Origin of the sequence: Amphritea balenae (assembly GCF_003858655.1) — a bacterium.
Taxonomy (GTDB): domain Bacteria; phylum Pseudomonadota; class Gammaproteobacteria; order Pseudomonadales; family Balneatricaceae; genus Amphritea; species Amphritea balenae.
The window spans coordinates 402,367-460,037 of sequence record NZ_RQXV01000001.1 but is presented as its reverse complement, the minus strand read 5'-3'; the positions used below and the strand labels follow the sequence as shown (position 1 = coordinate 460,037).

The following is a 57,671-nucleotide window of genomic DNA, read 5'->3' as shown; positions in this document are numbered from 1 at the left end:
GGCAGATCGCTACCCAGAATCTATGCTCTACAGTAAGCCTGTCAAAGTAACTGACAACATATGGTCTGCTATCGGTGCGACGCAGTATTACAGCTATGAGAATGGTGGGCACAATAATAACCTCAGTTTTATCGTTGGCGAAGATGCTGTGCTGGTGGTTAATGGGGGCGCTGCATACCTGTTGGCGCAGGCATTACATGCTGAAATACGAAAAGTAACAGATAAGCCTGTGCTTTATGTGGTTGATGAAAATGGTCAGTCCCATGCAGCGTTAGGCAATAGTTACTGGAAAGAGCAGGGCGCAAAGATTATTGCACATGAGGATGCCGCCACTGAGATTGAACAGCATGGTGTTGAGGGTCTTGAGGAGCTTGGTAATATTTTAAAAGAGCAGATTCAAGGCACTGAGCTGGTTGAGATTGATACTCTCTTTGCAGATCAATTGGAGCTGGATCTGGGTGGCCTTAAGGTCAAGCTGATCCATTTTGGTCCGGCACATTCTATGGGTGACATCTCTGTTGTGGTACCAGATCGTAACGTTTTGATTGCCGGTGATATGGCATTTCACCAGCGTATGTTACCGGTGTTCCCTGATACGGATACTGCGGCCTGGCTTGATACATGGCATAGCCGTTTTGCTCCTTATGCAAAAGATATGATTATTGTGCCGGGACATGGGGATGTGACAGATTTTGCCACGGTAGACCGATATACCCGGGGTTATCTTGAATATATAAGGGTCAGGGTTGCAGAGCTGCTCGAGAACGATGGCAGCCTTGAAGATGCCTATGAAATTGATCAGAGTCCTTATGCCCAGCTGGAAACGTTCGATCAGTTGGCAGCAAAAAATGCAGGCAGAATCTTTGAAGCGATGGAGTTTGAATAGTTTTGACATAAAAGTCATTTTAACTGACATTTTTGTCGTTACGGTTGTTGTCTGAGTAGTTGGTATTTTAATTAAGTATTTAATATATAAAGACTTTTGAAGTATGGTCCTGTTTATGCCTTGTAGCAAGTAACTTATGAATTCTGCTGGAGAGTTACTTATGTCCCATGATGAGCAAGGCGTTGAAATGATTGGTGTTGTCCCTTCAATATTGATGGTGGTGGGAGGTCTGGCGGTTGCCATTCTGCCGTTGCTGGTTCAGATAGGTTTATTGATGTCTGCTTAAAGTAATCTGGCGTTGTTGATATAGAGAGGTTTGTTGCTTTCCGTTTAAATTATCGGCTTTGATCTCTTTGGGGGATATATATTCCCCCTTTTTTGTATTAATATGCGTAACAGGTTACGTAACTGGTTTTGTTATTTTAAGGTTGTCTGATGGATCACATGCAAAGTTTTGGCAGTCTGTCTCTGGGGAGTCGCTTAAAGCGACTGTCGGATAGTCTGGTTCAGGATGTTAATAATCTCTATAAAAGTCAGGGCATTGAGCTTAACCCGACTTTTTTTCCACTGTTCAACCTGCTTAATCAGCAAGGTGCCATCACAGTGACAGAGGCTGCTGAGAAGTTGGGTGTAAGCCATCCGGCTATTAGTAAGATCGCCCGAAAAATGTTGCTTGAAGGTTGGCTGACCAAAACAGCTGATAGTACCGATGAAAGGCGGCAGTTGCTGGCTTTAACGGCTAAAAGCGATGACCTTCTGATAACCATTGAGCCTGTCTGGCGTGAAATTAAAGAGTATCTGGATAAGTTAATCGCTTCTCAGGAGTATCCGTTACTGGCATCACTGGCTGAATTTGAAGGCTTAATTGAGCGGCAGGGTTTTTATCAGCCGGTTGTTGAACAGTTGGATCGGCGCCGTGATAGCCAGAAAATTACTGTAAAGGGTTGGGATGCCTCCCTGAGAGATGATTTTAAACGGCTGAATCTGGATTGGCTGAATGGTTATTTTAACGGGGAGCTAAATGAACTGGACCGGGAGGCGCTTGATAACCCAGAGGGGTATTACCTGTCCCGTGGTGGTTATGTCTGGTTTGCCCTTAGTGAAGATCATGACAAAGTTGTCGGATGTGTAGCGTTAGCGAATCATGGTGATGGGCTGTATGAGATTTCAAAAATGGGGGTAGAGGAGGTCTGGCAGAATACGGGTGTAGGGCGTGCACTTATGCTGACGGCTTTGGATAAAGCCCGTCAGTTAAATGCTGAAGAGGTCTATCTTGAATCCTCAACTAAGCTGGAGCGGGCGTTACATCTTTACAAGAATATGGGCTTTCGACAAATACCTCACCCTCAGGGCAAGTCAAAATATGACCGCTCAGATATCTATATGACATTGAAGCTTTGATTATGAATTCAAATGTAGCGACTGAAAACCTTGTGGTCATTCGGCGCCGGGAGATGCTGGATGGTGCAAAGGCGACCATTCCATTAATTATTGGTGCGATACCTTTCGGCATTATATTCGGTACTTTAGCCGAACCCAGTGGTTTATCTGCTCTGGGGGCATTGGCGATGTCGGTTATTGTTTTTGCCGGCTCCGGACAGTTTATTGCGTTGGGATTGCTGGCGGCAGGCGCTGCTGTGCCAGTGATTATCGCAACCACTTTTGTGGTAAACCTGAGGCACATACTCTATGCCGCTAATCTGGTGCCTAAGGTGCGCCATCTGCCTCAACGGTGGCGAATCATGATGGCGTTCGGACTAACCGATGAGACCTTTGCTGCTGTAAGTAGCCGATTTATGTTGCAGGATGATACCCGGCACGCGCACTGGTTTTATCTGGGGTCTTGGCTGGCTATGTATAGTAACTGGGTTTTCTGCACAGGGCTGGGAATTGCTCTGGGTGAATTGTTCCCGGATATGACCGAGTGGGGGCTGGATTTTGCTATGTCAGTGACTTTTATTGGCATGGTAATGCCCTATCTTAAAAGCCGGCCTATGTGGGCTGCTGTGATTGTCTCAGGAGCGGTCGCTATAGCAACTATTGCGCTGCCCCATAAGTTGGGGTTGATGGTTGCAGCGATCTGCGGCATTGCTGTAGGCCTGTCGTTACATATGTTGCTGAATGCAGCCGGGAAAAAGGAGAAGGGTGATGGATGAGGTCTTACTGATATTTGGCATGTTTCTGGTTACCTTCAGTGTGCGCTATGTGCTGTTTGCTGCAGCAGGGAAGGTTCATTTTCCTGGCTGGCTGAATATAGGGTTGGGATTTGTTCCGCCGGCGGTACTGACAGCCATCGCTGTTCCCGCTGTGCTTATGCCTCGTGGCGAACTTTGGTTGCAGCCTGATAATCCATGGCTGGTGGCGGGATTATTTGCTGCGATTATATCGGTCTGGCGCAGAGACCTGCTGACCACTATTGTTTCTGGTATGGCATTTTTTATGTTACTTCGGTTTGGTCTCGGCTTTTGAGTTTAGAGTTTTTTAATCAAGCGCTTTGAATCAAACGCTTTGAATCAAGCACTTTGAATACACAGTTTTCATATCATAATCCTCCAATCTTAGGGCCTTAAAAATGGCTTTATTGGTAAGCAGGTAACCGGCTTTGTTGCTCTGTTGTATCAATTCCTTCCATTTTCAGAAAAGCTTTGACTGTAACTATCCCCGTAACAGCTATGAATGCGTTATATTCGAGATGTTGGCATACAACTTGTAGTTACCTGGATGAATAAGTGCTTAGATGAGCAAACGCTCAGTACGCAAGTATTTCTATGGGCAAACGTACACTGAGCTGTTTGGCTGTATGTCTTTAGATGTTTATGACGCCTTGCACAGTGGGGATCTATTATTAACTGTTCAGCAGTAAGAGTCAGGATTAGTGGGCAGGTACAAGGGGTTGGCTTTCGCCCTTTTGTATATAACCTTGCCTGCCGCCTGGGGCTGAGAGGTGAGGTCGCTAATTCTCCGGCGGGTGTCGAACTGGTTATAGAGGGCGATGAGTCTGGTCTGACCCGGTTTCAGCAGCTGTTGTGGGATGAATTGCCACCAATGGCGCTAATCGAGCAGCTTAATAGTGAGCCGGTTCCTTTGTCGTATTTTGATAGTTTTAAGATTCTACCTAGTGCTAAAGGTGAAGTGTCCATTACAGCAACTCCGGATGCTGCTGTTTGCCCTGATTGCCTTGCTGAGCTGTTTAACCCTTCTGATCGGCGTTACCTTTATCCCTTTATCAACTGTACTAATTGTGGTCCCCGATACAGCCTTATCAAAGCGCTGCCTTATGACAGAACCAATACCACAATGTCAGCCTTTGATCTCTGTACTGCCTGTCTTAGTGAATATAATGATCCTGCAGACCGGCGCTTTCATGCTCAGCCAAACGCCTGCCCGGATTGTGGTCCGGGTTTAAGTTTTACAGATGAGAAAGGGCATTTTGTTAAGACGGGTGAACTGCATGATGAGTCTCTAATTGCTGCGGCTACGCTGATTAGGGCGGGTAAAATTGTTGCCGTAAAGGGGGTGGGTGGCTTTCATCTGATCTGTGATGCTCGCAATGCTGATGCAGTGGTGCGGTTACGGCAGCAAAAACAGCGTCCGGATAAGCCATTTGCGTTACTGGGTTTAAATACTGAATCCCTGAATACAGTAGTACAGCTTGATGATAATCGGCGCCAGCGATTGCAGGCTCAGGATGCGCCGGTGCTTCTCTGCCCCTGGCAAAAAGAAACCTCCCTTGATACTGAAAACAGGGATCTTATTGCTTCGGGTTTAAATTGGTGTGGGGTGATGTTGCCTCATAGCCCTTTGCATTTTTTATTACTGCATCAATTATGTGGAAGACCTGAAGCCAGTGACTGGCTTGAATCTGAACAGCAGCCTTTGTTAGTGATGACCAGTGCCAACCGTAGTGGAAATCCACTGATCACAGATAATCAGCAGGCATTAATTGAACTAAGGGGTATTGCCGACGGTTTTTTGCTACACAACCGTGACATTCATATTCGCTGTGATGATTCTGTCGTCAACGGTCTGTCTGACAGTATGCCAATAGTGCGTCGGGGGCGTGGGTTAGCTCCGCAGGTGATTCAACTACCTCAGTCCGGACCATCAGTATTGGCTACCGGTGCATTTTTTAAAAATACCATCTGTGTCACTAAAGGTGATAAAGCTTATGTGTCGCAGTACATTGGTGATCTGGATAATCCTGATTGCTGTCACTCGCTGTCAGAGATGGTTAATCATCTGATTCAGTTACTAGATGTTGTGCCACAACAGGTTGTCTGTGATCAGCATCCGGATTTTTTTAGTAGTCTTTTTGCCCGTCAGTTTGCTGAACGTCATGACTTACCGCTGCAATCAGTGCAACATCATCATGCTCATATTGCAGCGGTTATGGCGGAGCATCAGTTGAGCGGAGCGGTGCTTGGCCTGGCGTTAGATGGTTTGGGGTTGGGAGATTGCGATCAGCTTTGGGGTGGTGAATTATTACGGGTTGATGGCCGTGGTACTGAGCGCACAGGCCGTTTGTCATCACTTTTGTTGCCTGGGGGAGATAAAGCGGCAGCAGAACCCTGGCGGGTTGCAGCGGGGATGTTGTATCAATCCGGCCAATCAGATGAGATAGACAAGCGTTTTCATTATGCCGGAGTAGCAACGGTTAAACAGATGCTGAATCAGCATATTAACTGCCCCCAAACGAGTAGTGCGGGGCGTTTATTTGATGGGGTTGCTGCACTGTTAGGCTTATGCTCAATCAATAGCTATGAGGCGCAGGCGGCGATGCAGCTTGAGTCGGCGGCGTTAAGTTATGTTGAGCAATATGGCTGGCCTGAATGCGAGCCTCTGTTGTCAGCCGGTGTTGCAACTGATGTTGCTGCTGATAGCTCAACTATTGATAGTGCTGATATGACGCTGACAGAGTTGAACCTTGCGACGCTTCTCACGACGTTATCAGAGATAGAAGATCCACTCTATGGTGCTGCACTATTTCATCGTCAGTTTATCGATGGGCTGGGGTGCTGGGTATTTGACACAGTTCAGGCGTCGGGGATTAACAGAGTGGTTTTAGCTGGTGGCTGTTTTCTAAACCAGCTGCTGCTTCGAGGGCTAACAGAACAGCTTGAATTAAACGGCATTGAGGTGTTTAGTGCCGGTAAAATTCCCTGTAATGATGGGGGTATCAGCCTGGGACAAGCTCAGGTAGCTTTACAGCTATCACTGCCAGCTAACCGGCAGAACAGTAATTATTAGGCAAGTAATTATTAGGCACGTAATTAGAGCAGTAAGCAGGACGGATAGAAGAGCTATAAGCCGGACAGGCAATAGCAAAGTACGACAGAATTCTCAAACAAGGGTTTATTGCAATGTGTTTAGCAATACCGGTAAAAGTTGAACAGATTATCGATACCGAGACCGCCATTGCGGATATCGGTGGGGTGCGAAAAGAGATCAATATTGCATTAATTGCTGACCTGAATGTGGGTGATTATGTAATTCTCCATGTGGGTTATGCGCTTAATAAAATTGATCCTGAAGAGGCTGAACGAACGCTTCAGCTATTTGCTGAGCTCGGTGAGCTTGAGCAGATCATGGAAGGCCATCAACAGGAATTGTCATGAAATATGTTGACGAATATCGTGACGGCCAGCTGGCGCGTGAGATAGCAGGACGTATCCGCAACGAAGCCGATCCTGAACGCAACTATCATCTTATGGAGTTTTGTGGCGGCCACACCCATGCAATCTTCCGCTATGGTATTCCCGATCTGTTACCTGGGAATGTGAAGATGATTCACGGGCCGGGTTGTCCTGTTTGTGTACTGCCAATAAGCCGACTCGACGCAGCGATAGAGTTGGCGGTAACCCATAAAGTCATTCTTTGTTCTTATGGCGATATGATGCGCGTACCTGGTTCCCGTAAACGCAGCTTACTAAAAGCCAGAGCCGAAGGTGCAGATGTCCGGATGGTGTATTCCTGTACTGATGCATTAAAAATCGCCCGTGATAATCCTGATCGTGAAGTTGTCTTTTTTGCCATCGGCTTCGAAACTACTACGCCACCAACAGCCTTAGTCATTCGTCAGGCCCGCAAACTGGGACTGACGAATTTTTCCGTCTTCTGTAACCATGTACTGACTCCTGCTGCGATCAGCAATATTCTTGAGTCCCCTGAAGTACGTGAACTGGGTGTGCTCCCCCTGGATGGTTTTATTGGGCCGGCGCATGTCAGTACAGTGATTGGCAGCCAGCCTTATGAATATTTTGCTGAGGAGTACCAAAAACCGGTGGTGATTGCCGGCTTTGAACCCCTTGATGTGTTGCAGGCTATTCTGATGCTGATACGTCAGCTGAATGAGGGTAGGGCTGAAGTTGAAAATGAGTTTTCCCGGGCGGTGACAGAGGTCGGCAATGAGCAAGCAAAACAGATAGTTGCAGATACCTTTGAATTACGACGTAGCTTTGAGTGGCGCGGGCTAGGTACCGTGCCTTATAGCGCGCTGCGTATTAAAGCTGAATATGCCGGTTTTGATGCAGAAAAGCGTTTTGCTGTTAAGTATAAAAGTGCCGGTGAAAATAAAGCCTGTGAATGCGGAGCTATTTTGCGGGGGGTTAAGTCGCCAAGAGATTGCAGTTTGTTTGGTGGCCCTTGTACACCTGAAAACCCTCTGGGCTCTTGTATGGTATCCAGTGAGGGCGCTTGTGCGGCTTATTACAGTTATGGCCGGCATCAGGAATCTGTGTTTGCTTCAGATGCTGAAAATGGTGCTGTTACTGACGTTGTACCTGATGCGACCAATATAGCTAAAGAGAGATCACTATGACCAAAGGTTCACAGTATAGTCACCGTCTTGACCTGGAAAATGGGCGGGTTGAGATGGCTCATGGCAGTGGTGGCAAAGCGATGGCTCAGCTGATCGATGAATTATTTCTTCAGGCGTTCTCAAATCCCTGGTTGGATAAAATGAATGATCAGGCCTGTTTTAGCCTGCCTGCGGGGCGGGTGGTGATGGCGACAGACAGTCATGTTATTTCACCGCTGTTTTTCCCCGGTGGAGATATAGGATCGTTATCGGTGCATGGCACTGTTAATGATGTTGCCATGTCGGGAGCGGTGCCAAAATACCTTTCGGCAGGGTTTATTCTTGAAGAGGGCTTTGCGCTGTCGAGCCTTAAACAGCTTGTTGAGTCGATGGCGCACGCCGCTGAAGCTGCAGGGGTGGCTATTGTTACCGGAGATACCAAAGTGGTGGAACGGGGTAAAGGCGATGGCTGTTTTATTACGACGACGGGTGTGGGAGTTGTTCCTGAAGGGTTAAATATCTCCGGTGATCAGGTCGCGGTTGGCGATAAAATTCTGGTCTCCGGCACTCTGGGTGATCATGGTGTCGCTATTATGTCGTTGCGCGAAGGGCTTAGCTTTGAAACCACGATTGAATCAGATAGTCAGTCGTTACAGGATCTGGTCGCGGCGATGGTTGAGGTTGTGCCAGATATTAGTTGTATGCGGGATCCGACCCGGGGTGGTCTGGCTGCAACTCTGAATGAAATAGCGCAAAGTGCCGGGGTGGGTATGCAGATCTATGAGGCCCAGATCCCGGTTAAGCCTCAGGTCAGTGCTGCTTGTGAATTTTTAGGGCTGGACCCGCTATATGTTGCTAATGAGGGAAAATTGATCGCCTTTTGTCCTGCAGATCAGGCCGAACAGTTGTTAGCAGTGATGCGTGAGCATCCTAAAGGTCGTGATGCGGCGATTATCGGCGATGTCACCGAAGATTCATTGAAGTTCGTACAGATGGAAACGACCTTTGGTGGCAAGCGGATGGTGGATTGGATTAATGGTGAGCAGCTGCCTCGCATCTGTTGAGACCTTGTATGTGATCTCCATGCTGCGTTTACGCTCGACTCGTTTAGCGGGCTAAACTTCGCTCGCTAAGCCTTGCCTGGTGATCCCATTCAAACCCTCAGTTATTTGGGACAAAATTAATTAGGTAAAATATGAAAATCCTGTTTCTGACCCATAGTTTTAACTCTTTGACTCAACGACTGTTTGTTGAGCTGCGTCGTGATGGACATGAGATCTCGGTGGAGTTTGATATTAACGATGCGGTGGCAGAGCAGGCGGTCGGGTTGTTTCAGCCCGAGCTGATTATTGCGCCATTTTTGAAGCGTAAAATCCCCGATTCTATCTGGCAGAATCATCGTTGCCTGATTGTGCATCCGGGTATTGTTGGTGATCGTGGTCCTTCATCGGTGGACTGGGCTATTATGCGTGGTGATCAACGTTGGGGAGTGACCTGTTTACAGGCTGACGCGGAGATGGATGCTGGCGATATCTGGGCTACGGCTGAATTTGATATGCGTGATGCCAGTAAGAGTAGCTTGTATCGCAATGAGGTAACTGAAGCGGCCCTGGAATCAGTTCGACAGGCGATCAGTCGTATTGAATCGGGCGGTGAGGCAACACCTCTGGATTACGAAGAAGCAACCGTGCAGGGGCAGTGGCACTGCCTGATGCAGCAGAGTGACAGAACGATTGAGTGGGCTTTGCACTCAACGGATGAAGTGTTGCGTCGAATCAGGGCGGCGGACTCTGTTCCGGGTGTGGTTTCAGATATTGGCGGGCGGGACTATGCGCTGTTTAATGGTTATCAGGAGCATAACCTGAATCTTGACAGAAGTGCTGAGCCCGGGTCGTTGATTGGTCACCGTGATGGGGCTGTCTGTTTAGCGACTATCGATGGTGCCTTGTGGGTGACGCATCTGCGTTTGGCTACACCTGCCGAAGGGGAGCATGGCTTCAAGCTGCCGGCAACCTTGCAGCTGGCGGAAGCGCTTGCTAATGCTCCTGAGTCGTTGAAAGTACCTGAATTAGCGTTGCTGCCAGAGGCCGAAACGGATGAAGATAGCTGGCAGGAGATCTGTTATAGGGAGAGCGGTCATGTAGGTTATCTGCACTTTGATTTTTATAATGGTGCGATGGGGACTGAACAGTGTCAGCGGCTGCAACAGGCGGTAATTGCGGCTAAACAAAGAGATATTCGGGTTTTGGTTTTGTTGGGGGGCTCAGAGTTCTGGTCTAACGGTATTCATCTCAATCTGATAGAGGCGGCAGAAAGCCCGGCAGATGAATCATGGCGTAATATTAATGCGATGAACGACCTTTGCCGGGAATTAATCGAATCACCGAACCAGATGATACTGGCTGCAATGCAGGCCAATGCTGGGGCTGGTGGTGTGTTTATGGCGCTGGCTGCTGACCGGGTTATTGCCCGGGAGTCGGTTATTCTTAACCCTCATTATCGTTCGATGGGTAATCTGTATGGTTCAGAATACTGGACTTACCTTTTGCCACAGCGGGTTGGTGATCAACAGGCCAAACAGTTGATGCAGAATCGTTTACCCGTTACCGCAACCGAAGCACAGGAGATAGGGCTGATAGATCAGGTTATTAGTGAAGACAGGGAGACCTTTGTTGCTCAGGTCATGCATCAGGCCAGAATGCTGGCTGAAGGCCCTGATTTTTCAGATCTTCTGGCTATGCGAAATAAACATCGGGCAGATGATTTCAGTCAAAAACCGCTACAAGCGTACCGGGATGAAGAGCTAAAGAAGATGAAACTAAACTTCTATGGCTTTGATCCCAGCTACCATGTCGCCCGTTATCATTTTGTTGAAAAGCTGCCTAAAGCCAGAACGCCGTCCTGGCTGGCTTGCCATAGAAAGTTATAGGCTGAGCCTCTTCAGGCAGCTTTCCCTTCGACGTCAACCCCGGCCCCTTTGCTTTGCTCGAAAGCTTTACGACGGCTCATCATCAGGAACGCTGCAGGGACAAAGTAGAAAGACAGCAGAGTCGTGAGTAAGGTACCACCAGCGATAGCAACCGCGAACGGAGGCCAGAAACCACCACCGGCCAGAATCAGCGGTGTAAAACCGCCCACCGTGGTAATAGTGGTGGAGGTAATATGGCGGGTACAGCTGAGAACTGCACGACTGATGGCCTGTTTGTCACCGCGGATTGCATCCGGATCAGCTTTCAGTTCCGCCAGGATAACGATTGCGGCGTTGATAGCCAGACCCATTAAACCGAGCAGGGCGATAATTACAGTGAAACCAAACGGATAACTGAACAGAAATACACTGAGCAGTCCTAACCCTATAGACTGGAATGCCGCAAGGAAAATCAGGGTGCTGATCCGGAAAGAGTTAAACGACAGTACGACCACGGTGATCAACAGCACGAAAATAATGCCAACATTGGCCAGCAGTTTGCCGACAGCCTTATTACGCTCGGCTGACTCGCCACCAATTTCCATCCGATATCCGGGTGGCAGGATAAAACCCTCGGCTTCGAGCCGGTTGGAATAGTTGCTCAACACTGTTGAGGGCAGGACTCCGGCACGTATATAGCCCTCGATAACATTGACACGTACCCCATTGCGCCGCGGAATGGCTCCCCGACCGGGGCGTAGTTCGGTTTCAGCCAGTGCCGACAGGGGAATGTTATTCTGGCTGCCGGGCTTAGTGAGACTGAAGTTGGTCAGGTCCTGCAGGTCCTGGCGCTGATCGTCAGAAACGCGCACACGCACCGGAATCGATTCAGTTACTTCCAGAACTGAACCGCCAAGCTGTCCGTTCAGTGAGGATTGCAGCTGGCCTGCCATTTCGGTCAGGGTGAAGCCGCTCAGGTGGCTGGCATCTTCATCGGCCTTTAGCCATACCTTGGGAATGCCTGGTTGCAGGGTAGCCCGGGTATGCACGACCTGATCGGTTTTAAGTAGTATTCGACGGGCTTCATCACCCAGTTGTTTGAGTGTATCCAGATTAGCGCCATAGATACGTAACTCAACCGGAGCATTAAATGGTGGTCCCTGTTCAAGCTTTCTGACCAGAATTTGTGCGCCCGGAAAGTTGTCATCCAGCTCTAGCTGAAGCAACGGCATCAGCCGGTTGGCGGTCGTAAAATTGGTGGTGGTAATCATTCCCTGAGCGTAATTCTGAGCCCCCTGCTGACGGGGAACCATATTGTAGTAAAACGAAGGTGCATTGTTACCGATAAACCAGCGGGCATGTTCGATGCCGTCTTTCTGTTCGAGTAGTGCTGATATCTGTCTGGCAACCTGTTGTGTTGCCATGATGCTGGATTGTACCGGCAGGTAGACTTCAATCTGAAACATATTCCGGTCTGATGGCGGAAAAAATTGCTCGGTTAATTGCTTAGCGCCGATAAACCCGCTGACTGGCAATATTAAAACCAGTGCTATTGCCAATTTAGGGGCATTTAGGGCCCAGGATAGAGATCGGCTGAACAAATCACTGACACACTTGAATTCAACGCCGTGCTGACTCCAGTGATAGGTCTGTTTAGCTTCCTGTGGAATAAAGCGACCTGCCAGTCCGGCCACTATCGTGTGTGATATAAGGTAGGAACCGATCAGTGAGAAGATAACGCTGAGAGCTATTCCGCTAACAAACTCGCCGGCAGGACCGGGCATGATAACGATCGGCATAAAGGCAAGAATCGTTGTCAGGGTCGAACCCAACAGAGGAATCCAGAGGTGTTGTACCGATTCAATGACAGCGGTTGCGGCGGCAATGCCTTGCTGGCGCCGTTGCTGGATCGAATCGGTCATGACGATGGCGTTGTCCACCATAATACCCAGCGCAACGACCAGACCGGTCACTGACATCTGATGAATCGGTAAACCGTAATAATTCATGCAGGTGAGGGTGAAGAGCACAGTCAGTGGCAGTGATAGCGATACGATAAGCGCCGAGCGCCAGCCCAGTGTTATCAGAAGTACACTGACAATGATAAGAAAACCGATGAGGATGTTATTGATCAGTTCACCCAGCCTGGTTTCAGTGTAGTGGTTCTGATCAAACAATAATTCCATAGCGATATTGCCGGGCAGAAGTGACCGGAATTGTTCTAGTTCATTGGTGACTGACTGGCTCCATTTGTCCAGCCGTAGACCGGGTAGCATACGCACGCCCACTACGACGGCTGGGTTCTTATCAATCAGTGCAATTTCGCGGGGCGGCCACTTGACCTGTTGGCGAACTTCGGCAAGGTCATTTACCCGGAATATAAAACCGTTAGCGTCGCTGAGCAGGGGGATCTGTCGAATTCTGTCAACCGAGTCCAGCGCGCCGGTCAGTTCCAGTTGAAACTGGTTTTGCTGGTTATATAGCTGACCTGCTGCCACTTTAGCATCTGCAGCGGCCAGGCTTTGGGCAATGCTCTCTGCTGACAGTTGCAGTTTTCCTGCCAGGCCTGGGTCAACTTCTACCAGAATTTCTTCATCGGGTTCGCCGATGATTTCAACAAAATCAGTGCCAGGTAACACTCTTAAACGGTTTTGTAACTCTTTACCATAACGTCCCAGAGTGGCCAGATCGGCTACTCCTGCACCGTTCCACTTCAGGGCGATCAGGTGGGCGAAAGCATAGCCATGATCGTCATCCAGTTTGGGGGGGCTGGCGCCGGATGGCAGCTCAGAATAAACATCCCTCAGCTGGTCCCTGACTCGAGACCAGACGATATCAGGTTCAGTGATGCTATCGTTCAGTTTGATACTGATTACCGAATTTTCCGGACGCGAAGTCGAGCGGATTAGTTGTATCTGTGGTAGCTTGCGAAGCCGGTTCTCGATCGGATCAGTTAGTAGAGCTTCAACCCGTTCAGCACTGGCACCAGGTAGGTTTGTAATGACGGTAGCATCACGCTTGGTTATACGGGGATCTTCGCTACGGGGGAGTGTGGAGAGGGAACCAAGTCCCGCGACCAGAAGTAGAACAATCACCAGGCTTAACAGGCGTCCATTTTCAAGTGTCTGACGGATCATTGCTTGCTTACCTCCAGTATTTCACCCGGCAGGCTAGCGCGGACTAATTGGCCAGCGACAAGTCGTTGAGTGCCTACCGCCAGAATATGGTTGCCAGCGTGCAAGGCTCCGGTGATGTAAGCATCTGTAGCAGTGCTATATAGTACTTTGATATTGCGTGCTTCCAGCTGGAATAAACCGGGATCGTCCGTTGGTTGTAATTGATAGACGGTCCATAACCCGCGCACGGTATCGGTCAATGCAGAAAGCGGAACCCAGAATCCTTGTTGCGGGTACTGTTGCGGTAATTGCAGATATGCCAGTTCACCATTAACGGCTGTATTGTTGGCAGGGAGGGCAAAGCGTAACTGGACCGTACGGGTAATCTGATTGACATCGGAACCCTGAGTAATCAGCCGTGCGGGGTAGCTTATTTTATTGATCGTAATACTGATCTCCTGTTGCTGTTTAAGCTGAGGCAGAGTCTTGACTGGCACGCCAACTTTTACTTCAGCTCCCCCTTGTTGCAGCAGAGTGAATGCCGGACTGCCAGCTTTAATCACTTCTCCACGGTCAACATGACGCTGACTGATAGTGCCATCGAACGGGGCAATCAGGGTGGATTTTTCAATCCGCAATTGATTCGCGTTTAGCGAGGCGCTAATTCGCTGCCGGTTTGCCGTCAACGCTTTCTGTCTGGCCTGTAGTTCGTCAATACTTTGCTCTGATGCGTAACCGCGGCTATTCAAGGTGCGCAGGCGTTTCAGATTGTTAATTACCAGATTGATATCTGCCTGATTCTGGCGTAGCTGGGCCTGCAGTTCTTTACGCTCAATATTTAATAACTGGACATCTTGTGTCGCCAAAATAGTTCCCTGGGTGACAGCTTCACCGGCGTCAATATAAATATCGGCAACTTTACCCGCCAGTTCAAAGCCTATACTGGCATTCTGATTAACCTGGACGCTGCCTATATATTGGCGTCTCACCTGGTAACCATCCTGTTGTATCAGCTTAATCCCCTGTGCCAGATGGTAGTAAGGTTGATCGTTTTTGATTTCTTCTTCATTAAGGTTACAGCCACTGAGCAACACTGAAAGTGTTGTCAGAGTCACCAGTTTGATAGTAATGAAAGCGAATTTGTAGGTAGTCATAGGAATCACAGCACAGGAGTTAAAGTGGACTAGTCAGTCTAGTCTAGTTTTATAAAACTGGACTGTCCAGTTTGATTAGATAAAATAGATAGGAACGCTATTCATAATAAAAGGTCGTCTATGAATAAACCGCGCAGTAAAAGTGAAGAAAAACGTAGCCTGATTCTGGCCGCTGCTGAGCAGCTGTTTACCGAGAAAGGCTTTCAAAGTACAAGTATGGATATGGTAGCTAAAGAGGCCGGGGTTTCGAAACAGACTGTCTATAGCCACTTTGGCAATAAGGATGAACTGTTTGTTGCCGCAATTAACAAAAAATGTATTGCCTATGATCTGGCAACAGTAGGTGTAGTTGATCTTGATCCGGCTCAGCTGCGGGCTTCTTTAATCACGCTGGCGCAGCGGTTCTCGGCACTGATTTTGTCTAATGAAGCAGTCAATGTCTATCGAACCTGTGTCTCGCAAGCAGAGAGTTATCCCCATGTCGCGCGTATGTTTCATACTGCCGGCCCAAAGCAAGTGATTGCTGAAGTGGCTAAAATGATGGCAGCATACCAGCAAATGGGTGTGTTAAAGATTGCTGATTCACATACTGCAGCAGTACAGTTCCTGTTAATGATGCAGGGTGAGCAGCGTATGCGGGTTGAACTGAATATTGAAGAGCGGCTTAGTGAAGAGGCGCATCAAAAATATATTCACGACAGTGTCGATATGTTTATCCGGGCCTATAGTTGAATAATTAATGCTCGATTCAATTAAAACCTTATCAGGAAAGAAATATTGAACCGAGCAAAATAGCTTATCGTATGTATATTTTGCTTTGCCATATACAATGACGCGGGTATCGATCGGTTGATTGAAATAACGTAAGGGTGGTCAAAATGATTAATGTAGGCGATAAAATTCCAGCGGTCAGCATCAGCACAGTATTGGCAGGAGCAACCGAGGCGGTTAGTTCAGATCAGCTTTGCGCTGGTAAAAAGGTTGTGCTCTTTGCGCTACCGGGGGCATTTACCCCAACCTGTTCTGCATCCCATCTGCCGGGTTATGTGGTTAATGCAGATAAAATATACGCTAAAGGCGTTGATACTATTGCCTGCCTGTCGGTTAATGATGCTTTTGTTATGAAAGCCTGGTCTGAAGTACAAAATGCGGATCAGATTACCATGGTTGCCGATGGTGGTGCTGAACTGACTAAAGCACTGGGGCTGGAAATGGACAGTGGTTCATTTGGCGGTATTCGTTCACGCCGTTATGCCATGATCATTGAAGATGGGGTAGTGACCGCACTTAATATCGAGCAGCCTAAACAGTTTGAAGTCAGCAGCGCGGAAGCGATTCTTGATCTGCTTTGATATACTCGCCGCTTTTTAACTGACCTGTAAACGACGGAACTGCTATGCAAGATGTAATAGATGCGCTGCGCGATGCTAATGTTGCGGTGGCAATGCCACTGGAACTACCGGATTTTGATGACATTATTGAAGCTGAAGAAGCGATCTGTGTGCCTTTGCATCCTGAGTTTAAAGAGTACCTGCTGAAAGTCAGCGATGTGATCTGTGGCTCACTGGAACCGGTAACGGTCGCTGATCCGGGTTCTCATACTTACCTTCCAGAAGTGGCAGCTTATGCCTGGTCGCTCGGACTATCCCGTGAGCAAACACCTATCTGCGCACACGATGGAGGCTTCTATGCGGTTACCATTGAAGGCGAGGTTGTATACTGGACACCTGAGAGCGGCGAAGTAGAAGAGTGGACCTCGATTGAAGAATGGGCTCGGGAAGTCTGGTTAGTGAGTTAATTAATCAATGATTTTCTGCCCAGCGATATGAACGCGGGCTGTAAACAGTTAGAAAGAAAGCGGCTCATTCGAGCCGTTTTTTTATTTCTTCTGAATTATTGTTAGTTCTGGGTAAGTGCCAGCTCCCTTCGCTTAGTTGCCTGCATTACCAGAATCATAATTGCGCCTAAGACTGAGATCGCAGCAGCAATATAGAGCGAGTCAGCATAGCTGCCGCCATTATCAGCAATGATACCTGCGATAGCAGGTGCTCCTATCTGTGCGATACCGTAAAGCAGGGTCAGTTTTCCCATTAGCTTTGCCGGTTTAGTTGGGTAGAAGCGACCTGCCATTGCTAAGACAAGACTGACAATCGCAATAAAGCTACCGCCGTAGAGCACCGCGCTGGTTAGCACGACCCAGAAATTATCATTCAGGGCGGGCAGAATAATGCCCACAATCTGGATTAAAAAAGCAATAAGCAGAGCATTAAGCTCGCCAAGTTTACGGGCGACTCTATCCCATAGAATAACCGCAGGGGTAGCGCTCAGGCCGACAAATATCCAGACAATCTGGCCATCACCCTGAAGGCCTGGCTGGGCCTCCACTATAGCGACCAGGAAAGTAGCACTAACTACATATGCATAGCCGGCACAGAAATACATTGCACCCAGTAATAGCATCCAGCGTCGGCTGGGAGGATTGTCCTTCAGTTGCTGACCTGAAGCGGTTTGTAGGCCATTTTCTGGGCGTGGCAACCAGCGCCAGGCGGGTATAGCGATTAGAGAACCAAGCAGACCGACAGCCAGCCATTGCTCACGCCAGTCGAGATGGCCGATCATCAACTCCGCAGCGATACCACTGACAATAATCCCCAGGCCAGCACCTGCATAATGGATACCCAGCTCGGTGCGGTGCCCGTGACGAATCAACCAGTTCATGATCAGTCCGGCGCTAATCAACATGCCACTGGCGCTACTGAGTCCGGAGAAAAAGCGTAGCACAGCCCAAAACCAGATATTGTCGCTCAGGGCCATAGCTGCGGTAGTAATAACAGCGGTAATCAAGCCTGCCCGATAAAGAAAGTCTTTTGTTTTCAAATTGCCGACGGTGGCAGCAAGCAGAGCACCGCACATATAACCGATGTAGTTAATGGTCGCCAGATAACCACCTGCCAGATCGCTTAGTCCGGCTTGTATCTGCATTGCCGGTAGCAACGTTGTGTAGCAGAAGCGGGCAATACCGATAGTCAGTATCAAGCCAAGCAGACCTGAGCCTAGTACCTTAAGGTGTTGAGTATTATCTGAGTTGGCTGAGTTCATAGTTTTGTACCTGGTTTTACTGCACCTGATGACATTGCATATAAGCGTATTTAGTTATAGGTTTCTTTACAAACGAATAATAAAGATACTATTGTTCTCTTATTCAGAATTAATAATAGAGACTGAGTGGATGTTATGGAGCTGATCGCACTTAAGACGTTTGAAAAGGTGGCAAAGGAGGGCGGTATATTAGCGGCATCTAAACAGATGAATACGGTCCAGTCTAATGTCACTACCCGGATTCAGCGTCTGGAAGAGGAGCTGGGAACTAAACTGTTCTATCGTAAAGGTCGTGGCCTGGAGATGACCCGTCCGGGCCGGATCCTGCTGGAGTATGTAGATCAGATACTGCAACTGGAACGTCAGGCTGCGGTGGCCGTAAGGTTGGCAGAAAAGGGTGCCGCGCAGATGAAGATTGGCGCAATGGAATCCTTTTCGGCGACCCATCTTCCTCAGCTGCTGGGTGCGCTTAGGGAGATTTGTCCAAAACTTCAGCCGCGAATTTCAGCCGCTACCACCGCTGAGCTGGTGCGGGATGTTCTTGATCATAAGATCGATTGTGCCTTTGTTGGCGGTCCGGTTGATAATAAAGACCTGATTACCATTGATGTATTTCGGCAGGAGCTGGTTCTGGTTAAGTCCGCGCAGCTGGAACCTGCAGATAATCTGGTACTGTTTCGTGAAGGTTGTAGTTATCGCAACAAGGCGTTGCAATGGAATCGGGACTATATGAGTAACCAGCTAGTATTGAGTGAACTAGGTACGTTGGAAGGTATTTTGGGGTGTGTTGCTCAGGGATTGGGGGTTACTTTGATGCCGCGTAACGTGATGGAGCTTTCCATCTATCGAAATAGCCTGGTATGTGAATCCCTGCCGGAAGATATTGCCCAGGTCCCCACCCAGTTTATTCAGCACCGCAGTACGCCAAGGCTTAAAGTGATGGAGCGTTTATTTGATTCGTTGCAGTGGTTGCCGGTACAGAATAAAACGGCCTAGAGCTGATTGGCTTTACGGTGATTACCCTGATAATCAAATATTCGTTCTTGAATGCGCCAATGATGGCCCGACTTCCGGGCAATAACAAAGTCCGGTGCACAGAATAATTGTGACATACTTAATATTTCTGTCAGTGTCTTAAATTGTACTGGTTGGCTATTCTGGGCAAAGCGACGGCCGAAGAGTTGATTGAAACGGTTTAGCTGCTTTGGGTTGGCTATGTCAAAACGTTCACTAAGTTCTTCGCCATGCTCATCGTGGTATGTGACTTTAAGTTTATTTTCTGATTCTGTCATAGATATTCCGGCACAACGAATGACCAGCGCATCTTTTAGTTTGAGAGCTGCTTTGAGCTGATCATCAGGATCAATAATGGCATGCTGACATTGGTGGCAATGACGGGCTGCAATATCGTTTTCAGCATTACATTGTGGGCATTCTTTAAATCTGAAGCGGTAATCACACTGAGTTACTGAACCCTTTGTGTTTTCTTCAGTTCCCTGGCAGCGACGGCCGAAATGTTCAAGGATATTCCCCTCATCATCGGTTTTTCCCCAGAATATATTGGCAAATTCACATACCGGGCAAAAGACTTGTACCGGCACGCTGCTACTATCAGGTTTCGGCTGACCGACTTCCGGATAGAAAATATTGAATCCGTTGCCGGCATAATCCATCACCAGACAATCCTTTTTTTCTTCGGCCAGACGTAAACCCCGGCCAACGATCTGTTGAAACAGTGAAACGGATTGTGTTGGTCTGAGAATTGCGATGAAATCGACATGGGGTGCGTCAAATCCGGTTGTCAGTACAGCCACATTAATTAGAAATTTAACTTCCTGTCGTTTAAACGCCGCAATCAGCGCGTCTCTTTCCTGGAGAGGTGTCGCTCCGGTTATTAGTGCGCTATGTGCTGTGGGAAGGTAGCCCAGTATCTCTTCAGCGTGCTTTACCGTTGAGGCGAATACCATCACTCCTTTTCGGGAGTCAGCCAGTTGTATTACCTGCTGGCATATTGCTTCGGTAACCCGGGGGTGGCTTACAAGTAACTGGTTAACTTCTTTCTCGGGGTAGTTTCCGGTCGTATTGGCATTAAGGGCTGAAAAGTCATACTGAGCAACCGGTGCATCAACCATAGTCGGTGGAGTCAGAAAGCCCTTGCTGATCATGTACTGTAGGGGTAATTCATAGATGCAGTGCTGAAAGGGACGATCAGAATCTGCCCGGCAGAAGCCCCGGTAATGATATCGGTATACCCAGCCGATACCCATTCGGTATGGGGTAGCTGTCAGACCCAGAATCTTAAGTTGAGGGTTATAAGCTTTCAATTGGGCAAAAATCTGTTGGTACTGACTATTCTCTTCATCACTGACCCGGTGACACTCATCGACGATTATCAGAGAGTGCTCAGTGGCAAAGTCCTGTAGATTTCGTGCTACGGATTGAACGCTGGCAAAAGTAACCTGTAGCTGGCTTTGTTTCTGCTTTAAGCCTGCAGAATAGATACCCGCTTTAAGTCCGTAGCTCAGATATTTGTCGTGATTTTGTTCTACTAACTCTTTTACATGGGCCAGTACCAATATCTTTCGCTTAGCCAGTCGGGCCAGTTCAGCGATAACCAGACTTTTTCCTGCGCCGGTTGGAAGAACGATGACGGCTGATTCATCTGTTTTGCGAAAGTGGCTTAAGGTTGCTTGAACAGCATCTGACTGATAGTCACGCAATTGAAATTTATTGATAGCAACGGTGTTAGTCATCTTCTGTTCATTATGTTTGCGATAGAGTGTTGCGGCTTATTGTAGCTCGGAAAAATAGTCGGGTCTTGCTGATTTAAGCAGGCTTTTTAGCTATGATATACGAGCGTTCTCGCCACTACGGAGAGAGGGAACTCAACAAATAAGGCTTCTGAAGAACTTATTTTAGTGCTTATATAGAACTTACTATAAGTGCCTGCTATTAGAACTTACCAGAAAGCACTTAGGGATGAGTAATGGCGTTGCTGTAATGGCATACGGATTCTATGACGTTTAGGGGAAATGGAAAAATGGACCTGTCTTTTTTTGATGTCTATGTACTACCTTGGATCATAAATATTGCACTGGCGCTGGCGATTTTTATCGTCGGTCGAATGGTTGCTAAGATCCTGATTAACTTGCTGGTGAAAATTCTCCGCAAGGGAAATATGGAAGATATTCTGATTAACTTTATATCTTCTATCGCAAATATTCTGTTACTTCTGGTAATTATTGTTGCCGCTCTGGATCAGTTGGGCGTTGATACGACCTCGTTGATTGCGCTGGTCGGTGCTGCCGGTCTGGCGGTTGGTCTGGCGTTGCAGGGCTCACTGCAGAACTTTGCTGCAGGCGTGATGCTGATTGTATTCCGTCCGTTCAAAGAGGGTGACTTCGTTGAAGCTGCCGGTGTTGCTGGTGTGGTAGAGCATATCAGTATCTTCAATACCATTATGCGTACCGGTGATAATAAAGAAGTTATCGTGCCGAACGGCAATATCTATAGCGGGGTTATTGTTAACTACTCTGCTCGTGATACCCGTCGTGTTGATATGGTATTTGGCATTGGCTATGACGATGATCTGAAGAAGGCAAAAGCGCTATTAGAAGAAATTATCAATAGCGATGAACGGGTTCTTAAAGATCCTGCGCCGGTTATTGCCGTCTCTGAACTGGCAGACAGCAGTGTGAACTTCGTGGTTCGCCCATGGGTTAACTCTGCGGATTACTGGGCGGTGATGTTTGATACGACTGAAACCGTTAAGCTGCGTTTTGATGAAGAGGGAATCTCTATTCCTTATCCTCAGATGGATATTCATCAGCACAAAGTGGAAAGCAAATAATCTGCTTTAAGACAAAAACAGCCGCTATTGCGGCTGTTTTTTTATCTGCAACTTAGAAGAGAGCTTTGGGAGAGAGCTTTTAATCAGTCTCGATATTAAGATTCTTTTCTATCTGTAATTTAAGTTTTTCATTTTCCTGACGGGTTTTCTGCGCATCCAGCCGGTAACGGAAAATTTCCTGATAGCGACTTTCCAGCTTTATTTCCAGTTGTTCCAGTTCTTTATCCCGCAGTGTTAATTTTTGTTCCAGCTTCTTTATTTTAGTTTGTAAGTTATTAACCAGCCCGTAGCTTTGTGTACTTTCTGGCTGTTCAAGGAGTTCATGACCGGATACTTGTTGTTGATTAAGCTCCACTACTAAGTGACTGTACAGGGCCTTCAGGTCCGCAGCTTCCCGGCTGTTATAGCGGATATTGGATTCCATCGCTTTATGGGCACTGGCAGAACCGATAGATCCTGCAAGAACATGCTCTACCATACGATGAAATTCCAGTAATTCTATGATCGCAATATGGCTTTTACCGGCAACCTGAAGATCTTCGGTGATCCTTTTCAGGGCCTCGAGGGTTTTATCACTATTCAGATAACCTTCCAGTAAGGTTTGCGCTTCATTGAGCTTGTCGTCCAGGGCGATGTAGCGGTCCAGCCCGGTGGGGCGGGCTCGTTTACTAGGGGCAGGGGTCATAGCACAGAGAAATTCAGTTGCCTGAGTCCGTTCTCCTTTATGCGGGCTGTATAGCAGTGAAGATGCGATATAGAAGCCAATATTGAAAAGCATGGTCCAGAAAACGCTGTGAGGAATTGAGCCTAAGCCATCCAGACCAAAGAGTGCTTCTGGCCGCAATATTGAAATGCCAAACAGGCCGTTATCCAGAATTGAGTCTGACATCCAGCCATGTTTAACAAAGGCCGGGATTATGAGTGTGTAACCCCAGATCAGAAAACCTGCCAGCAGCCCTGAAAAGGCGCCCATACTATTGCCTCTGCTCCAGAAAATACCGCCAAGCAGGGCTGGACTGAATTGTAAAACGGCAACGAAAGAGATCAGGCCTATGGCGACCAGAATATAGGAATCACCAAATTCAATCGCAAAGCCGTAACTGCCGAGCAGGATGAATGTAACCAATAACCAGCGGATCTGTAACAGGTAAGGTTTAAGAAAACCCGCAGTGGGTACTCGTTCGAGCAGTGGCAATATCAAATGATTAGATGCCATAGTGGACAGCGTCATGGTGGTGATAATTATCATGCCAGTAGCGGCGGAGAATCCACCTATGAATGCGAGCAGGGTCAGTCCGTTATTGCCGGCCATTTGCGGTAATAGTAATACATAAAAATCAGCTGAACTTTCAGGCAACCCAAGTAATAGTCCGCCTGCTGCAATAGGGACAACAAACAGATTAATTAACAGGATGTAGAGAGGGAATAGCCACATTGCCGTTTTTATATGCTGGTGGTTGGCGTTTTCGACAACGGCGACATGAAACTGGCGCGGCAGGTTTTGTACAGCAGCGAAACTCAGAATAATCAGGGTTAACCACATAGTGCCGGAGTTATCTGTAGCACTGAAACTGATCACTCTGCTGTAGCCTTGATCGAATAGCCGGGTGGTTATGTCGTCAAAACCATTAAATAAGCTGTAACTTACAAACAGGCCTACGGCCATGAAAGCGACAAGCTTAACCAGACACTCAACCACTAATGCTGTAATCATGCCCTGATGGCGTTCAGTAGGGTCTAGCCTGCGTACCCCGAACATAATGGTGAAAGCCACCATGAACAGAGTGATTAACAGACCGGAAAGGCCCCAGCCCATGGCTGAGCTTTCATTATCGGTGATCAGTTGAAATGAGCTGACCACCGCTTTTAACTGTAAGGCGATATAGGGCAAAACGCCGACCAGTGCTATCAGGGTAACCAGCGCGGCGATACTTTCGGAACGGTTGTATCGGGTTGATATGAAGTCAGCAATACTGGTGATACGGAAGGTCTCTTTGGCAAACACCATGCGCCGTAGTGTTATCCACCAGAAAGCAACGCCCAGAATAGAGCCCGCATAAACGCCAAAGAATAATAAGCCAGAGCTGGCAGCGAAACCAACACTGCCGTAAAAGGTCCAGGATGTATGGTAGACCGCCAGAGACAGGGCGTAGATCCAGGGTCCTTTAAAGCCCTCGCCACGACTTTCAATACGTCGTTCAACCAGCTGTGCTATACCGAAAAGCACGGCCATATACAGGGTAACTGTGAGTATTACCGTCAGAGAACTGAACATCCTAATCCTTAACAGCAGACAGTGTTTTAAATCAGTTACTTAAGCTATAGACGGAGTAGAGTCAGAGGTCAATTTTAAGCCTGCCAAAAAAAAAGTATTTAGCACTACTTATCTGTATGAGCCGAGCCTGATTCAGTGTTGTCCGATTTTGAATGGCAACCACAAGGGGGGACAGGATCAAAGCCGCCGTCATTATATGGGTGACATTTACCTATTCGCTTAATCCCAAGCCAGCTACCTTTCAGAATGCCGTGAGTTTCTATCGCTTCCAGGGTGTAGGCGGAACAGGTGGGATAGAATCGACAGTTTGGCCCAAGAAAAGGGCTAACCAGATACTGATAGATGCGGATTATAAAGATAAAACAGCGACGGATAATCATAAGGGTAAGTTTAGCTTTTTTGAGCTACGGCGGACAGGTTTATTAAAACAGGAAAAAGAATTGCCGGGTGCAGATGCAGGCCCGGCAAAAAATAGGGAAGAGCAAATGTATTATCTGAACTAAGGAAGGTGCGAACAAGCCCCTTACGCCTCTGGCTTTCAGAGAGGTTGAAGATCAAGGCAACAATTACAGACATACTGGTTGTACGTCGAAAAATGTTAACACTGAGATTCAGTCTCTCTGAAAGCCCCGGAGGGCGGGCTCTATAACGGTCACTTGCTTTGTCAGATAGTTTGAAAAGGTCCAGACATTTCACTGCACTATCTTTCGCGCATTTGACCGTTCTATAGCCCGCAGAGAAAATAATGGACTTATTCGCACCTTCCCCGACATATGCTGCACTGCATTATACTGAGTTTGATTAAAAAATAAACAGCAGTAAAGGCTGTCTGATAATTTACTATAAGCTGTTGATAATATGGATTTTAAATTGTGAAAAATAAAAAGCCGTCAAATATGACGGCTTTTGTGTGCTGCACAATAAATCAGAGGTGTTCTTCTGCATATTCCGCCAGGCGAGAACGGAATATACCTTCGAAGTGGATGTTCGCAGCCCCTTCGAAACCTTTAAACCGCTCAACGATATAGGTCAGACCTGATGTTAAAGGTGTCAGGTAGTTGGAATCTATCTGGGCAAGGTTGCCCAGGCAGATCATCTTACTGCCTTTACCGCACCGGGTAAGAATGGTTTTCAGTTGTTGTGGCGTCAGGTTCTGCGCTTCATCAATCAGCACGACTGCATCCTGAATACTACGGCCACGGATAAAGTTGAGGGATTTAAACTGGATATTGGCTTTTTCGATAGCGTACTTCACGCTGCTCTGAGGTCGGTCATCACCTTCATGCATCGCTTCCAGGTTGTCGTGGATAGAACTCAGCCACGGCGTCATTTTCTCCTCTTCGGTACCGGGTAAGAAACCGATATCTTCTGCTACCGGTGGGGTAGAGCGGGTGACAATAATTTTATTGTAATCCCCCGACTCAATTACCATCTCCAGCGCACAAGCCAGCGCTATCAGCGTTTTACCGGAGCCAGCAGCGCCATTCAGCACACAGAGGTCAATATCAGGGTCTAAAACCGATTGCATTGCGAATGCCTGATAGATATTGATCGGTGTTATACCCCAGCAGTCTTGCTGCATCAGCTTTTCGTAGCCCAGATCCAGTAGCACAATTTCTTCATGGTCAACGGAAACTACCCGGGCTGCAAAGTCCTTGGAGTCATCGTAAACATATTGGCAAGGATAAGCGTCGGGCAGCAGATCAGGGCTGATTCTGTGGTAGGTATTCGGCCCTTCCTGATAGCTTTTAACATCAGTGACGGCTTCCCAGAAGTTGCCTTCAATATGATAGTGGCCTGAGGGTAGCAGGTCGACATCGGAAACCAGCTGGTCTTTGCGGTAGTCTTCTACCCGCTGTAGCCCGGCTCCCAGTGCCTTGAGGCGCATATTGATATCTTTGGTAACCAGTATTATTTCACGGTGGGGGTCACTACCCTGCAGATGCAGTGCACCGTTGATAATATGATTATCGTTATTCTTATCGTCGGGCAGAAAGCCCTGACGGGTTGTCAGTTCATGATCGGGGAAAATACTCAGCTTACCCAGCTTGGTATCATCATCGGTTCCGGGAACCAGAATCTGAACGCCTTTCAATATCTGGGAGGGGGTGGCGGTACTGAGAATCCGGTCAATCGCTCTGATAGCAAAACGGGCTTCTTGTGCGACGTTCTGCTTCCGATCTTTAATGCTGTCCAGTTCTTCCAGGACAGTCATAGGGATGGATATGTCCTGTTCTTTGAATTCGTACAGGCAGTTTGGGTCATGCAGTAAAACGTTAGTGTCGAGGATATAGAGTTTATCAGCACTCATGGCGTGGTTTCCTTCTCGATCCGACTAGTTTTTTTTGCACAGGCCAGGAAAAAACTCCTGTCTGTATAGTTAGTTAACCAGAAGTTGGCGTAGGATTAAAGCCATCAGCCACGATTTGGGGAACAGGCTTATGCAGTATCACAATATTGTTATTCTTACCGGTGCTGGAATATCAGCTGAATCGGGTATCAGAACTTTTCGTGCAGCCGATGGGTTGTGGGAAGAACATAGAATTGAAGATGTCGCTACACCTGAAGCATTTGAGCGAGATCCTGAACTGGTACAGCGCTTTTATAATCAGCGGCGTGAACAGCTATTGCAGCCTGATATTCAGCCTAATGCTGCTCATCAGGCTTTGGCACAGTTAGAACAACAGTTTTCCGGTGAATTGTTATTAGTGACACAAAATATTGATAACCTGCATGAACGTGCCGGCAGCCAGAACCTGATTCATATGCACGGAGAGTTGCTTAATCTGCGTTGCACGACCTCGGGACAAGTGTTTAAAGTGCATAATCATGTGTTACCTGATGCAAATTGTGTCTGCTGTAACAAAACCGGAACACTCAGACCGGATATTGTATGGTTTGGTGAAATGCCGATGCAGATGGAGCTGATATACGATGCGTTAGAAAATTGCGATCTGTTTCTATCGATTGGGACATCTGGCCATGTGTATCCGGCGGCGGGCTTTGTTGAAATTGCCAACAGTGTGGGTGCTGAGACGGTAGAGATTAATCTGGAACCTTCGAAGAAACAGTCAGCTTTTGATCGGCATCTTTATGGTTCTGCCAGTGAGGAAGTACCGGCATTTGTAAAAAGTTTACTTGCATTCTAATTCTTGTTTTTCAATAGGTTAGTGGAGAATCGTAGTTTATTTAACTATAGTGATAGCTGAACTTTACATAAGTTTAGTAGGTCAAAATTAGAATAATTTACTTATGTAAGCCCTGTTTGTAGTCAATATTTTTTCTTCAGAATGTTTTTTTAGAGGGGCAAAATTATGATGACAGAACAATTTGTAACGGCAAATATTACGCCGTTGGATAGTCTGGATACCTTGTCACCTTATGAGGTAGCTAAGCTTCAGGATCGCAACCAGGCGGGACTATTTCGCCTGTTCAGACAGTGCTCACTTGCGGTGCTGAACTGTGGTAGTGAATTGGATAGTACTAAACAGGTACTGGCTAAATACAAAGATTTTGATATTCAGGTAACCCAGAAACACAGAGGGGTACAGCTCGAACTGGCAAATGCACCCGCCAGCGCTTTTGTTGATGGTGAAATTATTCAGGGTATCAGGGAGCATCTGTTCTCCGTTGTGCGTGACCTGCTTTATGTGGGTGATGAGCTGGATAAATGTTGCGATGGCCTCGAAGAGGCGGAACAGATTACCAATATGGTATTCCATATCTTACGCCATGCTAAAGCGATCGAACCGCATATCAAGCCAAATCTGGTGGTTTGTTGGGGGGGACACTCCATCGGTAGAGAAGAGTATATTTATACCAAGCAGGTTGGATATGAGCTGGGCTTGAGGGGTAACGGGGTTTGTACCGGATGCGGTCCCGGTGCAATGAAAGGACCGATGAAAGGGGCCACCATCGCCCATGCTAAACAACGTATTGGAGATGCCCGTTATGTTGGGATTTCGGAGCCAGGTATTATTGCTGCGGAATCACCGAACCCTATCGTCAATGAACTGATTATCATGCCAGATATTGAGAAGCGGCTTGAAGCCTTTGTCCGGTTAGGTCACGGGGTTATCGTGTTTCCCGGTGGCGCAGGCACCGCAGAAGAGATTCTTTATATTCTGGGGGTTCTGTTGCACGAAAAAAACCACAGTATGCCATTTCCACTGATCTTTACCGGTCCTGCTGGAAGTGATGAGTATTTTGCCACGGTAGATCGTTTTATCCGGGCGACGCTGGGTGATGAGGCAACTAAGCTTTATGACATAGTGGTTAATGACCCATATGATGTGGCAGTGAAAATGAAAGCGGGCCTGGACCGGGTAACGGACTACCGTAAAGCAACCAGTGAGTCATTTCATTTTAACTGGCAATTGCATATTCCTTCAGAGTTTCAACAACCATTTGAGCCTACCCATGAAAATATGGCAGGTTTGAATCTGAGTCATGATCAGCCCGACTATTTACTGGCTGCTGCCTTGCGTCAGGCGTTATCTGGTATTGTTGCCGGTAATGTTAAAGAGCCGGGTATCCGGGCGATTGAGGAGCATGGCCCCTTTGAACTCAGTGGTGAACCTGAGATGGTTGAAGCACTGGATGAGTTGCTGAGCTCATTTGTAGAGCAACGCAGAATGAAGATTAATTACCAGGAGTATCAGCCCTGTTATCGCCTTGTGGAGGCAGAACCCGCCTGATCCTCCAGGCCGGCTTTCCAACCGCACTGGCCTGAGTTCAGGTCAGTGCTTATTCTCTCATATAGCTTTGATTCAGCAGCTGTTGATTTCCGCCACTGGCCGTCGTATTCGTTGAACAGGTTTTTTCCAGTACAAAGCTGGTTAAATAGTTTGGCCCGCCAGCTTTCGGTCCGGTGCCTGACAGGCCCATACCACCAAAAGGCTGTGAACTGACAATCGCGCCGATCTGATTTCGGTTTATATAGATGTTACCGACCCTTGCTTGCTTTGAAATATACTCGATGGTGGTGTTGTTTCTCGAGTGAATTCCCAGTGTTAGCCCGTAACCCGTACGATTAATCTCTTCCAGAATACGGTCCAGATTGTCAGCCTGATAACGAATGATATGTAAGATGGGGCCGAAGTGTTCATCACTCAGCTCATCTATTGTATGCAGGCGAATGAGGGTGGGGGCTACAAAGTAGCCGGCATCATGCTCCTCGCTAAGCGGCGCTTCATATATCAATCGGCCCAGCGCCCGGCTATGCTCTATATGGCCATGTAGCGCCTGTAGGGCATGATTATTAATCACCGGGCCGATATCGGTATCCAGCTGACCCGGATTACCAACCTTTAATGTATTGATGGCGCCAATGAGCATCGCTTCTATCTGATCTGCGGTGTCTTCCTGAAGGTAAAGCACCCGCAGTGCTGAGCAGCGTTGCCCGGCGCTATTGAAGGCGGATTCAATCACATCCCGAATCACTTGCTCAGGCAGTGCTGTGCTATCCACAATCATGGCGTTCTGGCCCCCGGTTTCCGCTATAAAGGGAACAATAGGAGCCCCTTCCCGTTGTGTCAGCTGTCGGGAAATTTCTGTAGCAGCCTGAGTAGAACCGGTGAAAGCGATGCCGGCAAGCCGGAAGTCGCTGGTGAGTAAGTGGCCTATGTCCTGACTGTTGCCGGGTAACAGTGCAAGAGCATCTTGGGGTAATCCAGCTTCAAATAGCAGTTCGGTTGCGCGGAACGCAATCAGTGATGTTGAGCTGGCAGGCTTGGAAATCACTGAATTACCAGCCAGCAGTGCCGCAACGATTTGACCACACCAGATTGCCAGTGGAAAATTCCAGGGGCTGATACAGATGAAAATGCCACGGCCTTCATAGCTAAGGATATTCTGTTCGCCGGTGACCGAGGGCATCAGTTGCTCGGTCAGGTTTTTGGTTGCCTGAGCGGCATAGTAATAGCAGAAATCAACGGCTTCACGTATTTCCCCAATGGCATCTTTAAGGCTCTTGCCTGCTTCCCGTATACAGAGTGCTATCAGCTCTTCTTTATGTTGTTCTATGAGCCTGGCAAAGCGTTTAATAACCGTTGCGCGCTCGGTTACTGTTTGATTATTCCAGTGTAGGAAGCCTGCCCGGGTTACGCTGTAAGCCTCCCGTACCTGATCTTCTCCAGCGGGATGAAGTTGACCTGTTATCTGGGTCAGGTCATAGGGAGAGCAGGTCATGACGGGGTCTGGGACCGGGTGCTTGTCACCGTTAATCAGGCTGTAAGCATGCCATTGATGGTGCTCAAAGCTTTGTATTTTATCCCGCAGTGTCTGTCTTTGTACGGATGATTCCAGAATCACACCTGATGAGTTTTCTCTGATCGGTTGAAACAGGTCACCGGGTAGTGGCAGGGCTGAGTTTCGGAACTGTTGAGTCTCATTCAAGTAGTGCTCTGGCGTTTGGGTAAGCTGGCCGACACTGACTTCAGGATCAAACTGTTGTAATACAAATGAACTGTTAGCACCATTTTCCAGCAGCCTGCGCACCAGATAGGGGAGTAACTGCTGGTGGGGGCCTATGGGGGAATAGATACGTAAAATCATGTCTGGTTGTTGTGCCAGAATTTGACTGTATATCGCCTCTCCCATGCCGTGAAGACGCTGAAACTCCAGTTTCTTACTGCTGTCAGATGCATGACTTAGTATGTGACATATAGTAGTGGCATTATGGCTGGCGAACTGTGGCTGCAGCAGCGCGCAGTTATCACCTAAAAGATATTGAACGCAGACCTGATAAGATAGATCTGTCGCTTGTTTTTGAGTATAAACCGGATAGTCTGGCAGGCCTGCCTGCTGTGCCAGTTTGATCTCGGTATCCCAATATGCCCCTTTTACCAGGCGAACGGGAATCGGCGTCTGTTGCTGGTCGGCAATAAAACTAAGCCAGCCCAATATGGGGAGCGCTCGTTTAGAATAGGCCTGCACGGCTATACCAAGCCCACCCCAGTCTTTGCAAATCTCGTTATGATACAGCGCTGAAAAAATTTGAAGCATCAGCTCCTGACGGCCAGACTCTTCTGCATCGATGGTTATTTGTACATTGTGATTCCGGGCGACCAGCACCAGATGTAACATCCGTTCGACAACAGTATCTACCGCCTGATCATCTTTAAGAGGTTCAAGTCGTGGGCAGAGGGCGGATAGCTTAATTGAAACTGAGGGGGCAGGGCGATCAATATAGTCCGTATTGGCGACCGTTTCTATTGCTTCCAGATAAGCGCTGAAATATCTTTTAGCGTCCAGATTGGTAACGGCGGCTTCACCCAACATGTCAAAGGAACAAGTCTGGTTGGCACCCAGATCATGGATGCGCTGTACTCCCTGTGCAATGGTCGGCGCAAACACAAAACGTTCACCCAGATATTTCATTGCTTGTTGAAGTGCTTTGCGAATAACCGGGCGACTGATTCGATTCAGCAACTGACTAAAGATATTGTCAGGGCTACTTTCTGATGAGATCAGATGCTGACTTATGGCGAGCCCCCATACCGTAGAATTCAATAGTACAGAGTGGTTGGCATCCATATACAACTGCCACTGTGCTGAGGTCAGTTTATCTTCTATCAGTGCATCGGCTGTTTTCTGATCGGGAATTCTGAGTAGTGTCTCCGCCAAAGACATCAGAACCACTCCTTCTTCTGTTTCAAGACTGAAGGTTTTCAGAAACTGATCCAGATAATGTTGTTGATCCTGATCGCTACGAATAGCTTTGATCCAGCCCTGTGCTTGTTTTTGAAGTCTGTTGTTAGTGGTCTTATTTAACTCTAACAGTTGGGGGATCAGCTCCTGTTCATCAATACAGTAATAGGCCGGAATATTGTTCCACAATTGGGTTGCAGACCATTTAACCTGCTGATCAGAAAAATACAGATAGAGTGGAAACATGGACCGTCCTGTGTCTGAAGCTGCTTCGGGAGTTACTTATATCGCTGAGTATAGCGTCAGCTAAAAACTACATGAATAATAGCTGGTAGAGTTTCAGAGGAAAAACTGCTTTGTCGGATGGGGTATCAAAATGGGCAGCGTTAAACAAAAGAAAACCCGCTAACAGCCAGATAGCGGGCTTTGATAAGCTATGTTTAAACTCAACTGGCGTCTAGCTAAGAGGGCTCCTGTTTAAGAACTCACTAGTTAAAGCCGCTTTTAGCTCAAATGCGTTCAAACAGGGCAGCGATACCCTGACCACCGCCGATACACATTGTTACTACGGCGTAGCGGCTGTTGCTGCGTTGCAGTTCGTGCAGTGCTTTAACAGTGATAATAGCGCCAGTGGCGCCGATAGGGTGGCCCAAAGAGATACCGCTACCGTTGATATTAACCTTATCCTGGGGTAGTTCCAGATCCTGGCAAACAGCCAGAGCCTGTGCAGCAAAGGCCTCATTGACCTCCCAGACATCGATATCCCCAATGCTTAATTCGTTATCTGCCAGGAGTTTACGCACCGCGGGTACCGGACCAATACCCATGTATTTGGGTTCGACACCGGCAAAGCTATAGTCTACTAATCTGGCCATAGGCTTTAATCCTTTGGCTTGAGCTGTTTCAGCGGCCATCAGCGTCACAGCGGCGGCTGCATCGTTCAGGCCCGAAGCGTTACCTGCTGTGACCGAACCATCCTTTTTGAAGGCCGGGCGCAGTTTAGACATATCCTCGGTTTTACAGTTATAGCGTAGGTGTTCATCGGTATCGAAAACCGTTACACCTTTACGTGACTTGAGTTCTACGGGAACGATCTGCTCTTTAAAGCGCCCTTCAATAATGGCTCGTTCAGCGTTGTTATGGCTCAGTACTGCCAGAGCGTCCTGATCTTCACGGCTGATCTGCCATTTTTCGGCGATATTTTCAGCGGTGATACCCATGTGTGTGTTGTCGAACGGGCAGGTCAGCGCACCTACCATCGCATCAACGATGGCAGCATCCCCCATGCGTTGACCAAAGCGTGCACTGGGCATCCAGTACTGGGATTGACTCATTACTTCAGAGCCTCCGGCTACTGCCGCATCACAAACGCCCAGCTCAATCTGCTGTGTGGCGGTAATAATTGCCTGTAAACCACTACCGCAGAGACGGTTAACGGTAACCGCTGGGGTCTCTACCGGCAGACCGCCGTTAACGGCAGCGACGCGGCTAAGGTACATATCACGACGCTCGGTGTGGATTACATTGCCAAATACACTGTGACCGAAATCTGCAGGTTCAGCGCCTGAACGTTGTACTGCTTCGCTGACACAAAGGCTGGCCAGTTCGCTGGGTGTCTTTGATTTGAGGCTGCCACCAAAACCACCAATTGCAGTGCGCACACCGCTTAGTACTACTACTTCTCGTTTACTCATTCTTGAGTCCTTTATGCGTAATTTATTGGGTGCTCTTGCCGGCGCCCTTATTATTATGGGTTAGAAGATAGTGCAGTCAGTATGGACAACTTAACACTGGTTACCTGGTATGGCTCTAGATAAATAGTGAAAGATTGATAACAATGGGGCCTGTTTATTCCATGGCTTTTGTAACTTCTTTTGTAATAACTAAGAGGCTTTAATGCAGCTGTTGTTTGATATAGTGATACCGGTATTTTTGCTGATGGTACTGGGCTGGGGCTGTCGTCGTTATGGTTTGTTAGAGGAGCATAGTGCCGGTTCTCTGAACAGTTATGTGTTTTATATCGCTGTGCCGGCTTTAATGTTCCTGTCGACCGCCAGCGTTGATATAGACAGTGTATTACGTTGGGATTTTATCGCAGTCTATCTGGGCGGTTCATGCTTAGCGGTAGTATTGTCTTTTCTATGCTGGCGGCGGTTGAACCTTGAACAACCGTTGGATTGGACTGTAATAGCACTGAATTCTGCATGGGCTAACACTGTGTATATGGGTGTGCCTATTTTCTACTTCATGTTTGGTGATAGAGGTACGTTACCGGTCGTTATATCGACTCTCGCCAGTAATCTGGTGTTTATTCTGATATTGGCACTGATGTCAGAAATCCAGAATAGTGAGGCAGGAATCTGGCAGAAACTAAAAAAATTGCTGGTTCAGGCGCTACTTAAAAATCCAATTATGATGGCGCCAATTTTGGGTATGCTTGTTTCAATCTCGGGGTTAAATCTGCCGGCTGTTATTTTAACGCCTTTAGATATGTTGGCGCCTTCTGCTGCCCCTGTGGCATTGTTTGCTCTGGGGATGTCGTTGTATGGTCTTGAGGTTAAGCGGGCCGGTTTTGATCTTGCCTGGCTGAGTCTGGTTAAACTTATTCTGCACCCCTTAGTTACTTACCTTTTAGCCCTCGCGGTGGGGTTAGATCCATTCTGGGCTGCCAGTGCGGTGCTGTTGGCTTCCCTGCCTACAGGGGCAATGGTCTTTGTGCTGGCGCAACAGTATCAAACCCGGGTGACGCTAACCTCGGCAACCATTATGGTGACTACATTATTATCGATAGTGACATTGGCGGTCATACTGCCAGTGCTCAAACAATGGGGTGGATAAGTAAAACTCTATGAAAGGTCATAAAGTAGATTCTCGCTAGTGAAACAAACAGTTATTCTGTCAGTACTGAATTAATGGGTCGGATTAAGGAAGATAATATGAAATGTCATAAAGTGGATTATGAAGTGATTGGCAGCTCAATGCCGATGCTGGAAGTTGAATTGGATCCGGGTGAAACCGTTATCGCTGAGGCGGGCTCTATGAACTATATGGAGCAGGATATCGGTTTTGAAACAAAGATGGGGGATGGTGCGGATCCGGAGCAGGGAATGTTTTCTAAACTGTTCTCTGCAGGTAAGCGTATGGTGACCGGAGAGTCACTGTTTATGACGCACTTTAATAATGAAGGTGAGACTAAACGTAAAGTTGCATTTGCTGCACCTTATCCGGGCATGGTTGTACCTGTGGATATGGCGCAGATCGGTGAGCGGCTGTACTGCCAGAAAGATGCATTTATCTGTGCGGCATTGGGCACGCGCTTGTCGGTTGCTTTTTCCCGTAAGCTTGGTGCGGGGTTTTTTGGTGGTGAAGGCTTTATTCTGCAAAAGCTTGAAGGCGATGGTATGGCCTTTATTCAGGCGGGTGGTACGGTCGTTAAGAAAGAACTGAATAATGAAACCTTGCGTATCGATACCGGTTGTCTGGTCGGTTTTAGTGAAGGTATAGAATATGACATTGAAATGGTTAAAGGTTTGAAGTCGATGTTTCTGGGGGGCGAAGGACTGTGGCTGGCGACATTGTCGGGCACTGGCACTGTCTGGGTTCAGAGTCTGCCATTCTCGAGACTGGCTGATCGTATCATTGCAGCAGCACCCAGCCTGAGCGGTACAGATAAGGGTGAGAGCTAAATAGCAGGCTGATAAAGGTCATAAAATGGGGTGTTTTTCACTGAGATTCTATGACTTTTTGCCGTAATAAAGGTATATTCGCCCGACGCTTTTTGGATCTTTATTTCGGTTACCGGTAATGCTACAGAAAAAACTGGTTATTACATTAACAACTGCTCAGGGTTCTCGCCAGTATACACTTGGCCAGTTAGCCCGGTATTTGCTTGCCCTTTTTCTGGTCATGTCCATTTGCAGTTTTTTTGTGTCTAACCTGTTACTGGTAAAAACCACCGACGATCTTGATGATCTTGAACAGGGTATTGATACCCTGACCAGCCAGTATGAACTGACACTGGGTACTCAGGCATTGCAAAAAGGGCAACTGAACCAGCTATCCAGTACCTTGCAGGACCTGACGCTTGAGCGGGATAAGTTACAGGAAGAAAATCTGCGCATTGGCGAGTTAAACGAAACCCTTGATGCCAGCTTGTACGGTTTGGAAGATCTGTTGGGCTTACCTCAGTCAGATGAGATGACAAGCAATCGCGCAGATGAGTTAACGGTTCTGGCAAGTCAGCGGCTCTATTTTCTCAGTAACCTGCCTAACGGTTTGCCTATTCAGGGCATCCGGGTGAGCGATCGTTTTGGTATGCGGATGCATCCGGTGCATAAGAAACGTGTGCGCCATAACGGTCTTGATTTTAAAGCGAACACAGGCACGCCTATCTATGCAACTGCGGATGGCGTAGTGGAATATTCTGGTTATCATAAAAAGAGTGGTTTCGGTAATCTGATTATTTTGCAGCATGGTTTAGGGTTTAAAACCTACTATGCACATATGAGTAAATTGAAAGTTAAAAGTGGCGCTTTCGTCAGCAAAGGACAGTTAATCGGTCTGAGCGGTAATACGGGCATTTCAACGGGTCCGCATCTTCACTATGAAGTACGGCATCTGTTCACCCCGATTGATCCTGAGCCATTTGTGGCATGGAATATAAGCAACTTTGATTCGCTGTTTTCAAATGTTAAAGGTGTAAAATGGGCTTCCTTAAGAAAAATGTACCCGCTAAATCAGGCGCTGCAAACGGCTCAGCAATAACAATCATTGCTGAAGGTAACAAGTTTAGCGGTGATACCAGTATCGTGGGTAAGATGCATATCGATGGTGTCTTCGAAGGTAACATCACCTCGTTGGATAATATTTCTATCGGTAAAAATGGCCACGTTCACGGCCTGATTAAAGCCAATAAAATTTCAGTTTGCGGTTTGCTGGAAGGCGAAGTTGTTTGTGATGAGTTAGAAATAGACCGGGGCGGCAAGGTTGTTGCTGTTGTTATCAGTAAAGTGATGGCTATTCATCCGGAAGGTAACTTTATTGGCGAACGTCGTATGAAAGAGGTCGGCGCAATTGAGCATGCGCCTACAATAGAGTCCGGTGTCGATGCGATTGATTCACTGCCGGATAAAGTAACTCTGAATGCGGAAGAAGGATCAGCTTAAGTTATGTGCGAACTGCTTGGCATGAGCGCTAATGTTCCAACCGATATCTGTTTTAGTTTTACCGGTTTGATGCAGCGTGGTGGTGAAACCGGACCCCATAAAGATGGCTGGGGTATCGCGTTTTATGAGGGCAAGGGGTTGCAGGCGTTTCATGACCCTGCGCCCAGTTGTGATTCAGAGATTGCCCGGCTGATTAAAAACCATCCGATTAAAAGTAAAACGGTGATCAGCCATATTCGACAAGCGAATGTTGGCAACATCTGTCTGGAAAACACCCACCCGTTTACCCGAGAGCTCTGGGGCTTTCACTGGACCTTTGCCCACAATGGTCAGTTAGATCCTAAACTCTTTGATCTGCCGCTAACCCATTATCATCCAATTGGTACAACAGACAGTGAATATGCCTTTTGTTGGCTGTTAGGGCAGGTGCGTGAACAGTTCCCTCAAAGGCCGGACAATTTCTCTGAAGTAATAGAACTGATTCATTGTTGTGCCGATCAGTTGCGCGCTTTAGGCGTCTTCAATATGTTGCTGACTGAATCTGAATATCTGTTGGCTTATTGCACCACCAAGCTGTCCTGGATTACCCGACGTGCACCTTTTGGCAGAGCGCGTTTGACGGATGCCGAGCTGACCGTCGATTTCTGTGAAGAAACTACGCCTAATGATATTGTGACTGTGATCGCGACTGAGCCTCTGACAGATAATGAACAATGGCGTAAGCTGCAAACGGGCGAAATGATTGTATTCCGTGAAGGGGTGCAGGAGCCTTTAAGTCGCTGCTTTGGTCACTCCTGACCCGCAGCCATCATCCAACTCTATCCTGAACTCCGAAACTGTGACTGCCACTATTAAGCAACTTTACACCCGTCTTGACGACTGTCTGATAGCCGATCGTTTTCAACTGCGAAAAAAAATTCAGTTGCTGCAGCGTCGGCTGGGGGAAAAAAAACCTGCGGATAAGTTGCAGTTGGAAGTTGAATCACTGCTGGAACGATCTGAGGCGAAGGTAGCCCGACGTCAGTTTGAATCAGTGATCGTGTATCCGGACCTTCCTGTTAGTAGCCGGCGTGATGAGATTGCGAAAGCGATTCTTGAAAATCAGGTTGTGATCATTGCGGGTGAAACCGGTTCAGGTAAAACCACTCAGTTACCTAAAATATGTCTCGAGCTGGGCTTAGGCAAAACCGGTATGATCGGTCATACTCAACCACGCCGGCTAGCTGCCCGAACCGTTGCTAATCGTATCGCAGAGGAGCTGGGAACGACCTTAGGTAGTACTGTCGGTTATCAGGTGCGCTTTACCGAGCAGGTCGCTGATAATACGATGGTCAAATTGATGACCGACGGTATTTTGTTGGCAGAAACTCAGCATGACCGTTATCTGGAACGTTATGAAGTTCTGATTATCGATGAAGCCCATGAGCGAAGCCTGAATATCGATTTCTTATTAGGCTATCTGCATCGCATTCTGGCTAAAAGGCCAAATCTTAAAGTTATCATTACCTCGGCAACCATCGATCTGGAACGCTTTTCAAGGCATTTTGATAATGCACCGGTTATCGAAGTATCAGGCAGAACCTTTCCGGTTGAGTTGCATTACCGTCCTTTAGAAGATCTTGATGAGGGCTCAGATAAAAGTATTCCGGAAGGTATTGTCAGTGCAGCTGAAGAGCTTGTTCGAATGGAGCGGCAGCAAGGCAGAGCTGGTGCGGGTGATATTCTGGTTTTTCTCAGCGGTGAGCGTGAGATTAGAGAGGCCGCCGACTATTTACGTAAAGCCGTACAGCAAGGCCGTCTGAAACATATTGAAGTGATGCCCTTGTATGCCCGTTTAAGTGTCGCAGAACAGAATAAAATATTCAGTTCTACCCGTGGGGCAGGGCGGCGTATCGTGCTGTCGACCAATGTGGCAGAAACGTCGCTGACAGTACCGGGTATTCGTTATGTTATAGATCCGGGTTTAGCGCGTATCAGTCGCTATAGTTATCGTTCTAAGGTGCAGCGTCTGCCTGTAGAACCGGTATCCCAGGCCAGTGCTAATCAGCGCAAGGGGCGTTGTGGTCGGGTTGCTGAAGGTATCTGTATCCGGCTTTACTCTGAAGAAGACTTTAATGCGCGTCCTGAATTCACTGATGCGGAGATACGGCGTACTAATCTCGCAGCGGTAATTCTGCAGATGTTGAATCTGCGGCTTGGCGCTATCGATCAGTTTCCTTTTATCGATCCGCCTGACTCACGTTTCATCAATGATGGTTTTAAATTACTACAAGAGCTGAGTGCGGTTGACCGCAAGCATAACCTGACTAAGCTGGGGCGTCAGCTAAGTCGCCTGCCGGTTGATCCTAAAATTGGCCGAATGCTGTTAGAAGCAGCCAAGAATAATTGCCTCAGTGAGATGATTATTATTGCCAGTGCGCTGAGTGTGCAGGATCCCCGTGAGCGACCGATGGACAAGCAACAGGCTGCTGATCAGAAACATCGTGAATACGCCGATGAAGAGTCTGACTTTGTTACCCTGATCAATCTCTGGAATCTGTACGAAGAGCAACGCCAGGAACTGAGTCAGAATCAATTGCGTAAATATTGCCAGAAGCAGTTTCTGGCCTATATGCGGATGCGAGAGTGGCGGGATGTGCATCGTCAGCTGCATCTGGCTTGTCGCCAGTTAGATTATAAAGAAAACACCGCGCCGGCCAGCTATGAGGCGCTGCATAAATCATTATTATCTGGCTTGCTTGGTAATCTGGGATTTAAACAGGAAGGTAAAGAATACCTGGGTGCTCGTAACCGGCGTTTCAATATTTTTCCCGGCTCCATGCTTTATAAAAAAGCACCAAAATGGATTATGGCGGCTGAACTTGTTGAAACCAGTCGTTTATATGCCCGTATGATTGCCCGTATTGATCCGCTCTGGGCCGATCAGTTAGCTAGCCACTTGGTGAAACGCAGTTATCTGGAGCCCCACTGGGAAAAGAAGAAAGCGCAAGTAGTCGCACAGGAACAAGTGACATTATACGGTCTGATAATTATCCCAGGGCGTAATGTTCATTACGGCACCATTGATCCTGAAGTCAGCCAGCAGATTTTTATTCGTTCTGCGTTAGTAGAAGGGCAGTTTAACACTAAGGGTAAGTTCTACGGTCATAACCGTAATCTGCTAGACAGTATAGAAAACCTGGAAGCGAAAACCCGGCGTCGAGACCTGTTGGTTGATGAAGATACTCTGGCTGATTTCTATACTGAAAAGCTGCACGACAATAAAGGCGAGAAAGTTGTTAATGGTGCCGGTTTTGAGAGCTGGCGTAAAACCGTTGAGCAGCAAGATAATAAAATCCTGTTTATGCAGGAACAGGACTTATTACAACGCTCGGCTGAACATATTACCGATAATAGTTATCCAGAGCAGATAAGTCTGAATGGCGCTCCGCTTAAGCTTAGCTATCACTTTGAACCAGGCGCTAAAGACGATGGCGTAACCCTGCATGCGCCCTTGGTATTGCTTAATCAGATTCCGGAAGATCGCTTGCAGTGGCTGGTGCCGGGCATGCTTAAAGAGAAGTGTGTTGCTCTTTTAAAGGGTTTGCCAAAATCACTGCGTAAGAATTTCGTGCCTATTCCAGATTACGTAGATGCCTTTATCGATGCGGCGGTGTTTGGTGAGGGCTCATTGAATGAAGCGCTGGCGTTACATCTTAAGCGCATGACTGGTGTACGGATCAGTGCTGATGATTTGAACCAGGTTGAGTTGGATGATCATTACCGGGTTAATATCAAGCTCTCAGGTGAAAAGCGTAAAACCGTGGCTGAAGGCCGTCGGTTAGAGCAATTACAAGGCCAGTACGGTAAGCAGGCTCAGCAAGCGTTGATTCAGGCTCCATCAGAAAGCTGGGGCAAGAAAGGTATTACACGCTGGGATTTTGGCGAGTTACCCGAAGCAATAGTCTTGAAACAGGCGGGCGGTTTAGAGGTTGAGGTCTATCCAGGATTAAAGGATTGTGGTGACAGTGTTGAGCTGAAGGTGTTTGAAGACCGACAGCTGGCCGCTAAAGAGAACCAGCGGGGACTGGCTCGACTGTTCCTATTGCAAATGGCTCAGCAGGTTCGCTTTCTTAAGACTAATCTTAAAGGCTTTCAGCAAAGCGCGGTGTACCTGTCTAAAGTGCAGAATAAAAATCAGTTGTTTGATGACTGCTTAATGAGTGGCGCTATGCTGACTTTTATAGATCAGGCAGGCTTGGCGCTCAGATCTGAGCAAGCCTTTACTCAGTACTTTGAGCAGCATCGAGCCGAGTTTTGTGATCGCACTCAGACCCGGGCGGCTCAGCTAGCTGAGATTGCCGTTGTATATCACAATATCCAGAAACAGCTTTCAGGTTCGGTTAATCTACAGGCTGTTACTATCCTCAACGATATTAAGCAGCAGCTAACTCAGATAATTCGACAAGGCTTTATGGTAGAGCTGCCAGTTGCGCAGTTACAAGAGCTGCCGCGCTACCTGAATGGTATTCAGGTACGATTAGAGAAGTATCAGCGTGAGCTGCCCCGGCAGCGCATGTTGAGCGAGCAGTTGCAGCAGTTCTGGTCGAAGTATCAGAAACAGGCTGAACAGGACTCAAAGCACCACCGTTATAATCCTGCATTAGAAGAATTTCGCTGGCTATTAGAAGAGTACCGGGTTTCGTTGTTTGCTCAGCAACTAGGTACAAAAATGACGGTGTCAGAGAAGCGACTCAAACAGCAGTGGCATAAGGTTTCGCAAGCTTAGCGATTCAGACGGGTGGTTTCGACCGATTCTAAGGGGAAGTAGCCCATTTCTTGTTATGATTCTGATTCAGATCAGGTATTGGTAAAATTGGGTAATTAATCTGTTAATTATCAGCAATATCCCTTATAAAACAGTTGCGCCGGGTTAGTTGCTATGCTGTAATGCGTCAAATTTATTTCAATGTAGTTATTATTTAACGTTTTTTAGTCTTAATTGTCTCATTTTAGAGACGCATTTAAGGGGAAACTAAAGAAATGAATAATAACTGCGATATAAAGGTTTAAGGATTGGTCAGTTTCTTAGTTGAGTTGGCCGCTTCGACAGAAATATTTTGGTAAAGTTCAATTTACTGATTGAAATATTTCTGAATTATAGTATTTTTCTTGTAGCTGAGCGCAGTTGATGGCGCGAAGTAAATAAGAAATAAAAGTTTAACTACTAGTATGTTAAATATTGAAGGGGAAATGTTAATGAAAAAGTCTATTATCGCTCTGGCGGTTGCTGGTGCTCTGACTGCACCTATGGTTGCACAAGCTGACGCTGTTCTGTCTGGTGCTGTTGCAGTTGACTATATCAATAAAGAACTGGCTAACAACGACAAAGGTTTCTTCCAGATTGATGATGCAATCATCGACCTGTCTGCTTCTTCTGAAGCTGAAGGCCTGACGTCTGGCGCACAGATCCAGTACGAAGTGGGTTCTGGTGCTACTTCACTGACTTACGCTAACGCTTACCTGTCTGGTGACTTCGGTACTGCGATTGCTGGTAAGATTGCTAACCCAATCAACGATGTAACTGGTGATTCACTGGGTACTTCTGATTCTGAAGAAGCTGGTGCTGGTAGCGGTGCTGACCTGGTATCTGACGAGATCATTGCTGCTGCATACATGACTCCAGACATGGGCGGTTTCTCTGCTTACGCTGGTGTTATTGCTAACGCTGATGGCGCTGCTGATGAGAACACTGCTGATGCATGGCTGGCAGGTGTTAAATTCGCTATGGCTGGTGTAAAGGCTCACCTGGGTTACGCGAATGAAAAAGGTACTGGCGGTGACGACGATTCTACTGTAATCGGTCTGAAACTGGGTTACGCTATCGACGCTCTGTCTCTGACTGGTGTATACACTAAGTACGAAGACGATGGTGATAAGTTCGATACTACTCTGGGTCTGGCTGCTGGTTACGACCTGGGTGCTACTGATCTGTACGCATTCCACGTTCAGGACGACTTCGAAGGTGCTGAAAAAGCTAAGACTACTGGTGTGAAAGCTTCTTACGCACTGGCTACTGGCGCTTCTGCTTACGCTGAGTGGTCTAAGACTACTAACCGTAACGGTGTTGACGGTGACGACGGTAAGACAATCACTCTGGGTTACAAAGTATCTTTCTAAGATCTTTTACCTGAGTTGAAGAAAGGGACCTTTGGGTCCCTTTTTTATTGTAAAAATTCACTTAATCCAATTTTTAAAAATACATATTTAGAGTATTTTTTCCTCGAACTAATCTCGTTTCTATAGCACTATATCTACTCAGTGTTTTAGAGAGTTTGTTTATGCGCTTAATTAAAATACCATTTATCGCTGTCATATATTTTCTGGTCTTCTCGCTGGCCTCTCCGTTGGTTCTGGCTGAAAGTGAGACTGACCCCTGGGAAGGGTTTAACCGCACTGTATTTAGTTTTAATGACGGTCTTGACCGCTATGCGTTGAAGCCACTTGCTCAGGGTTATCAGCGGGTAACACCGGATATTGTTGAGGCCGGTGTGGGTAATTTTTTTGGCAACCTGGCCGATGTGGGTAGCTTGTTCAATAATGTATTGCAGTTAAAAGGTGAGGCGGCAGCACAGGATTTTGCGCGGGTAGTATTTAATAGTACCTTTGGCTTAGCGGGGCTTATTGATGTAGCTACACCTGTAGGGCTGCCTGAACATAAAGAAGATTTTGGGCAGACACTCGGTTACTGGGGGGTAGAGACCGGGCCTTACCTGGTATTGCCGTTTTTTGGTCCATCAAATATCCGTGATGGCATTGCAATAATACCCGACTCGATGGTCGACCCGGTTGGTGAGGTTGAGTCTATCCCTACCCGAAATCAACTTTATGCGCTGCGTATAGTCGATACCCGTGCCGAATTGCTGGCTGCTGAAGGGTTGCTGACGGGAGATCGCTATACGGCTATGCGGGATGCTTATATGCAGCGTCGTGAGTTTCTGGTAAATGATGGTGAAGCTGAGTTCGATGACGATCAGTTCTGATTTTGTTGTTGATGTTTTTTATAAGCGATTGGCTTAATGATATGTCATTTCCTGTGGCACATTTTATGTGTTTGAAATTTAAGACTATTTCCTATGGTTTTAAAGGGTGAGAGTATTAAACTAAATTTGTTGTTGCAGGAATAACGGATTGTAAGCTTCTCAGGGATACGAGATGCAGTAGCTGCTAATAACAGTTAAAAGAGTCAAAAGAGTCGCTAAGGGATATTGCGACTTTCGGCAAGGAAGCTGGTGAGGGCTCATGACGGGATGTCATAGAGCCCTTTTTATTGCTTGAACGTAGTGCATTTCCGATAAGCTCACTCTGAGCTTAACTTACTTTGGCTAACTTAAACTCAGTTAGTATTTTTATGTGTTCTTAGCATACCCCTTGGGTACTGTGATAATTGACGTTCCTTTAAAAGCGTTTGCACCACTGAGATCACCGAGAGCACAGAGGTTGAAAAAGTCGTACACCGGGCTTATCTTAGCTTCGTAAAGTAGCACGCCATTACCTTCTAAATTAAATTTCCCTCTATTCTTAACACGTGCCTTGGGTGCTGTGTTCTTACAGTTCTCTGTGTTTTTTGTGGTAAAAATTGAAGATCTTATACCGGGTGTACCCGATTCAGTAGGTGGTCGGCAGAGGAAAGAGTGGAGGGGGTAAAAGGAGGGCTCCCCCGATAGGCCGGGGGAGCTTAAGGTAGAACTGATATGTTTATAGTCGGCTTAGAATCTGTTCAAGCTTAGCCTGGTCAATGGCAAAGTTTCTGATTCCTTCGGCCAGCTTTTCAGTCGCCATAGCGTCTTCATTCATTGACCAGCGGAACAGTGTTTCACTGTTTTCTAACTTGCTATCGCTACAAACCGGGTTATCAGAAAACAGCTTCTGATCAAGTGGCAGGTTAGTCTCTGCTAGTTCGGTAATTAGCGCAGGGCTTATCGTTAAACGGTCACAGCCGGCTAACTGTCGAATCTCTTCGCTGTTCCGGAAACTGGCACCCATAACAACCGTGTCATAGCTGTGGGTTTTGTAGTAGTTAAATATCTTGCTTACCGATTGTACGCCTGGGTCTTTAGCACCTGAAAAGTCAGTGCCTTCAGGGCTGCTGGCTTTGTACCAGTCAAGAATGCGGCCAACAAAAGGTGAGATGAGGAACGCGCCAGCATCAGCGCAGGCGATAGCCTGTGAGAAGCCGAACAGTAGTGTCAGATTGCAGTTGATGCCTTCTTTTTCCAGTTGGCGTGCAGCTTCAATACCTTCCCAGGTTGATGCGATTTTAATAAGCACACGATCATTACTGATACCCGCTTCATTATATAAACCGATCAGTTTCTTGGCTTTTTCCACCGACGCTGAAGTGTCAAAAGACAAGCGGGCGTCCACCTCAGTTGAGATGCGACCTGGAATCAGCGACAGAATTTCACAGCCGGCCAGAACAGCCAGTTTGTCGGTCATATTGGTTAGCTGCTCACTGCTGCTGCCACCCTGAGTGAGTGCCCAGGCTTTTGCCTGCTCAAGGTAAGGGTGATATGCAGGATCCTGGCTGGCTTTTAGCAATAAAGAGGGATTGGTTGTCGCATCAACCGGTTTTAACTGACGAATAGCTTCAATATCACCTGTGTCGGCGACAATAGTTGTCATCTTTTTTAGCTGATCCAGCTGGCTTTCCATAAATAGTCTTCCTGTAATCTTGTCTTATTCGGTAACTTTAGCAACAGCTTGCTTCAATACATCCACATCTGCACCAGTGCGATGGGCATTCTCACTCAGATAACGGCGGAACTGACGGCCACCGCGTTGAGCATGAAACAGTCCAAGCAGGTGGCGGGTCATATGGCCCAGAAATACCCCCTGACGCAGTTGCTCCTCTATATAAGGGTACATCTGTTCAATAATTTCAATACGGCTTTTAGTGGCTGCGTCTGGATTATAAAGGGCATCCACTTCGGCCATCATATAAGGGTTATGATAGGCTTCCCGACCCACCATCACACCATCGGTATGTTGCAAATGAGTGCGACACTCTTCTAATGTTTTAATACCGCCATTGATCAGGATTTCAAGATCAGGGAATTCTTGCTTTATCTTATAAGCCCATTCATATTTCAAAGGCGGGATATCGCGATTTTCTTTGGGGCTTAAGCCTTTGAGTATTGCTTTTCTTGCATGAATGATAAAGGTTTTACAGCCTGATTCACTGACCGTGGCGACAAACTGATACAGCTGTTCGTAGCTGTCCATATCATCGATTCCCAGACGGTGTTTGACCGTCACAGGGATAGCAACGGCTTGTTGCATCTTATACAGGCACTCGGCAACTAGTTGAGGGTGTGCCATCAGGCAGGCACCGATCATATTATTCTGTACCCGGTCGCTCGGGCAGCCAACATTAAGGTTAACTTCGTTATAACCAAAATCTTCAGCCATGCGCGTACAGCGGGTTAGATCTTCAGGATTACTGCCGCCCAGTTGTAGTGCGACAGGCTGCTCTTCGGGATTAAAACGGAGGAAACGCTCATTATCGCCATGAATAAGTGCTCCAGTAGTTACCATCTCTGTATAGAGCACAGCGTTCTGGCTGATCAGGCGGTGAAAGTAGCGACAATGGCGGTCGGTCCATTCCATCATCGGGGCAACGCAAAATGTGCGTTTTAGGGGAGCTGAAGAGTAGTCGGACATCTGCCTGCTTACTTAAAATATCAATGAATCGTAAATGGGGTTATCGCTTAGATATTTCCCGCATCAGACCGCTCAGGTCAAGACCCTGAAGTTCGGCTAATTTTTCTATGTCAGACTGGCTACGCGGTGGTACTTTGCTTGCGGCCTTAATCGCCTGTTTCTTTTCAGCGGCTTTCAGTTTTAATTTTTCCTGCAAGCTATTTAGCTGTTCCAGGCTTAGAGTGCCCAGTTGATTATCTACTTCACTATTATTCATCAAAATAAAGTTTGTTCCAGATAAAACTCAATAATCCTTACTGCATCTGTTCAACATTCAACAGATTAAATACATCCGTGGAGGGGGTGAAACTATCAGTGTAAGTGCTTTCACAACAGGAGATATAAAAGTGCTTACACGAAAGTGAATCACCCGTGCACTATAGCACTGAAATAGTAAAAACTTAAACTGGGATAGTTGCGAATAGTGCAGTTAGGTCCTTTTTAAATGGTTCAGACTGAATAATTTTGAATCCGTTGCGCTCTTGAGGGATTTAGGTAAAAGTTGGCGGGTTTTGTCTCTGAGATAGAAAGCACCAGTGGCTCTATTTTCGGGGCGAAGCCGCAAGAAAAGTACCTCCTGCTATACCGCAGCTGAATCAGTTCCAATGTTAACGCTTCTCAAGCGCTTGATGATGATTTTTACTCTGGTTGTGAGTGTTTGTTCTGGGCCTCAGATCACATCTCCCTGTGATAATCACACAGGTAATGCTTTGCATTTTGCATGTTCGCTGGCCGGTATAAAGTCAGGAGAGCAAGGTAATAGTAAGCTTATAACTTTCATGTTTTAATGCGGGCTTCTCAAATCAAAAGTTATTCATCACATGCAACCGATTAAACAGACGGGTTTAAAGCGATTCTATTATGCGACTAAATATTCGTTGCAAGGTATTAGAGCTGCTTGGCGGGAAGAACCGGCTTTTCGCTATGAAGTTGCTGCGCTGCCGATTGTTATTCCCGCCGCGTTCTGGCTAGCGGAGTCAGGTCTGCAGCTAGCGCTACTCATTAGCTGTTGTATTTTTGTTCTGACATTTGAAATCGTTAACTCAGCGCTTGAAGCGGTCGTGGATCGCTGGGGGCCTGAGTACCATGAACTGGCCGGGCGTGCCAAAGATATGGGCTCCGCAGCAGTATTCATGATGTTGAATATGACCTGGATAGTCTGGGCCTGTGTTGCCTGGGACAACGGTTATCTGGACGTTATCCGAGCATCGCTTTGATTTCTGGCAGGCAGGAACCGCAGTTGCTGCCGCACTTAAGTTGCTCGGCTAGTTTTTCTGTACTATTTGCGCCTTTGTTAATAGCCTGACGGATCGTTTTCTCTCCCACTTCAAAACAGCTACAGATAACCGAACCGCAATCATCGCTGTTATCTATCGGTTTTCCTGCCAGCAGCGCCATTCGCTGGGCTGGAGTAGTGATCTCTTCATTGAACTCTTTACACAGCCAGTTTGCATTCGGCAGATACTCAGTAGAGCTAAAGAAAATTAATTCAGGCTTGTTATCAATAAAACTGATCTTACGATAATCTCCGGTTGAGCTTAAAGTAATAGTATCGGAACTGGTTGTAACCACCGAGCTGATCCATTGTTGCCAGTTTTCAGGCAGGGATGTGCCAGTCAGTTCATAGCGGTAACCCTGTTTGAGCGGGATTTTGCACCAGTATTCACAAGGTAAATCAGACAGCTCCTGGTTACAGATCAGTATGCCTTGCCAGGCTGTGTTAAGTTTATTAATTTTCACCGGGGCGTGCTTGCTTTCGGGCTGACCCGATACTCTTCCCCGTATGGGCGGCACCAGATTACCGACCCTGGCGGCTGCAGCGTAACGGTTATTCCAGTGGATGGGCATAAATACAGAGCCGGGTTGTTGCTCAGCCGTCACTTTCGCTTTTGCTACACAGTGCCCCAGCGCATTACTGACCTCAAGCAATGCATTTGTCTGAATGTTCAGGTGGTCAGCATCACTTGGAGAAATCTCTATGAAAGGCTGTTCAATATGTCTGAGTAGCTTTATCGCTTTAGCTGTACGGGTCATTGAGTGCCACTGGTCCCGGATACGCCCGGTGTTTAAAATATATGGGTACTCTGCACTAGCCTGATTGACAGGTAGCGTTGGACGCACGGTAACCATTAATGCCTTACCAGACAGCGTATTGAATTTTCCATCAGTAAATAACCTAGGACTACTTTTTGTAGTGCTGACAGCGGGCCATTGAACCGGTTCCAGATGATCGTACTGCTGTTCTGACAGAGTACTGAGGGCGGATATATTAAAGAGCCGTTTGCCCTCGTTTTTGAAGCCGGAAAGTGCGGCGTGTTCAGTAAAAATCTGCGCAGGATCGGTGAAATTGAAACCGTTTTTAAAGCCCATTGCTTGTGCCATGGAGCAGATGATCTGCCAGTCATGACGGCTTTTACCTGGCGCCATCAAAAAACTTTTCTGTCGTGATATCGTCCGCTCAGAGTTGGTCACTGTGCCGTTCTTTTCGCCCCAGCTGGTTGCCGGAAACAGGATGTCGGCGCACATAGTAGTATCAGTTTTTTCGACACAATCGGAGACTACAACCAGTTCGCATTGTTGTAATGCTTTTTGAATCAGGTTTGAGTCCGGCATGCTAACCACGGGATTGGTGCCCATAATCCAGATGGCTCTGATCTTTCTGTCTTTGACAGCGTTAAACATATCGACGGCTTTCAGGCCTTCTTTATGGGACATGTTAGGTGCTTGCCAGAACGTTTCGACCAGCTTGCTGTTACCTGGCTCACTGAAATCTATATGCGCAGCAATTTGATTAGCCAGTCCTCCAACTTCTCTACCGCCCATTGCATTAGGTTGTCCTGTAATAGAGAAAGGTGTTGCACCGGGCTTGCCAATTTTACCGCTGGCCAGATGGCAATTGATAATAGCATCGCCTTTATCGGCCCCCGTTGCTGACTGGTTAATACCTTGTGAGAAAAGGGTCACTGCTTTTGTGATGTTGCAGAACCAGTTGTAAAACTGTTGCAGATCATCGGGATCTAAGTTGCAGTGCTTTGCTACCTCTGAAGTATTGGGGGTCGCTTCCTGAGCGGCACTAAGTGCCGCATTAAAGCCCTGGATATGGTTAGCAATATACGTAGTATCCAGTCCGTTATTATCAGCCAAATAGCTTAACAGACCGGTAAACAGGTAGCTGTCACTACCGGGCTTCAGGGCAAGGTGAAGATCTGCAATATCGCAGGTTGCTGTGCGGCGAGGATCTACCACCACAATTTTCATTTGTGGACGTTTCTTTTTGGCTGCGACAATACGTTGATAAACGATCGGGTGTGTCCAGGCAGTATTGGAGCCTACTAGTATCACCAGGTCTGCCAGTTCCAGATCTTCATAGCAGCCGGGTACAAGGTCCGCACCAAAGGCGCGTTTATGAGCGGTGACAGCCGCAGACATGCAGAGACGAGAATTAGTATCTACATTACTGGAGCCGATAAAGCCTTTCATCAGCTTATTGGCGACATAGTAGTCTTCGGTCAGTAGCTGACCCGACAGATAAAAGGCGACGGAGTCCGGTCCATACTGTTCGATAACTTTGTTAAAGCCCTGAGCCGCTTTATTGATAGCCTGATCCCAGCTGACTGGTTGGCCGTTTATCTGAGGTTCAAGTAAGCGGCCACTATGACTGGTTGTTTCATGTAGTGCTGAGCCTTTTACGCAGAGCTTGCCCCGGTTGGCAGGATGTTGTTTATCGCCACTGACCGCAATCAACTGATTATTTTCTACCTTAGCTGTAACACCACAACCGACACCACAATAGGGGCAGGTTGTTGAAACAGTACAGCTATCTGGCTTAACCGATGCGTTCATGGTTGGCTTCCTTAGAGCGGGGGTGGAGACAAAAATTTAATGGCCAGGTCAGCCCGGTTGAGCAAACCGGGATACACTATTTATGGCAGGCATTATTAATGGGCGAAGTCAGATCAGGATCTCTACATTTCCATTTTCTATACGGGCGGGCCAGCTTGAAATACTCTGAGACTCATCTTCAAAGCAGCGGCCGCTGCGCAGGCAGAAGTGCTGTTTGTATACCGGGGAGGCCACGACAAGGTCCTCTCCTAAGGAGCCAACTAATCCTCGTGACAGCACATTCGCCTGACTGAAAGGGTCGGTATTAGCGATAGCAAATACCGCGTCTTGGCTTGGTAGGCAAAACAGGGCAACCTGTATCTCATTAACCAGAGCGCAGATGCCTGAATCCAGGACCAGATCTGTTTGCTTGCATACGGTTGTCCAGTGGGTTGAGCTAGTCATAATATTCTCCGGTTTCCTTAGCTGACCATCTTGATCGGTTGAGCGATAAGTTCAGCCTTTTCGTCCAGACGGGCAGGGCGAATCTGTTGCCGCTCTTCAACAAAAACGATGTTGTCATCGCTGGTTTCTGAATTGACGAAATGACGGAAACGCTTCAGGGCTTCAGGGCTCTGCAGTGTGGTTTTCCATTCACACTGATAGCTTTCAATTACCTGCTTCATCTGCTCCGCAAGCTCGTCATTCAGACTGAGGGAGTCATTAATAATGACCTGTTGCAGGTAGTCTAATCCGCCTTCCAGATTATCCATCCAGACAGAGGTTCGTTGTAAACGATCGGCGGTTTTGATGTAAAACATCAGAATGCAATCGATGTAACGAATCAGGGTATCTTTATCGAGATCGGTGGCAAACAGGTCACCATGGCGGGGTTTCATGCCGCCATTACCACACACATAAAGGTTCCAGCCATTTTCCGTGGCGATGACGCCAATATCCTTACTCTGGGCTTCGGCGCATTCACGGGTACAACCGGATACAGCAAACTTAATTTTGTGTGGTGCGCGAAGGCCCTTGTATCGATCCTCTAGCTCTATTGCCAGTCCGGCACTGTCATCAACACCAAAACGGCACCAGGTACTGCCAACACAGGATTTGACGGTACGCAAAGACTTACCGTAGGCGTGGCCGGTTTCAAAACCGGAATCTATCAGTTCCTGCCAGATAGGTGGCAGCTGCTCTAAGCGCGCACCAAACAGGTCAACCCGCTGACCGCCGGTTATCTTGGTGTAGAGGTTATATTTTTTCGCTACCTGGCCCAGTGCGATCAGCTTATCGGGAGTGATCTCACCGCCGGGTACCCTGGGAACAATCGAATAGGTACCGTCTTTTTGCATGTTTGCCATGAAGGTATCGTTCGTATCCTGCAGGCTGACATTGCTCTCCGTGAGAATGTAGTCGTTCCAGCAAGAGGCCAGAATGTTACCAACAGCCGGGCGACAAATTTCACAACCATGGCCCTGGCCATGCTTAGCTAGCAGTTCGCTAAAGCTTCGAATACCTTCTACCCGAATCAGGTTGTAAAGGTCCTGCCGGGTATGAGGAAAGTGCTCACAGATATCACGATTGACTTCGATACCCAGCTCTTCCAGCTCATGGTTAACCAGATCTGTTACCAGTGCTGCACAACCACCACAGCCGGTGGCCGCTTTAGTGGCACCCTTAACATCACCGATGGTGCAGCAGCCGCCATCGATAGCGGCGCGGACATCGCCTTTAGTCACGTCGTGGCAAGAACAGACCTGGGCTGTCTCCGGCAGGGCTGCAACCCCCAGCCCCGTCTGTTGATCGTCACCCCGGTTGGGTAGAATCAGGCTATCCGGGAATTCCGGTAGATGGATACCGTTAAGCATGTACTGCAGTAATGTACCGTACTCTTCTGCATCGCCAACCAGAATGGCACCGAGTAATAGTTTATTATCTTCGGAGACCACCAGCTTTTTATAGACTTCGGTCTGCTCGTCAATAAAGGTGTAGTTACGGCTGCCCGGAGTCCGACCATGGGCATCACCAATACTGGCGACATCGACACCCATCAGTTTTAACTTAGTGCTCATATCTGCACCGGTAAAACTACCAGAGCCTTCGATAAGGTGTGTCACCGCCACTTTGGCCATCTGGTTACCCGGCGCGACCAGGCCAAATATCTGTTTATTCCATAGTGCACATTCACCGATCGCATAAATATCCGGATCAGAGGTTTGACACTGATTATTGATGACAATACCACCGCGTTCACCGGTTTCCAGGTCGCACTGACGGGCGAGTTCGTCTCTTGGGCGAATACCGGCAGAAAATAGAATAAGGTCGGTTTCCAGTACTTCGCCATCGGCAAAGTTCATTTTATGGAAGTGGTTTTCACCATCGTCAATCAGCTGAGTGTTTTTCTCGGTATGAACCTTTACGCCCAGCTCTTCGATCTTGTGGCGCAGCATTGCACCACCACCATCGTCCAGCTGCACGGCCATCAGGCGTGGTGCAAATTCAACTACATGGGTCTCTAGCCCCAGGTCCGTCAGTGCTTTAGCAGCTTCAAGACCCAGTAGCCCGCCACCTACCACGACGCCAACTTTAGATTTTTCTGCCACGGCTGCAATGGCATCGAGATCGTCGATGGTGCGGTATACCAGGCACTGTTGACGGTCATGTCCGGGTACTGGCGGTACAAAAGGAAATGATCCAGTGGCCAGTACCAGTTTATCGTAGGCAAGCTCAGTGCCTTTATCCGTGGTCACAGATTTATTATCACGATCGATAGCGCTGACTTTTTCGCCAGTCAGCACATTCAGTCCCCAGTTGCGATACATTTCTGCATCGCCCATTGCCAGATCTTCGGCACTGGAACCTGAAAAATAGGCGCTCAGATGGACCCGGTCGTATGCCAGACGGGTTTCTTCACAAAATACGGTGATCTCAAATTGTTCCAGCTGGCCGCTGTCTGCGATGCTTTGCAGAAACTGATGGCCTACCATGCCGTTACCGGCGACGACTAATTTAGTTTTACTCATTGAATAACTCCTGTTGCCAGGCTGGCTTTTGGTACGGAAGGGGGTGTATCAGTACCTTGTGAAATTAATGGGGAAGCTGGTTCCGGGTTTAAGCGGGGGCTTGATCCGGGGGTTGATTCGAAGCTGCAATATTGCTTGCCAAAAATCAGATCAGGCACCATGTGTTGCACAGGCTTTTGTTGCTGTATCAGGTCAAAATACCAGTTGCCATCATGTACCAATCCGTACAGTACGACGCCAACCAGTTTTTGTTCCCGAAACAGTAATTTCCGGTAGCTGTTTTGTTTAGGGTCGTGACAGGTAAGGGACTGAGTGTCTTCGGCATCGATAAACTCTCCCGCCGAAAACAGGTTTATTCCTGACACTTTTAATTTTGTTGCGCAGGGTTTTACGCTGAAGCGGCTAGCAGTTCCTTCGGTTAGCTGATCAGCCAGAATTCCGGCCTGGTCCCATAAGGGGGCTACCAGTCCAAAGGTGTGTTTGCCAAACTGGGTGCATTCTCCCAGAGCATAAATATTCGGGTGAGAGCTCTGCAGCTGATGATTAACTAAAATACCCCGTTCACATTCGATACCGCTGGATTTCGCCAGGCTGTGATTGGGTGAAACGCCGATGGCGATAACCGCCATATCGGTTGCGATTTTAAGATTATTATCGAGGCAGATATGTGTTAAAGGCTTAGTGTCTGGGACTGGCACTTCAGGGCCTGTACAGTCAGAGCTCTCACCGGAAAATTTAATGGCCTCGGCGTTAAGTAATACCTTGATACCTCTGGCTTCCAGTTCATTTTGTAGCAATTTACCGGCACATTCGTCGAGCTGTCGGTTCATTAGCCATTGGCCGCGATGTACAACGGTTACCTCGATTCCGGACTGGCGTAGCGCTGAGGCTGCTTCTAAACCCAGTAGTCCGCCGCCAAGCACCGTGGCGTGGCGAGAAACTGAAGCCTGACTCAGGATCTGATCAACATCTTTCAGGTTACGAAAGCTACAAATACCACTGAGGCCGGTGTTTTTTGCTGCGGTTGGAATAATGGGTTGTGAGCCTGTTGCCAGCACCAGCTTGTCATAGCTGAATATTGTGCCTGCCAGACTGGTAAGGCATTGCTTATCGTGATCGATAGTGGTGATAGGGTCACCACTGTGCAGAGTGATACCCTGGTCAAGATACCATTCCTTTGAGTGGGTGATGATTTCATCTTTGGTCATCTCTCCGGCTAATACCGGAGACAACATAATCCGGTTGTAGTTACCGCAGCCTTCAGCGCCAAATACGGTGATACGGTATTGCTCAGAATTCCGCTTTAGAATCTCGTCCAGTAACCGGCCGCTGGCCATGCCATTACCGATAATGATGAGGTGTGGTTTAGTCATGACAAAATTCCAAAAAAAATGGCGTACCACTCCTGGGTACACGGGTGCGTAGTACCTGGGGTGGACGCCATTGTCCAAATAAATATGAGAAGTCCGGGGAAGGTTTGAATAAGTCCGTTATGTTCTCTGCGGGTTATAGAACGGTCAGCTGCGCGAAAGACAGTGCAGAGAAATGTCTAGACCTTTTCAAACTGTCTGACAATGTAGATGACCGTTCTAGAGCCAGCCCCTTCTTATAAAAAGAAGGGGGCATTCAGAGAGATCAGAGTTCTGCGTTAACAATTTTCAACGTACAACCAGTATGTTTGTAATTGTTGCCTTGATCTCCATTCTCTCTGAAAGCCAGAGGTGTAACAGATTTATTCACACATTCCCTTTGATAGACAGGTTATATATAGCAGGGGACGTGCCATAAAGATTAAAGTTTCTTATAAATCAAAGCTTTAACTTTAGTTTTGTCTTTCTTTGCTCAAGTTAAAACCATATATCTTGTTTTATTGCGCACCAAAAGGCTGTGAGTCTGAGCAGTACGCACCCCATTGGTGCTGGCTGACGGTTATAGTCTGCAGTAAAGGTAAATCAGGTTGGAAGACTGGAGAAAGCAAAGGGCTTTATACAGTTTAATCATCGAAGTAAGAGCGCGAACGCTCTGTAAAGCCTGGCGCCGAAGAATAGCCTGTTTAATGGTAAAGACTGTTGGCCAGTTGAAGCAGGTTGGCGGCTAACAAAATGACACTGAGAGCTTTCCAGACCAGTAGAGGGTTTTTACTAATGAGGGGTTGCTTGCTGATTCCTTGTGCAAGCGTCTGGTTAGGTGAGCTGAAATCCTGAATAAATTCTGACAGTGCCTGGTAGCGATGTATCGGGTTAGGTTGCAGGGCTTTTTTCAGGCAACCTTCCATCCACAGTGGCAGGTCCTTGCGCTGATGCAGGGCCGGCAGATACTGTAACTCGCCATAGTTATCGATGCTGACTTGTTTTACTGGTTGTTCCTTAAAAGGGAGAGTGCCGGTGAGCATTTCATAACTTATTACCGCCAGTGAGAAAAGATCAGAACGAAAACTGCCCCGTTCTCCCATCAGGTATTCCGGTGCGATATAGTTTACTGAACCCTGGGGTATCGATTTGTCCAGTGGCGTACCCAGCTCGCTGACGCCTGCAATCAGAACGGTACCGAAATCGAGGATCTTAATCTGGCCGTCACGGTTAAGCATGATATTTTCTGGCTTAAGGTCCTGATGCACCATATCCTGTCGCTGAAATGCACGAAGCCCTTTAATCGCCTGGCGAATTATGGGACGGATCTCTTCTAGCGCTGGCTTAGGATGATCATCCATCCACTGTCGCAGATTAATGCCTTCAATATACTCGCCCAGATAATAGAGAAATTGTTTTTCTCTTGCAGGCTTAAAGGTCTTCATCACATTGGGATGATCAATTTTTTGCCCAACCCACTCCTCGCGGACGAAACCATCCAGATAAACAGGATCATCGGTAAAATTGGTGGATGGGGCTTTGAGAGTATAAATTTCACCTGATGTCAGATCTCTGACTTTATACATATGGCTGCGGGTACCGCTGAATATAACCTCCAGAACCTCATAGTCATCGATCCTGTTTCCCACCTTCAAAACTGGTGGAATAGGAAGTTGAGTCAGCCTGCGGTGGGTTTCATCCAGTGTTTCGGCGGGTAACTGATCGATGCTGATTAAAAGTACAGTCAGGTTATCATCGCTGCCGTTTGCAAGAGCCTGTTCAATCAGATTACGGGCCAGAGATTCAAGGTTTGTTTCGGTTGCCTGGTTTAAATGGCTTTTTATCTCTTTGTTGCTCAGGAATTCGTGCACGCCATCGGTACTGAGCATCAACAGATCGCCAGCTTTCAGGTCATGCTGCGAAAAGTCGACATCCAGGTGGCGGTCTGCTCCCAGGGCGCGTGCCAGGTAGCTCCGCCCCCGTTCTGTTCGGGTGTGATCGGTGGTCAGTTGTTCCAGCTGTCCACTTTGATAGTGATAGACCCGTGAGTCGCCAACATGAAAAGCATAAAGAGTACTGGATTTGATGATCAGTGCTGAAAACGTCGTTAGCATACTGTCACGGTGCATTGGCAGTCCGCTGTTCTGTTGATACAGCCAACTATTTAACCCGGTCATGATGCGGGATACCGATTGTTTTACACTCCAGCTTTCGGGGGTGCTGAAGTAGTCTTCAATAAAGCTGGTGACCGATGTCTGGCTGGCTATATGAGAGTCTTCACAGCTACTTACACCGTCTGCGATAGCAGCAACCGCACCTTTAAAGAGGCTGCTGTTGTCTTTAGGCAGATGTGCGGCAAAGGCATCCTGATTAAGTGCTTTCTTGCCAGCGGTTGAATAACCACCAAAACGCACCTGAAGTGCGTTATTGGTGCCTCTGTTAATGCTCGCTTTTGCTGTCATCATTTACCTGCCTGTAACGCTTTTTAAAACAGACGATAGCTGCTCTACTGAAGTAGGGCAGCTATCAGGTTCCCCATTTTTATAAGGGAGTTATAAGGGAAGACTCATAGCGTAAATCATGGGTTGATCAGGTAACGCTGATCAGCTCAACGGTACCGTCTTCGTTTACCTCAGCAATATGACCCTTAGGTTCTTCCAGGAATAACAGAGTGATGAAGCCCAGAACGGCGGTAGCCGCGATAACCATAAAGAAGGTTTGGTAGCTAACCATGGAAAGTACGGTGAGGTAGAACACGGCGCCCACATTACCGTAAGCTCCGGTCATACCCGCAACCTGGCCAGTGAGGCGGCGTTTGATTAGCGGTACTA

44 protein-coding genes (2 of these 44 only partly in view) are annotated in these 57,671 nt (G+C 47.5%); 26 read left to right on the top strand and 18 right to left on the bottom strand.

Annotation, left to right across the window (positions count from 1 at the left end):
• The 10 genes from EHS89_RS02115 to EHS89_RS02075 form a co-directional block, all read left to right on the top strand.
• On the top strand, nucleotides 1-886 hold the 3' portion of the coding sequence (locus EHS89_RS02115) for an MBL fold metallo-hydrolase (RefSeq protein WP_188885232.1). It extends 86 nt beyond the left edge of the window; only the last 886 of its 972 coding nucleotides appear in the window; the start codon falls outside the window, past its left edge; it ends in the stop codon at nucleotides 884-886.
• A gap of 136 nt (nucleotides 887-1,022) precedes the next feature.
• Nucleotides 1,023-1,172 (top strand): hypothetical protein, encoded by a 150-nt coding sequence (locus tag EHS89_RS20995; RefSeq protein ID WP_170167367.1) that lies wholly within the window; start codon nucleotides 1,023-1,025, stop codon nucleotides 1,170-1,172.
• Between the two features lie 149 nt (nucleotides 1,173-1,321).
• The gene (locus EHS89_RS02110) at nucleotides 1,322-2,287 is read left to right on the top strand and encodes a bifunctional helix-turn-helix transcriptional regulator/GNAT family N-acetyltransferase (RefSeq protein WP_124924448.1); all 966 of its coding nucleotides are present in this window, start codon (nucleotides 1,322-1,324) and stop codon (nucleotides 2,285-2,287) included.
• Between the two features lie 2 nt (nucleotides 2,288-2,289).
• Complete coding sequence (locus tag EHS89_RS02105) at nucleotides 2,290-3,042, top strand: AzlC family ABC transporter permease (protein ID WP_124924447.1); 753 nt, start codon at nucleotides 2,290-2,292, stop codon at nucleotides 3,040-3,042.
• Nucleotides 3,035-3,355 (top strand): AzlD domain-containing protein, encoded by a 321-nt coding sequence (locus EHS89_RS02100; protein WP_124924446.1) that lies wholly within the window; start codon nucleotides 3,035-3,037, stop codon nucleotides 3,353-3,355. The genes EHS89_RS02105 and EHS89_RS02100 overlap by 8 nt, the downstream gene beginning before the upstream one ends.
• 372 nt (nucleotides 3,356-3,727) lie before the next feature.
• Nucleotides 3,728-6,133, top strand: a complete 2,406-nt coding sequence (gene hypF, locus EHS89_RS02095) for a carbamoyltransferase HypF (protein ID WP_211340284.1) — start codon at nucleotides 3,728-3,730, stop codon at nucleotides 6,131-6,133.
• Nucleotides 6,134-6,246: 113 nt separating this feature from the next.
• Complete coding sequence (locus EHS89_RS02090; RefSeq protein ID WP_124924444.1) at nucleotides 6,247-6,501, top strand: HypC/HybG/HupF family hydrogenase formation chaperone; 255 nt, start codon at nucleotides 6,247-6,249, stop codon at nucleotides 6,499-6,501.
• Nucleotides 6,498-7,703: a hydrogenase formation protein HypD gene (gene hypD, locus EHS89_RS02085; RefSeq protein ID WP_124924443.1), complete on the top strand. Its 1,206-nt coding sequence runs from the start codon at nucleotides 6,498-6,500 to the stop codon at nucleotides 7,701-7,703. Before EHS89_RS02090 ends, hypD begins: the two co-directional genes overlap by 4 nt.
• Entirely contained in the window at nucleotides 7,700-8,746 is a 1,047-nt protein-coding gene (gene hypE / locus EHS89_RS02080; RefSeq protein ID WP_124924442.1) for a hydrogenase expression/formation protein HypE, read from the top strand. Before hypD ends, hypE begins: the two co-directional genes overlap by 4 nt.
• Before the next feature lie 131 nt (nucleotides 8,747-8,877).
• Nucleotides 8,878-10,611 carry a hydrogenase maturation protein gene (locus tag EHS89_RS02075; protein ID WP_124924441.1) on the top strand — a complete coding sequence of 578 codons (1,734 nt, stop codon included), beginning with the start codon at nucleotides 8,878-8,880 and terminating at the stop codon, nucleotides 10,609-10,611.
• 11 nt (nucleotides 10,612-10,622) lie between these two features.
• Here the strand turns inward: EHS89_RS02075 and EHS89_RS02070 are convergent, their stop codons facing one another.
• Both EHS89_RS02070 and EHS89_RS02065 read right to left on the bottom strand, forming a co-directional pair.
• Nucleotides 10,623-13,727 (bottom strand): efflux RND transporter permease subunit, encoded by a 3,105-nt coding sequence (locus tag EHS89_RS02070; protein WP_124924440.1) that lies wholly within the window; start codon nucleotides 13,725-13,727, stop codon nucleotides 10,623-10,625.
• Nucleotides 13,724-14,860, bottom strand: coding sequence for an efflux RND transporter periplasmic adaptor subunit (locus tag EHS89_RS02065; protein WP_124924439.1), 1,137 nt, complete (start codon nucleotides 14,858-14,860; stop codon nucleotides 13,724-13,726). The genes EHS89_RS02070 and EHS89_RS02065 overlap by 4 nt, the downstream gene beginning before the upstream one ends.
• 120 nt (nucleotides 14,861-14,980) lie before the next feature.
• On the opposite strand from EHS89_RS02065, the gene EHS89_RS02060 reads away from it, so the two are divergent.
• The 3 genes from EHS89_RS02060 (at nucleotide 14,981) to EHS89_RS02050 (ending at nucleotide 16,658) form a co-directional block, all read left to right on the top strand.
• Complete coding sequence (locus EHS89_RS02060) at nucleotides 14,981-15,592, top strand: TetR/AcrR family transcriptional regulator (RefSeq protein WP_124924438.1); 612 nt, start codon at nucleotides 14,981-14,983, stop codon at nucleotides 15,590-15,592.
• A 146-nt stretch (nucleotides 15,593-15,738) separates the two neighbouring features.
• Complete coding sequence (locus EHS89_RS02055) at nucleotides 15,739-16,212, top strand: peroxiredoxin (RefSeq protein ID WP_124924437.1); 474 nt, start codon at nucleotides 15,739-15,741, stop codon at nucleotides 16,210-16,212.
• Between the two features lie 44 nt (nucleotides 16,213-16,256).
• Complete coding sequence (locus tag EHS89_RS02050) at nucleotides 16,257-16,658, top strand: SMI1/KNR4 family protein (RefSeq protein ID WP_124924436.1); 402 nt, start codon at nucleotides 16,257-16,259, stop codon at nucleotides 16,656-16,658.
• A gap of 101 nt (nucleotides 16,659-16,759) precedes the next feature.
• Here the strand turns inward: EHS89_RS02050 and EHS89_RS02045 are convergent, their stop codons facing one another.
• Complete coding sequence (locus EHS89_RS02045) at nucleotides 16,760-17,959, bottom strand: YbfB/YjiJ family MFS transporter (RefSeq protein ID WP_124924435.1); 1,200 nt, start codon at nucleotides 17,957-17,959, stop codon at nucleotides 16,760-16,762.
• A 135-nt stretch (nucleotides 17,960-18,094) separates the two neighbouring features.
• On the opposite strand from EHS89_RS02045, the gene EHS89_RS02040 reads away from it, so the two are divergent.
• Nucleotides 18,095-18,955 (top strand): LysR family transcriptional regulator, encoded by an 861-nt coding sequence (locus tag EHS89_RS02040; RefSeq protein ID WP_170167386.1) that lies wholly within the window; start codon nucleotides 18,095-18,097, stop codon nucleotides 18,953-18,955.
• Here the strand turns inward: EHS89_RS02040 and radD are convergent.
• Nucleotides 18,952-20,712 (bottom strand): DNA repair helicase RadD, encoded by a 1,761-nt coding sequence (gene radD / locus EHS89_RS02035; RefSeq protein WP_211340272.1) that lies wholly within the window; start codon nucleotides 20,710-20,712, stop codon nucleotides 18,952-18,954. The genes EHS89_RS02040 and radD overlap by 4 nt on opposite strands.
• 287 nt (nucleotides 20,713-20,999) lie before the next feature.
• Between radD and EHS89_RS02030 the strand changes: the two genes are divergently transcribed.
• Nucleotides 21,000-21,809 (top strand): mechanosensitive ion channel family protein, encoded by an 810-nt coding sequence (locus EHS89_RS02030; RefSeq protein WP_124924433.1) that lies wholly within the window; start codon nucleotides 21,000-21,002, stop codon nucleotides 21,807-21,809.
• Nucleotides 21,810-21,888: 79 nt separating this feature from the next.
• On the opposite strand, the gene EHS89_RS02025 is transcribed toward EHS89_RS02030, so the two are convergent.
• From EHS89_RS02025 to EHS89_RS02015, 3 genes are all read right to left on the bottom strand, one after another.
• The gene (locus EHS89_RS02025; protein ID WP_124924432.1) at nucleotides 21,889-24,084 is read right to left on the bottom strand and encodes a solute carrier 5/6 family protein; all 2,196 of its coding nucleotides are present in this window, start codon (nucleotides 24,082-24,084) and stop codon (nucleotides 21,889-21,891) included.
• Between the two features lie 104 nt (nucleotides 24,085-24,188).
• Nucleotides 24,189-24,464: a membrane protein insertion efficiency factor YidD gene (gene yidD, locus EHS89_RS02020; RefSeq protein ID WP_188885233.1), complete on the bottom strand. Its 276-nt coding sequence runs from the start codon at nucleotides 24,462-24,464 to the stop codon at nucleotides 24,189-24,191.
• Between the two features lie 545 nt (nucleotides 24,465-25,009).
• Nucleotides 25,010-26,395 (bottom strand): PhoH family protein, encoded by a 1,386-nt coding sequence (locus EHS89_RS02015; protein WP_124924431.1) that lies wholly within the window; start codon nucleotides 26,393-26,395, stop codon nucleotides 25,010-25,012.
• A gap of 130 nt (nucleotides 26,396-26,525) precedes the next feature.
• On the opposite strand from EHS89_RS02015, the gene cobB reads away from it, so the two are divergent.
• Both cobB and ppnN read left to right on the top strand, forming a co-directional pair.
• Nucleotides 26,526-27,233, top strand: a complete 708-nt coding sequence (gene cobB / locus EHS89_RS02010; protein WP_124924430.1) for a Sir2 family NAD+-dependent deacetylase — start codon at nucleotides 26,526-26,528, stop codon at nucleotides 27,231-27,233.
• Between the two features lie 165 nt (nucleotides 27,234-27,398).
• Nucleotides 27,399-28,781 carry a nucleotide 5'-monophosphate nucleosidase PpnN gene (ppnN, locus tag EHS89_RS02005; protein ID WP_124924429.1) on the top strand — a complete coding sequence of 461 codons (1,383 nt, stop codon included), beginning with the start codon at nucleotides 27,399-27,401 and terminating at the stop codon, nucleotides 28,779-28,781.
• 49 nt (nucleotides 28,782-28,830) lie between these two features.
• Here the strand turns inward: ppnN and putA are convergent, their stop codons facing one another.
• Complete coding sequence (gene putA, locus EHS89_RS02000; protein WP_124924428.1) at nucleotides 28,831-31,980, bottom strand: bifunctional proline dehydrogenase/L-glutamate gamma-semialdehyde dehydrogenase PutA; 3,150 nt, start codon at nucleotides 31,978-31,980, stop codon at nucleotides 28,831-28,833.
• Nucleotides 31,981-32,243: 263 nt separating this feature from the next.
• On the bottom strand, nucleotides 32,244-33,428 hold the full coding sequence (locus tag EHS89_RS01995; protein WP_124924427.1) for an acetyl-CoA C-acyltransferase family protein: 1,185 nt from the start codon (nucleotides 33,426-33,428) through the stop codon (nucleotides 32,244-32,246).
• Between the two features lie 202 nt (nucleotides 33,429-33,630).
• Here EHS89_RS01995 and EHS89_RS01990 point away from each other — a divergent pair, with 202 nt between their 5' ends.
• The 8 genes from EHS89_RS01990 (at nucleotide 33,631) to EHS89_RS01955 (ending at nucleotide 43,921) form a co-directional block, all read left to right on the top strand.
• On the top strand, nucleotides 33,631-34,572 hold the full coding sequence (locus EHS89_RS01990) for an AEC family transporter (RefSeq protein ID WP_124924426.1): 942 nt from the start codon (nucleotides 33,631-33,633) through the stop codon (nucleotides 34,570-34,572).
• Between the two features lie 98 nt (nucleotides 34,573-34,670).
• A complete protein-coding gene (locus EHS89_RS01985; RefSeq protein ID WP_124924425.1) occupies nucleotides 34,671-35,420 on the top strand; it encodes a TIGR00266 family protein in 750 nt (249 codons plus the stop codon).
• A gap of 118 nt (nucleotides 35,421-35,538) precedes the next feature.
• Entirely contained in the window at nucleotides 35,539-36,498 is a 960-nt protein-coding gene (locus tag EHS89_RS01980) for a M23 family metallopeptidase (protein ID WP_124924424.1), read from the top strand.
• Nucleotides 36,438-36,899: a bactofilin family protein gene (locus EHS89_RS01975; RefSeq protein ID WP_124924423.1), complete on the top strand. Its 462-nt coding sequence runs from the start codon at nucleotides 36,438-36,440 to the stop codon at nucleotides 36,897-36,899. The genes EHS89_RS01980 and EHS89_RS01975 overlap by 61 nt, the downstream gene beginning before the upstream one ends.
• Before the next feature lie 3 nt (nucleotides 36,900-36,902).
• Complete coding sequence (locus EHS89_RS01970; protein WP_124924422.1) at nucleotides 36,903-37,697, top strand: class II glutamine amidotransferase; 795 nt, start codon at nucleotides 36,903-36,905, stop codon at nucleotides 37,695-37,697.
• A 40-nt stretch (nucleotides 37,698-37,737) separates the two neighbouring features.
• Entirely contained in the window at nucleotides 37,738-41,667 is a 3,930-nt protein-coding gene (hrpA, locus tag EHS89_RS01965; protein ID WP_124924421.1) for an ATP-dependent RNA helicase HrpA, read from the top strand.
• Nucleotides 41,668-42,137: 470 nt separating this feature from the next.
• Entirely contained in the window at nucleotides 42,138-43,058 is a 921-nt protein-coding gene (locus EHS89_RS01960; RefSeq protein WP_170167385.1) for a porin, read from the top strand.
• Between the two features lie 161 nt (nucleotides 43,059-43,219).
• Entirely contained in the window at nucleotides 43,220-43,921 is a 702-nt protein-coding gene (locus EHS89_RS01955; RefSeq protein ID WP_124924419.1) for an MlaA family lipoprotein, read from the top strand.
• 715 nt (nucleotides 43,922-44,636) lie between these two features.
• Here the strand turns inward: EHS89_RS01955 and tal are convergent.
• The 3 genes from tal to EHS89_RS01940 are packed head-to-tail and all read right to left on the bottom strand — an operon-like array spanning nucleotide 44,637 to nucleotide 46,857.
• Nucleotides 44,637-45,593 carry a transaldolase gene (gene tal / locus EHS89_RS01950; RefSeq protein ID WP_124924418.1) on the bottom strand — a complete coding sequence of 319 codons (957 nt, stop codon included), beginning with the start codon at nucleotides 45,591-45,593 and terminating at the stop codon, nucleotides 44,637-44,639.
• A gap of 24 nt (nucleotides 45,594-45,617) precedes the next feature.
• Complete coding sequence (gene dusA, locus EHS89_RS01945) at nucleotides 45,618-46,601, bottom strand: tRNA dihydrouridine(20/20a) synthase DusA (RefSeq protein WP_124924417.1); 984 nt, start codon at nucleotides 46,599-46,601, stop codon at nucleotides 45,618-45,620.
• A gap of 40 nt (nucleotides 46,602-46,641) precedes the next feature.
• Nucleotides 46,642-46,857 carry a hypothetical protein gene (locus EHS89_RS01940; RefSeq protein ID WP_124924416.1) on the bottom strand — a complete coding sequence of 72 codons (216 nt, stop codon included), beginning with the start codon at nucleotides 46,855-46,857 and terminating at the stop codon, nucleotides 46,642-46,644.
• A gap of 604 nt (nucleotides 46,858-47,461) precedes the next feature.
• On the opposite strand from EHS89_RS01940, the gene EHS89_RS01935 reads away from it, so the two are divergent.
• Complete coding sequence (locus EHS89_RS01935; protein ID WP_124924415.1) at nucleotides 47,462-47,857, top strand: diacylglycerol kinase; 396 nt, start codon at nucleotides 47,462-47,464, stop codon at nucleotides 47,855-47,857.
• Here the strand turns inward: EHS89_RS01935 and EHS89_RS01930 are convergent.
• The 6 genes from EHS89_RS01930 to EHS89_RS01905 all read right to left on the bottom strand — a co-directional run.
• Nucleotides 47,838-50,483 (bottom strand): nitrate reductase, encoded by a 2,646-nt coding sequence (locus EHS89_RS01930; RefSeq protein WP_124924414.1) that lies wholly within the window; start codon nucleotides 50,481-50,483, stop codon nucleotides 47,838-47,840. The two genes, EHS89_RS01935 and EHS89_RS01930, sit on opposite strands and share 20 nt — an antisense overlap.
• 108 nt (nucleotides 50,484-50,591) lie before the next feature.
• Complete coding sequence (gene nirD / locus EHS89_RS01925; protein WP_124924413.1) at nucleotides 50,592-50,927, bottom strand: nitrite reductase small subunit NirD; 336 nt, start codon at nucleotides 50,925-50,927, stop codon at nucleotides 50,592-50,594.
• A gap of 17 nt (nucleotides 50,928-50,944) precedes the next feature.
• Nucleotides 50,945-53,491, bottom strand: a complete 2,547-nt coding sequence (gene nirB, locus EHS89_RS01920) for a nitrite reductase large subunit NirB (protein ID WP_124924412.1) — start codon at nucleotides 53,489-53,491, stop codon at nucleotides 50,945-50,947.
• Nucleotides 53,488-54,864 carry an NAD(P)/FAD-dependent oxidoreductase gene (locus tag EHS89_RS01915; protein WP_124924411.1) on the bottom strand — a complete coding sequence of 459 codons (1,377 nt, stop codon included), beginning with the start codon at nucleotides 54,862-54,864 and terminating at the stop codon, nucleotides 53,488-53,490. Before EHS89_RS01915 ends, nirB begins: the two co-directional genes overlap by 4 nt.
• A gap of 680 nt (nucleotides 54,865-55,544) precedes the next feature.
• A complete protein-coding gene (locus tag EHS89_RS01910; protein WP_229753500.1) occupies nucleotides 55,545-57,305 on the bottom strand; it encodes a bifunctional protein-serine/threonine kinase/phosphatase in 1,761 nt (586 codons plus the stop codon).
• A gap of 124 nt (nucleotides 57,306-57,429) precedes the next feature.
• On the bottom strand, nucleotides 57,430-57,671 hold the final stretch of the coding sequence (locus EHS89_RS01905; RefSeq protein ID WP_124924410.1) for a NarK family nitrate/nitrite MFS transporter. The gene runs 1,228 nt beyond the window's last position; 242 of the gene's 1,470 nt are visible here — the last part of the coding sequence; its start codon lies beyond the right edge, outside the window; its stop codon occupies nucleotides 57,430-57,432.

Coding starts and splice junctions, on each gene's coding strand:
- EHS89_RS20995 (WP_170167367.1), top strand. CDS start 1,023: ATGAATTCTGCTGGAGAGTTACTTATGTCCCATGATGAGCAAGGCGTT.
- EHS89_RS02110 (WP_124924448.1), top strand. CDS start 1,322: ATGGATCACATGCAAAGTTTTGGCAGTCTGTCTCTGGGGAGTCGCTTA.
- EHS89_RS02105 (WP_124924447.1), top strand. CDS start 2,290: ATGAATTCAAATGTAGCGACTGAAAACCTTGTGGTCATTCGGCGCCGG.
- EHS89_RS02100 (WP_124924446.1), top strand. CDS start 3,035: ATGGATGAGGTCTTACTGATATTTGGCATGTTTCTGGTTACCTTCAGT.
- EHS89_RS02090 (WP_124924444.1), top strand. CDS start 6,247: ATGTGTTTAGCAATACCGGTAAAAGTTGAACAGATTATCGATACCGAG.
- hypD (WP_124924443.1), top strand. CDS start 6,498: ATGAAATATGTTGACGAATATCGTGACGGCCAGCTGGCGCGTGAGATA.
- hypE (WP_124924442.1), top strand. CDS start 7,700: ATGACCAAAGGTTCACAGTATAGTCACCGTCTTGACCTGGAAAATGGG.
- EHS89_RS02075 (WP_124924441.1), top strand. CDS start 8,878: ATGAAAATCCTGTTTCTGACCCATAGTTTTAACTCTTTGACTCAACGA.
- EHS89_RS02070 (WP_124924440.1), bottom strand. CDS start 13,727: ATGATCCGTCAGACACTTGAAAATGGACGCCTGTTAAGCCTGGTGATT.
- EHS89_RS02065 (WP_124924439.1), bottom strand. CDS start 14,860: ATGACTACCTACAAATTCGCTTTCATTACTATCAAACTGGTGACTCTG.
- EHS89_RS02060 (WP_124924438.1), top strand. CDS start 14,981: ATGAATAAACCGCGCAGTAAAAGTGAAGAAAAACGTAGCCTGATTCTG.
- EHS89_RS02055 (WP_124924437.1), top strand. CDS start 15,739: ATGATTAATGTAGGCGATAAAATTCCAGCGGTCAGCATCAGCACAGTA.
- EHS89_RS02050 (WP_124924436.1), top strand. CDS start 16,257: ATGCAAGATGTAATAGATGCGCTGCGCGATGCTAATGTTGCGGTGGCA.
- EHS89_RS02045 (WP_124924435.1), bottom strand. CDS start 17,959: ATGAACTCAGCCAACTCAGATAATACTCAACACCTTAAGGTACTAGGC.
- EHS89_RS02040 (WP_170167386.1), top strand. CDS start 18,095: ATGGAGCTGATCGCACTTAAGACGTTTGAAAAGGTGGCAAAGGAGGGC.
- radD (WP_211340272.1), bottom strand. CDS start 20,712: ATGACTAACACCGTTGCTATCAATAAATTTCAATTGCGTGACTATCAG.
- EHS89_RS02030 (WP_124924433.1), top strand. CDS start 21,000: ATGGACCTGTCTTTTTTTGATGTCTATGTACTACCTTGGATCATAAAT.
- EHS89_RS02025 (WP_124924432.1), bottom strand. CDS start 24,084: ATGTTCAGTTCTCTGACGGTAATACTCACAGTTACCCTGTATATGGCC.
- yidD (WP_188885233.1), bottom strand. CDS start 24,464: ATGATTATCCGTCGCTGTTTTATCTTTATAATCCGCATCTATCAGTAT.
- EHS89_RS02015 (WP_124924431.1), bottom strand. CDS start 26,395: ATGAGTGCTGATAAACTCTATATCCTCGACACTAACGTTTTACTGCAT.
- cobB (WP_124924430.1), top strand. CDS start 26,526: ATGCAGTATCACAATATTGTTATTCTTACCGGTGCTGGAATATCAGCT.
- ppnN (WP_124924429.1), top strand. CDS start 27,399: ATGATGACAGAACAATTTGTAACGGCAAATATTACGCCGTTGGATAGT.
- putA (WP_124924428.1), bottom strand. CDS start 31,980: ATGTTTCCACTCTATCTGTATTTTTCTGATCAGCAGGTTAAATGGTCT.
- EHS89_RS01995 (WP_124924427.1), bottom strand. CDS start 33,428: ATGAGTAAACGAGAAGTAGTAGTACTAAGCGGTGTGCGCACTGCAATT.
- EHS89_RS01990 (WP_124924426.1), top strand. CDS start 33,631: ATGCAGCTGTTGTTTGATATAGTGATACCGGTATTTTTGCTGATGGTA.
- EHS89_RS01985 (WP_124924425.1), top strand. CDS start 34,671: ATGAAATGTCATAAAGTGGATTATGAAGTGATTGGCAGCTCAATGCCG.
- EHS89_RS01980 (WP_124924424.1), top strand. CDS start 35,539: ATGCTACAGAAAAAACTGGTTATTACATTAACAACTGCTCAGGGTTCT.
- EHS89_RS01975 (WP_124924423.1), top strand. CDS start 36,438: ATGGGCTTCCTTAAGAAAAATGTACCCGCTAAATCAGGCGCTGCAAAC.
- EHS89_RS01970 (WP_124924422.1), top strand. CDS start 36,903: ATGTGCGAACTGCTTGGCATGAGCGCTAATGTTCCAACCGATATCTGT.
- EHS89_RS01960 (WP_170167385.1), top strand. CDS start 42,138: ATGAAAAAGTCTATTATCGCTCTGGCGGTTGCTGGTGCTCTGACTGCA.
- EHS89_RS01955 (WP_124924419.1), top strand. CDS start 43,220: ATGCGCTTAATTAAAATACCATTTATCGCTGTCATATATTTTCTGGTC.
- tal (WP_124924418.1), bottom strand. CDS start 45,593: ATGGAAAGCCAGCTGGATCAGCTAAAAAAGATGACAACTATTGTCGCC.
- dusA (WP_124924417.1), bottom strand. CDS start 46,601: ATGTCCGACTACTCTTCAGCTCCCCTAAAACGCACATTTTGCGTTGCC.
- EHS89_RS01940 (WP_124924416.1), bottom strand. CDS start 46,857: ATGAATAATAGTGAAGTAGATAATCAACTGGGCACTCTAAGCCTGGAA.
- EHS89_RS01935 (WP_124924415.1), top strand. CDS start 47,462: ATGCAACCGATTAAACAGACGGGTTTAAAGCGATTCTATTATGCGACT.
- EHS89_RS01930 (WP_124924414.1), bottom strand. CDS start 50,483: ATGAACGCATCGGTTAAGCCAGATAGCTGTACTGTTTCAACAACCTGC.
- nirD (WP_124924413.1), bottom strand. CDS start 50,927: ATGACTAGCTCAACCCACTGGACAACCGTATGCAAGCAAACAGATCTG.
- nirB (WP_124924412.1), bottom strand. CDS start 53,491: ATGAGTAAAACTAAATTAGTCGTCGCCGGTAACGGCATGGTAGGCCAT.
- EHS89_RS01915 (WP_124924411.1), bottom strand. CDS start 54,864: ATGACTAAACCACACCTCATCATTATCGGTAATGGCATGGCCAGCGGC.
- EHS89_RS01910 (WP_229753500.1), bottom strand. CDS start 57,305: ATGATGACAGCAAAAGCGAGCATTAACAGAGGCACCAATAACGCACTT.